Below are 55,514 nucleotides of genomic sequence, written 5' to 3'. Positions count from 1 at the left end.
TCGCGGACGCGGGGTTCGGCGGGCGCCTGCCGACGTGGCAGAACCCGTCCTTCGCGGGCACGGCGTCGCCCGCGGTCGTCAACGGGCAGTCACACACACTGCTCGGCGACCTCTCGCACCCGACGTCGGGCCGACCGGTGTTCGGCCTCGAACGCCCCACGGGAGCCTTGCCGTTGACCGGCCCGGAGCCGGTGGTACAGCGGGCACGGGCGGTGCCGTTGCGGGAGATTCCGGCGAGGGCGGTGGGGTCGAACGGGGCTCGGGCTGGTGGCGGTGTCAGTTCAAGTGCCGGAGCTGGCACCGGTCCCGCCAGGGCTGGGGGTGCTGTTGGAGCTTCGGGGGGCTCGGGGGTGCGTTCGGGGTCGGAGGGGCCCGGGGGGTCGACGGCTTCCAGGGGCTCGGGGCTTCTCAGGACCTCTGGAGCTCCCAGGGCATTGAGAGGTGCCGGAGGATCGGAGGGTGCCGGAGGATCGGAGGGTGCCGGAGGATCGGAGGGTGCCCGAGGCTCGAAAGCTCCCGGAGCCGCGGGAACTCCGGAGGTTTCGAAGAGTGACGGCAGCTCGCAGGTCCCCCGGGCTTCGGCAATTCCCGGCGCGTCGACGGGTGCCGGGGCCCCGTGGCCTACCGGGGCATCAAAGGGTGCCGGGACCTCGGGGGCTCCCGGAGCCTCAGGAACTCCCGCGGCCTCAACGGGTGACCGCAGCTCGGAGATGCCCCAGGCATCGGGGACCCCCGGGGCATCGAAGGGTGCCGGAACGTCGGGGGCTCCCGGAGCCTCGGGAACTCCCGTGGCCTCGAAGAGTGCCGGGAGCTCAGAGGTTCCCCGGGTTTCGAGGATTTCTCGGGCTTCGATGATTCCCGGGGCATGGAAGGGTGCCGGGGCCTCCGGGGCTCCCGAGGTCCCGGCGGGTGCCCGAGGCTCGAAGGCTCCCCGAGCCTCGGAAACTCCTGCGGCCTCGAAGAGGAGCTCAGAGACCCCCCGGGCTTCGACGGTTTCCGGGGCACCGACGGATGCTGAGGCCTCCGGGGCTCCCGGGGCATTGAAGGGTGCCGGAGGCTCGGAGGTTCCCGGAACCTCGGGAACTCCTGGAGCTTCAAGGCGTACCGGGGCTTCGAAAGTTGCCAAGGGCCCGAAGACTCTCCCGACCTCGGGACTTCCCGAGGCGTCGCCGGGGGCCGGGGCCTCGAAGACTGTCGGGACCTCAGACGCCCCTGGGGGCCCGGAGCGTGCCGGCGACGGGGCGGAGGCCCACATGACCTCGGGGCCTGCCGCGAGCGCGGAGGCCGGCCGGGTCGCCGGGGCTGCCGGTACGCACACTCCCGAAGTCCAGCGGCTGGGTAGGGATAGCTCCGCACCTTCGGATGGCGGGTCGCTGTCGGCCCCGGCAGTCGCACGTGCTGCGACCGCCCCTTCGACCGCTCCCCTCACTCCGCCTGCTCCGGCAGTTCCCGTGGTGTCTCCGATACCGCCGCCCGTCAGGGAGGAGTTCGCCGCACCGCTCCCCGCTCCCGGCCTCCACGTGACGCCCGTTCCGCCAAGCCTGCCGTCCCGGCCCGACTCCCTGACGAGGACGCGGGCAGGAGGGGCACCCGTACAGCGACGGATACTCCCAGCGGCCCGGCGGACGCCGGGAGTTGACACACCCGCGCCCCGCCGAGCAGCCACGGCCCCTGTCCAGCGCGCGGTCACCGGCCCTGCCGACGCCGGCCACGGCGACGCCCCGGACACCACCGAACGTGGCCACGCTCTCCCCTCGAGCCCGGCCACCACGAGGCGTACGACGAACAGCTCGGCTGCGGAGGCAGCACTCACGCAGCCGAAGGGGTCCGTGCCCCGGCCGGATGCGGTGACGCCGCCGTCAGGACCGGCCGGGGCTCGAGGGCCCGCCCAGTCCGCCCGGCCCGCCCAGTCCGGCAGTGCGGACACTCCGTCGACACCGGGCAAGTCCCCGCACCCGCACAGCACGGCCGACGCCGCAGCCGCAGCCGCAGCCGCAGCCGCACCGATCCCGTCCGTACAACGCCAACAGGCCACCCCCACCCGACCGCAGCCCTCACCCACCGCCCCGGGCACCGGACGGACCCACGACGCCGCTACGACGTCACCCACCGGCCACACCGCACCCACACCCGGCCGGGACAACCACCCGACGACCAACACCCCCACACCGCCACCTGGCGCCCCCGCCTCACCACCCCACACGCCTGCCCACACCAGCACCAGCCTGGCCCCCACGATCCAACGCCAACAAGCCACCCCCGCCAGGCCGCCCCACCCCCACCCCCAGCCCGACAACAAGGCCACACCACCACGCCCGCCTGCCGACAGGCCTACCCCGGCAACCACCGGCATCGCGCACTCCCCCACGCCCCCCGAACCGCAGCAGCCGCCCCACGTCACCCCGCCCGCACGCCCCTCTGCCGAGGCAACCGTCGCTCCACCGTCAGTGCGCACCGTCCAGCGAGCGGCCCTCCCTCCCACCACCCCCTCGACCGGCCGCCCCACGGCAACCGGCCCCGCACAGACCACCGCCACACGCCACACCCCCCACCTCGGCCTCGGCGCACCGATCGCCCGGCAGCCCACCGCCTCACCCCAGCAGCCGACCCCGGCCCCGCTCCCCACCACACCCCGCCACTCCCCACTGGGCGCCCCAGTGAGCCCAGCACCAACACCCCCGGCCGCCAACACCCCCACCACCCCATCCACCGCCTCCCCCCTCCCCGTGGTCCAGCGCTTCTGGAAGAAGCCGAAGCCCACCGCCAAGAACACCCCCAGAAACACCCCCAAGAACACCACCGGCGCCCTCGCGGCAGCCGCGGCAGCCACCATCGCCGACACCCTCACCACCCAGACCGCACCACCCCCGTACACACCCGCCGCGCCACACCGAAACCCCCCACCCCCGTACTCGGAATCCGCACCCGCACCCACATCCGCAACCGCATCCACGTCCGCATCCGCAACCGCATCCGCAACCGCAACCGCAACCGCGAACCAACCACCCCCACCCACCTACACAGAGATCCCGAACGGCGGCTTCGACCCCCGTGAGCTCACCGACTTCCAGCTCGACGAACTGGTCCACCGCCTCATCGGCCGCATCACCCGGCTGATCCGCACGGAACTCCGCATGGACCGCGAGCGGATCGGCAGACTCCGCGACCCCCGCCACTGACACAGAAAGGCCCTCGATGTCCCGCCAGGACCCGGGCTCCACCATCTGGTTCACCCTCAGCATCGACGGTGAGAGCCTCGGCTACTTCAACGGATGCGAAGGGCTGTCGTCCCAGGTGGAGGTCGAGCAGCGCCAGGAGGGCGGCAACAACGGCTTCGTCTGGCAGCTGCCCACCCGTGTCACCTTCTCCACGATCCGGCTGACCCGCCCGCTCACCCCGGACACCACGAAAGTGGCCAAGTGGATCTCGTCCGTGCAGACGGGGATCAAGCGGCCCACCGCCCAGATCGCGGCGCTGCGCGCGGACGGTTCGGAGGTGGCCCGCTGGGGGCTGATCGACGTACTGCCGGTGAGCTGGAGCGGTCCCAGCCTGGACCCCGCCAACCCGGCCGTGGCGACCGAGGTCCTGGAGATCGCCCACCACGGGTTCACGGACTGAAAGGGCGGCACAGAGACATGGCACGAGCCAGCAGCAAGGGCGCCGGGAAGAGCCTCGTCAGGGCGGCGCTCGCGATCCACGAGCCCCCCGTCGGAAAGAGCACCACCCCGGGCGGGATCATCAAGACCTTCGGCTTCGACTTCAATCCCGCGCAGCTCTCCCTGACCCGCCGCGCCCAGTGGAAGTCGACACCCGCGCAGATCGAACGGGACGGCTCCCTGCCGGAGTTCATGGGCGCCGAGGCGCGGGAGATGAGCGTGGAGATCTTCCTGGACTCCTCCGCCAAGCCGGCCGGCAACACCGTGCTGAAGAAGGTGGAGTCGCTGCTCGCCTGCTGCGAGGTGACCAACGCCAGCATCGCCGCGAAGCAGCCGTCGCCGCCCTGGGTGGTGTTCCAGTGGGGGTCGTTCTCCACGGCCCGGTTCACGGCGTACGTGAGCTCCGTGGAGGCGACGTACTCCCTCTTCGGCACGACCGGCGTGCCCATCCGCGCCACCTGCCGGCTCCAGCTGCACGAGATCCCCAGCAAGACCAAGCGACAGAACCCGACGTCGGGCGCGCTCACCGCGCAGCGCGTGCACCGGGTCGTGGCGGGCGACTCGCTGCAGTCGCTGGCCTGGCGGGAGTACGGCAACGCCGCCGCCTGGCGCTCGATCGCCGAGGCCAACGGCATCGACGACCCGTCCCGGCTGCCGGCCGGTGCGGAACTGGTGCTGCCCGCCGCCGAGGAGGTACGTCCGTAATGGTGCAGTCCGCGTTCTCCAACGTCGTCGAGGTGAAGCTCGGGGGCGCCAAGCTGCCGCCCGACTTCGCCCGGGCGCTGGTCGACAGCTACGTCGACCAGGGCGCCGGGGTACCGGCCGCGTTCCGGCTGACGTTCCGGGACCCGTACCGGATCCTCCTGCGCGATCTGAAGGTCACCTTCGGCACGCCGGTGGTCATCGCGCCGGTGTCCGACGGCCAGGGCGCCGCCGACCCGCTGCTGACCGGCGAGGTGACGGGTCTGGAGGCCGACTACGACGGCACCGGCACCTTCACCGTGATCCGCGGCTACGACCTCGGGCACCGGCTGCTGCGGCGCCGCCGGGTGGCCGCCTACCGCAACCAGAGCGCGTCGGACATCGCGCGCAAGCTCGCCGCGCAGGGCGGGGTGCCGGTGGGGCGGGTGCAGTCGACGAAGACGGTGTACGAGTTCATCAGCCAGTCGAACGTCACCGACTGGGACTTCCTCGCCCGGCTCGCCGACGAGAACGAGATGGTGATGTCCGTCGACGCGGACGGCAAGTTCCAGTTCGTGAAGCCGAAGCCGTCGTCCGGGGCGCCCTCGCCGAAGACCGACGGCGACCGGAGCCCGTTCGTGCTCCAGGCCGGGCACGACATCCTGCGGCTGCGGTCCGCCGTCACCGCAGCCGACCAGGTGGGCAAGGTCGAGTCGCGGGGCTGGGACGTCACGACGAAGAAGAAGCTGACGGCGACCGCACCCGCCACCGACAACCCGGGCATCGGCATCGGCACGACACCCGGCGCGGCGGCCGGCAAGTTCAAACCGGCCAAGCTGGTCGAGACGAGCACCCCGTACGACCGGCAGAACGAGGTGAAGTTCGCCGCCGACGCCCTCGCCGACGACCTCACCTCCTCGTTCGCCGAGATGGAGGTCGTCGCCCGCGGAAATCCCAAGCTGCGCCCGGGAGTTCCGGTCACGCTCTCGGACGTGGGGCAGCCCTTCGAGGGCAAGTACACGGCCACGTCCGTACGTCATGTCTTCGGCGACGGCAGGCACTACGAGGCGTGGGTGACGGTCAGCGGGCGGCAGTGGCGGTCGCTGTACGGGCTCGCCTCCGGCGGCGCCGAGAGCGCGCCGCGGCTGCCGAGCGTGGCCAACGCCCTGGTCACCGATGTGAACGACCCGCTGAAGCAGGGGCGAGTCCGGTTGCAGTTCCCCTGGCTGGACGACAGCTATGTCAGCGACTGGACGCGGACCGTGCAGTGGGGCGGCCTCGGCGGCGGTGGCATCTTCCCCATGGACGTCAACGACGAGGTGCTCGTGGCGTTCGACCGGGGAGCCCTCGACCATCCCTTCGTCATCGGCGGGCTCTACAACGGCAAGGACAAGCCGACGCCGGTGAACGACGTGCCGCTGCACGACACCGTGCGCAAGAAGGCGAGCCGGCACACCGTCTCGGACCGGGACGGCAACCGGATGGACCTGCTCAGCCAGAAGACCGGCCTGCGCAAGCAGGGGGTCCGGCTGGCCTCCGGCGACAAGCAGCTGGTCATCAACCTGGACCGGACGAAGACCGAGATCATCGTGGACAGCAAGGGCTCGGTGACGATCAAGGGCAGCCTGTCGGTGTCGGTGGAGTCCGGCGGCGATCTCATGCTCAGCGCCCGGCGCAGCCTGACCCTCAAGAGCGGCGGGCCGCTCAGCATCCAGGGCGGCGGGGTGGTCAGCGTGAACGCGCTGGGCGCCCTGAACCTGGACGCGAAGGGCGTCGCGAACCTCACCGGCGTCGGCACCGTGCAGATCAACTCGCTCGCCAACACGATGATCAAGGCTCCGACCACCCTCATCGGGTCGCCGGTGTTCGGCGTCAAGACCATCCCCGTGCCGATGCCGATCCCGTGACCGACCCCATGACCGATCCCGTGACCGATCCCGTGACCGATCCCATGACCGTCTCCATGGAAGACGAGGTGTGGTTCTGATGGCCGAGCAGTTCGTCGGCTCCGGCTGGTCGTTCCCGCTGCGCATCGGGCCGACCGGCGGCATCGCCCTGGTCAGCGGGGAGCGGGAGATCGAGGAGGCGATCCGGCTGGTCCTGTCGACCGCTCCGGGCGAGCGGCCGATGCGGCCGGACTTCGGCTGCGCGATCCACGACCTGGTGTTCGCGCCGGTCAACGAGCAGACCGCGGGCCGTATCCAGCACGAGGTGTACGCCAGCCTGGATCGCTGGGAGCCGCGTATCGAGGTCGACGACGTCGAGGTCACCGCCGGCACCGACCAGAGCGTCCTCTACATCGACGTCCGGTACTCGATCCGCGGCACCAACAACCCGCGCAGCCTGGTCTTCCCCTTCTACGTCATTCCGTCCCACGACGAGCCCGACGCCCCCGGCGCGGGCGCCGCCCCCGAAAGCGACCTCTGATGGCACTGCCCTCCCCCAACCTCGACGACCGCCGCTTCCAGCAGTTCGTCGACGACGCCAAGCGCTACATCCAGCAGCGCGCCCCGGAGTGGACGGACCACAACGTCTCCGACCCCGGTGTCACCCTCGTCGAGACGGTCGCCCACATGGCCGACCAGATCGTCTACCGGCTCAACCGGGTGCCGGAGAAGAACCACCTGGCGTTCCTGGACCTCGTCGGGATCACCCTGTTCCCACCGTCCGCGGCCCGCACCGAGGTGACGTTCTGGCTGTCGGCCCCGCAGGAGGAGGCCGTGTGGGTGCCGGTGGGCACGGAGGTCGCCACGCTGCGCACCGAGAGCGAGGAGGCGGTGGTCTTCGCCACCGAGCGTGAACTGACGGTGGTGCCCTGCGCGTTGCGTCATCTGCTGGTGCAGCACCGGGGTGAGCCGATGGCCGACCGGACCTCCGACCTCGCCGAGGAGGACAAGGACCTGCTGTGCTTCGCCGAGTCGCCCGGCCCCGGTGATGCCGTGCTGTTCGGCCTGACCGCCGCGGTCCCGCACTGCGCGGTCGCCCTGGACCTGGACAGCCGGGTGGACGGCGTCGGCGTGGACCCGCGCCAGCCGCCGCTGGTGTGGGAGGCGTGGACCGCGGACGGCTGGCAGCCCTGTGAGGTCGACCGGGACGGCACGGGCGGTCTGAACCGGCCCGGCGAGGTCGTCCTGCACGTCCCCGGCGGGCATGTGCTGTCCCGCAACGCCGGCCAGGAGGCGGGCTGGCTGCGCTGCCGGGTCACCGAACCCCGGCCGAACCAGCCCTTCTACACCACTTCGCCCACCGTGCGTGCCGCCGAGGCCTTCACGATCGGCGGCACGACCGCCACGGTGCACGCCGAGACGGTGTACGACGAGGCGCTCGGCGAGTCCACCGGGCTGCCGGGGCAGCGGCTGCGGCTGGCGCACGCACCCGTGGTCGGCGACGACCCGCCGGTGCTGCTGCAGACCGCCGAGCACGACGGCTGGACGGACTGGCGGGTCGTCCCGAACTTCGCGGGCTCCGGGCCGTACGACCGGCACATCACCCTCGACGCCACGACCGGCGAGATCGCCTTCGGCCCGGCCGTGCGCGAACCCGACGGGTCCCTGCGGCAGTACGGGCTGGTCGCCCCCAAGGGAGCACCCGTCCGGGCCCGCCGCTACCGCACGGGCGGCGGCCGCGCGGGCAACGTGGCGCGCGGTGCCGTGCAGGTCCTGCGCACCTCCATCCCGTACGTCTCCGAGGTCGTCAACCGCGAGGCCGCGCGCGGCGGTGTGGACGGGGAGACGGTGGAGGAGGCGAAGGTCCGGGCCCCGATCACCTTGCGCGCCCAGGAGCGTGCCGTGACGCTGCGCGACTACGAGGAGCTGGCCCGCCGCGCCGCCCCGGAGACCGCGCGCATCACGTGCCTGGAGGGCGAGGAGGGCGAGCACGGGGCCTACGCGGTACGGGTGCTGGTCGTGCCGCAGGCCGTGCCGGACCCCGGCGGCCGGCTGCGCTTCGAACAACTCGTGCCCGGTGACGCGCTGCTGGACCGCATCACCCGGCATCTGGACGAACGGCGCCTGATCGGGACCCGGTTGGCGGTGGGCCCGCCGTACTACCAGGGCGTCACCGTGGTGGCCACGGTGCATGCCTTCCGGGGTGTCGACACCGACCGGGTGCGCCGGGAGGCCCACGACGCCCTCTACCGGCACCTCGATCCGCTGACCGGCGGCACGGACGGCACCGGCTGGCCGTTCGGGCGGCCAGTCCAGGCCGGGGAGGTGTTCGCGGTGCTGCAACGCGTACCGGGGGTGGAGCTGGTCGACGAGGTGGTCCTGCACCCCGCTGACCCGCTCACCGGCAAGCGCGGCGAGCCGACGGACCGGATCGATCTGTCGGCGCCGTCGCTGGTGTTCTCGTTCGACCACCGCGTCCGGGTGATCGGAGACGGTTCCTGATGCGGGGCTCGATCGACGGCCTCGGAACCTCCTCGCCGATCGGCACGATGCTGCCGGCGGTGTTCGCCGACGACGACCTGGCCCAGCGCTTCGTCGCCGGACTGGACGACGTGATCGCCCCGGTCCTGAGCGTGCTGGACTGTCTCGACACCTACTTCCGACCGTCCCTCGCCCCGCTCGACTTCGCCCAGTGGCTGGGGAGCTGGGTCGGCGCGGAGACCGCGGGCGACGAACCCGAGGCCCGGCTGCGGGCGGCCGTGGCCGCCGCCGCGTATCTGCACCGCATCCGCGGCACCCGGCGCGGGCTGTCGGAGGCGGTCCGGCTGGCGTTCGGCGTGGTGCCCGAGATCACCGAGAGCGGTGGCGCCGCGTGGAGCGCCCGGCCGCTCGGCCCGTTTCCCGGGGCGCCCCGCCCCCGTCTGCACGTCCACCTACGGCTTCCCGCCCCGACCCCCGCGGACCGCTACCGCCTGGAGACCCTCGTGTCCGCCGCCCGCCCCGCTCATATGCCGTACACGGTCCAGGTGACCGCCGGTGCCCCCGCCGAAAGGACCCGGGAGACATGACAACCCCCCAGAACTGCGCCGACTGCGGCACCCGCGCGGAACCGGGCCAGTCCTTCTGCGACGCCTGCGGGGCGGTACTGAGCTGGACGGACCGCCCGGCAGGCACCGGGCCACGCGCCACCGGGGCCGCCGAGACGCCCGGAGCATCCCGGCCCTCGGAACCGGCCCCGGCGTCCCAGCCGCCCGGACCGGCCCGAGACTTCGAGCCGACCGCGTTCTCCCGGACCTCGGAGCCCGCCGGGGAGCCCGAGTCCGGCAAGCCACCCCGGGAGGCCGAGCCCGCCGGAGGCCCGGGGCCTTCGGAGCGTTCCGGCCATGCGAGGCCCGACGGTGAGCCGGGCGGCGCCCCCGCGTCGTCCTCGCCCGAGCCCGGCTGGGACGCCTTCGCCCGGCCGGACGGCGGGGCGGGTCTGGCCCGCACACCTCGCGACCGTCTCGGCACCGGCACGACGACGCGGCAAGGCGCTGCCCGCACGGCCTCCACCACCTCCGGCCCACCCGACCCGGCCACCGGCGAGGCCGCTTCCCGCGCGGGCTCCCTCCGGCACGGCGACCACAGCGGCACGCGCCACACCACCGCGGTCAGCCCGGAAACCCACGCTCGCCCCGACACCACGGCGCACGCGGACACGACCGCCGGCCCCGGAACCACCGCGCACCCGGACACGACCGCCGGCCCCGGCACCACCGCGCACCCGGACACGACCGCCGGCCCCGGAACCACCTCTCACCGCGACGCCACCGCCGCACCCGGCACCGCCTCCCCAGCCCCCCGGCCCTCAGACGACACCGTCCCCACCGAACCCGCCGCACCCGGCACCGCCTCCCCGGCCCCCCGGCCCTCGGACGACACCGTCCCCACCGAACCCGTCCGCCCGGCCACCGGGACCCCGCATCCCGCCGACGGCCCCACGCCCGGCATGACCGACCGCGCCCGCCGCCTCCTCATCCCGGTCGGCGACCCCGAACCCCAACCCGGCCCGCACCCCTCCGTCGCCCCGGTCCTGCCCGGCCGCCCCGAACCGCAGCGCCCGCAGGCCGTACGCGCCCCCGGTCAGGAACAGGGCATGGACGGCGGCGCCCCCTGCCCGTGGTGTGCCACCCGCAACCGGCCCGAGCGGCACTTCTGCGCCCGGTGCGCGATGCCCATGGCCGGCGACGGCCCGGCCGGCCCGGCCCGGCTCCCCTGGTGGCGGCGGCTTGGCCCGTTCGGCAGCCAGGAGGCCCCGTGGGCGGGCGACCGCCCCCGGCTGCGCCGTGCCTTCGACCGCGTCCTGTCCTGGCTGGGCATCGTGATCGTGCTGTCCCTGCTGATCGTTCTGGTGATCAACATCCCCCAGGGCGTCCAGGCCACCCGCGACCACTTCGCCAAGCGCGCCGAGGTGTCCCCGGACCGCTACGCGGCGTCCCGCTCCTTCCCGGGCCACAAGCCGGACCTGGCCTTCGACAAGCTCAACGACACCTGGTGGGGCCCGGGCGTCTCCGAGTCGGGCAAGGGCCAGTGGGTGGAGGCCCGGTTCGACCGGCCGACCCGGCTCCTGGACCTGATCATCACGCCGGGCGTCTCCATCCGCCCCGACAAGCTCCGCGAGTCGGCGCTCCCGCACCGCCTGGAGGTCACGATCACGGGGGCCGACGGCAAGAAGACGACCCGTCAGATCACTCTCGACCAGGGCGCGGGCCCCCAGCGGCGTGCCTTCCGCGTGGGCGAGGTCACCGCCGTCCGCTTCACCATCGAGTCCGCCCACGGCATCTCGGCGAAGAAGCAGGTCGCCGTCGCGGAGATCGAGTTCTTCGGCCCGTCGAGCGCGAACAGCACCTGAGCGCGCGGCGGCCCCGGACGGAAACCGACCGTCCGGGGCCGTCGAGCCCGACCGGGGTGACTACGCGTCCAGCGACGTCATCACGTGCTTGATCCGCGTGTAGTCGTCGAAGCCGTACGACGAGAGGTCCTTGCCGTAGCCGGACTTCTTGAAGCCGCCGTGCGGCATCTCGGCGACCAGCGGGATGTGGGTGTTGATCCACACACAGCCGAAGTCGAGCTTCTTGGACATGCGCATCGCGCGGCCGTGGTCCTTGGTCCACACGGAGGAGGCCAGCGCGTACTCGACGCCGTTGGCCCACGTCACGGCCTGCTCCTCGTCGGAGAAGGACTGGACGGTGATGACGGGGCCGAAGACCTCGTTCTGGATGATCTCGTCGTCCTGCTTCAGGCCGGAGACGACGGTCGGCGCGTAGAAGTAGCCCTTGTCGCCGACCCGCTTGCCGCCGGCCTCCACGCGCGCGTGCGCGGGCAGCCGGTCGATGAAGCCCTCGACCTGCTTGAGCTGGTTGGGGTTGTTGAGCGGGCCGAACAGCACGTCCTCGTCGTCCGGCTGGCCGGTCTTCGTCTCGGACGCGGCCTTCGCCAGCGCGGAGACGAACTCGTCGTGGATGGACTCGTGGACGAGCACGCGCGTGGCGGCGGTGCAGTCCTGGCCGGCGTTGAAGTAGCCCGCGACCGAGATGTCCTCGACGGCCTTGGCGATGTCGGTGTCCTCGAAGACCACGACGGGCGCCTTGCCGCCCAGCTCCAGGTGGACGCGCTTGACGTCCTTGGAGGCGGACTCGGCGACCTGGATGCCGGCGCGCACCGAGCCGGTGATGGAGGCCATCGCCGGGGTGTCGTGCTCGACCATCATGCGGCCGGTGTCGCGGTCGCCGCAGATGACGTTGAAGACGCCCTTGGGGACGATCGAGCCGATGATCTCGGCCATGAGGGCCGTCGAGGCCGGGGTGGTGTCCGACGGCTTCAGGACGACGGTGTTGCCCGCCGCGAGCGCCGGGGCGAACTTCCACACGGCCATCATCATCGGGTAGTTCCACGGCGCGACCTGCGCGCACACACCGACCGGCTCACGGCGGACGATGGAGGTGAGGCCCTCCATGTACTCGCCGGCCGAGCGGCCCTCCAGCATCCGCGCCGCACCCGCGAAGAAGCGGATCTGGTCGACCATCGGCGGGATCTCCTCGGAGCGGGTCAGCCCGATGGGCTTGCCCGTGTTCTCCACCTCGGCCGCGATCAGCTCCTCGGCGCGCTCCTCGAAGGCGTCCGCGATCTTCAGCAGTGCCTTCTGACGCTCGGCGGGCGTGGTGTCGCGCCAGCCGGGAAAGGCCTCGGCGGCCGCCGCCATCGCGGCGTCCACGTCCGCCTGCCCGGACAGCGGAGCGGTCGCGTACGCCTCACCCGTCGCGGGATTGACCACCTCGGTGGTCCGTCCGTCGGCGGCGTCCCGGAACTCACCGCCGATGTAGTTGCGCAGACGACGAAGCTCGGTGCTCACTGCCGGCCCTCCAGTTCGGATGTCCAGTACTTGAGACACCCACCCTAGTCGCCAGGTCCACGTTTTCAACACCCCCACTCCCTTCATTCGTGCGGAATCCGCAGGCTTCGGCAATCAAAACAACGGATTTCATCGATCACGCCTTGCGGAAGTGACGAGACCTCGTGCACAGTGAGCTCGTGGCCAGTCGAAGCGCAGACCAGAAGGGGCCGCGGGAACTCCGCGAGTCCTCCCGCGAGTCCAGGAACGGCAGCTCGCCCCAGCTGGACGCCGTCTCCCTCGCCATCATCGAGCAGCTCCAGGAGGACGGCCGCCGGCCGTACGCCGCCATCGGCAAGGCCGTCGGCCTCTCCGAGGCGGCCGTGCGCCAGCGCGTCCAGAAGCTGCTCGACCAGGGCGTGATGCAGATCGTCGCCGTCACGGACCCGCTCACCGTGGGCTTCCGCAGACAGGCGATGGTCGGCGTCAACGTCGAGGGCGACGTGGAGTCGGTGGCGGACGCGCTGACGGCCATGTCCGAATGCGAGTACGTGGTGATGACCGCGGGCTCCTTCGACCTGATGGTGGAGATCGTCTGCGAGGACGACGACCACCTCCTCGAGGTCATCAACAAACGCATACGGGCGGTGCCCGGAGTGCGCTCGACGGAGAGCTTCGTCTACCTGAAGCTCAAGAAGCAGACCTACATGTGGGGAACCCGATAACCGTGAGGACCCGATAGCCGTGAGCAAGGACCTCTCCCAGTCCGCGTACGACCACCTGTGGATGCACTTCACGCGCATGTCGTCGTACGAGAAGGCCCCCGTCCCCACCATCGTCCGTGGCGAGGGCACCTACATCTACGACGACCAGGGCAAGCGCTACCTGGACGGTCTCGCCGGCCTGTTCGTGGTGCAGGCCGGGCACGGCCGTGTCGAGCTCGCCGAGACCGCCTTCAAGCAGGCGCAGGAACTGGCGTTCTTCCCGGTGTGGTCCTACGCCCACCCCAAGGCCGTCGAGCTGGCCGAGCGCCTCGCGCATCACGCCCCGGGCGACCTGAACAAGGTCTTCTTCACCACCGGCGGCGGCGAGGCCGTCGAGACCGCCTGGAAGCTCGCCAAGCAGTACTTCAAGCTGGTCGGCAAGCCCACCAAGCACAAGGTCATCTCCCGCGCGGTCGCCTACCACGGCACCCCGCAGGGCGCCCTGTCCATCACCGGCCTGCCGGGCCTGAAGGCCCCCTTCGAGCCGCTGGTCCCGGGCGCGCACAAGGTCCCGAACACCAACATCTACCGCGCCCCGCTCTTCGGCGACGACCCGGAGGCCTTCGGCCGCTGGGCCGCCGACCAGATCGAGCAGCAGATCCTCTTCGAGGGCCCGGACACGGTCGCCGCGGTCTTCCTGGAGCCGGTGCAGAACGCGGGCGGCTGCTTCCCGCCCCCGCCCGGTTACTTCCAGCGCGTCCGCGAGATCTGCGACCGGTACGACGTGCTGCTCGTCTCCGACGAGGTCATCTGCGCCTTCGGCCGCCTCGGCACGATCTTCGCCTGCGACAAGTTCGACTACGTGCCGGACATGATCACCTGCGCCAAGGGCATGACCTCGGGCTACTCCCCGATCGGCGCCTGCATCATCTCCGACCGCCTGGCCGAGCCGTTCTACAAGGGCGACAACACCTTCCTGCACGGCTACACCTTCGGCGGCCACCCGGTCTCCGCGGCCGTGGGCCTCGCCAACCTCGACCTGTTCGAGCGCGAGAACCTCACCCAGCACGTCCTCGACAACGAGGGCGCGTTCCGCTCCACCCTGGAGAAGCTGCACGACCTGCCGATCGTCGGCGACGTCCGCGGCAACGGCTTCTTCTACGGCATCGAGCTGGTCAAGGACAAGAACACCAAGGAGTCCTTCGACGACGAGGAGACGGAGCGCGTCCTGTACGGCTTCCTCTCCAAGGCGCTCTACGACAACGGCCTGTACTGCCGTGCCGACGACCGCGGCGACCCGGTCGTCCAGCTCGCCCCGCCGCTGATCTCCGACCAGTCGACGTTCGACGAGATCGAGCAGATCCTGCGGGCCACCCTCTCGGAGGCCTGGACGAAGCTCTGAGCGTCCTCGCTCCGATCGTCTGACCGGACGATCAACGCCAGCCCCGGAGCCGCCCGTTCGAGTGAGAAACGGCGGCCCGGGGCCGCGTGCTGTCCGGCGTCCCGCCGCCTTCTGCCTAGCGTGCCCAGTGACTGATCGGCCCCGCCTTCGTTCCCCCGCACGGGGGATGGCACGGGAACTACGGATCTGAACCGAGGTGTACGCATGGAGGCCCCGCCGGACAACGACGTGCTCTGGGCACGCGCCCTGCACTTCCAGCACCACGACGGCTCGCCCGCGCTCTGTGGCGTCTCCCTCGGCGTCCGGGAGAGCGAGATCCTCGCCGTCAGCGGCCCGCGCGGCAGCGGCAAGACCACCCTGCTGCGGTGCCTGTCCGGCCTGGCGCCCGTACGCCGCGGCGAGGTCTGGTTCAACAGCGTGCCCGTGCACACCATGGGCGCCCTCACCCGCGAGCGGCTGCGCCGCGACCGCTTCGGCTGGATCGACCCGGTCCCCTCGCTGGTCCCGGAACTCAACGCCTGGGAGAACGCCGCCCTGCCGCTGATGCTGCGCGGCACCAGCCGGCGCCGCGCCAAGAAGGCGGCCATGGAGTGGCTGGAGCGCTTGGACATCGGCGACGGCGCCCGCAAGCGCCCGCACCAGCTGAAGCAGGCCGAGCGCCAGCGGGTGTGCATCGCCCGCGCCCTCGCCCCGGCGCCCTCGGTCCTGTTCGCCGACGAGCCGACGGCGCCCCTGCACCGCGCCGACCGCGCCCACGCGCTGCGCACCCTCACCACGGCCGCCCGCTCGCATGGCATCACGGTCGTCCTGGCCACCCACGACCCGGACACCGCGGCCCTCGCCGACCGCACGGTCTTCCTGCTCGACGGGCGGCGCGTGCAGACGGTGCATCTGCCCCCGGTCGCGGAGACCACCGAGCCGGAAGGCCGGGCGGCGTGCTCGCTCTCCGTCTGACCCGCGCCGCCCACCCCGCCGTCCAGCTGCGCCGTCTGCTGGTCGCGACGGCCTCGGCGGGCACGGGTTTCCTGCTGCTGTGCGCCCTGGGCTACGCGCTGGGCCACCCCGGCGACCCCGGCGCCGCCCTGCTGCGCCTGGCCTGGTGCGCGGCGCCCCTCGCCGCCACGGTGTACTTCGCCCTCGCGGTGGCCCGCACCGATCCCGGCACCAAGCCCCGCCCCGGCCTCTCCGCGATCGGCCTCGGACCGCTGCGCCTGATGGCCGTCTCGGCGACGACGACCGCCCTGTCCTGCGTCCTGGGCTCGATGCTGGCTCTGCTGTTCTTCCTGCACCTGCGGGGCGACCTGACGGGCCTGCCCTTCGACGGCGCGGCCGCCGAGGCCCTCGCCGCGGACCAGCCGCTGCCGGTGCCGGCGGCCCTGACGCTGCTGGCGCTCGTGCCCGCGGGCGCGTCCCTCGCGGTGGTGCTGGCGCTGCGGCCCAGGGAGCAGCGTGCGGCCGCGGCGGCCAGGGTGGTGTACGGCCGCTTCGGCGCGTACCGGCGCGTGAGCACCCTCGAGACCTTCGGGGCGTACGGCCGTTTCGGCCGGCAGATCACCCGGCCCGGGGGCGCCGCGGCCGGCGAACCCGCCGGGCAGCAGAGCGGGCCCCCGGCGGCACGGACCGGCGAACCGGCCTCGGCGGCGGCCGTCGAGGGCCCCGGGAGCGCGGTCAGCACGATCGAAGGCACCGCTCAGCCGTCCCCCCGGCACACCCCGGCACCGGACACCGCCGACGCCCCGGCATTCTCCGAGGCGCCGCTGCCGGACGCCGTCACGGCCGCCCCCTCCGGCCTCCCCTGGGGCATCACCGTCCTGGCCGCGGGGCTCGCCGTGGAGACCTACGCGAGCCGTACCGCCCCCAAGGCGCCCGACCTCACCCTCTCCGGCGCCTCCCCCGGCGTCATGGCGGGCTGGATCCTGGCCACCGTCGGCCTGGCCCTGGTCGGTCCGGGTCTGACCCACCTGTGCGGCCGGCTGCTCCAGTCGGCCCGCCCGGGCGCCCTGCGGCTGCTGGCCGGCCGCATCCTCATGACGGAGGCCACGCGTATCGGCCGCCCCCTGGGCGTGGTCTGCGCGGTGCTGTCGGCCACATACGCGATGGCGCTGCTGCACGCCCCGGACGGACTGTCGCTCGGCCCCCTCACCATCCTCGGCGTGCTGCTCGTGACCGGCTGCACCGTGGCGACGCTCCTGACGGCCGCCGTCGAGGCCCGGCAGGCGCGCGCCGACACCACCTCCGCGCTGCTTCGGCTGGGCGCCCCCGCGACCATGCTGCGCAGTGCCGCGGCCCTGCGCGCGGGCGCGCTGCTCGCCCTGTTCGCCCCGCTCACCCTGACGGTCGCGGAGCTGGCGGCGCTGCCGCTGGCGCGTTGAAAATCTCGTACGAAAAAAATCTCCGGACGGCGATGAGTTCCGCGCCGGGCCCCGGTCTATCCCCGCGTAACGACACGGACCCCGTTGGGAGAGACTTCGCATGTACCAGCAGATGATCTTCGTGAACCTGTGTGTCAACGACGTCGCCGCCTCGAAGAAGTTCTTCTCGGAGCTCGGCTACACGATCAACGAGCAGTTCAGCGACGACACCACAGCCTCGGTGGTGATCAGCGAGACCATCGTCGTGATGGTGCACACCGACGAGAAGTACTCCCAGTTCACGAAGAAGAAGATCGCCGACTCGAAGACGACCAGCGAGGTGCTGATCGCGCTGAGCGCCGAGAGCCGCGAGAAGGTCGACGAACTGGTCGGGAAGGCGGTCGCGGCCGGCGGCTCCGTCTCCGGCGAGACCCAGGACCACGGCTTCATGTACGGCCGGGCCTTCGACGACCCGGACGGCCACACCTTCGAGGTCGTGTGGATGGACCCGGCGGCCGTCCAGGGCTGACACGCGCTGTGCCAGCATGGGCGGGTGCAGACGATGCCCGCCCATGCGGCCCACCATGACGACCGTGAGATCGAGACGCTCGAGGAGTTCGACGCGACCGTCTCGGCGCGCGGCACACTCGCCGGTCACCGTATCCAGGCCGTCGACCTGACGGACCGTACGCGCGAACTGCTCACCACGGACACCGCGGGCGCGATCTTCCTCGGCTGCGCGATGCGCGAGGAGGCGGCCGCGAAGATACGCGGCGACGGCGCCCTGGTCTTCCCGCCCGTCCCTGATCTGCCCTTCGATCCCTACCGCGGCCTGGTCTACTCGCCGGACGAGCTCTTCGCCTCCCTGCCGGACGGCTACGAGGCCACGCCCGACGCCCGCGCCTACGCCTGGTTCCAGCGCACGAAGGCCGACGGCGACATCTACGCGTCCATGCTGCGCGCGGTCCACGACGACTCCGTCTCGGACGCGCTCGACGAACTCCTGGCCGGCGCCCGGGTCGTGGGCGTGATGGGCGGCCACGCGATGGCCCGTGGCACCGAGGAGTACGCGGGGGCGGCGCGGCTAGGCCGGGAACTGGCCCGCGCCGGTTTCACGGTCGCCACCGGCGGCGGCCCCGGCGCCATGGAGGCGGCCAACCTCGGCGCGTACGCCGCCCCGTTCGACGAAGAGATGCTCACCGAGTCGCTCGAACTGCTCGCCAAGGCGCCGCGCTTCACCCCGTCGATCACCCAGTGGGCATCGGCCGCCTTCGAGATACGCACCCGCTGGCCGCGCGGCGGCCGCTCCGTCGGCATCCCGACCTGGTTCTACGGCCACGAGCCGCCGAACGCCTTCGCCTCGCACATCGCCAAGTACTTCGCCAACGCCACCCGCGAGGACGGCCTGCTGGCCCGGTCCACCGCGGGTGTGGTGTTCCTGCCGGGCGCCGCCGGCACCGTGCAGGAGATCTTCGACAACGCGACGCCGAACTACTATGAGTCGCGCGGCGAGCCGACGCCCATGGTGCTCGTGAACCGCGCGCACTGGACGGACAAGCTGCCGACGTGGCCGCTGCTCCAGTCGCTGGCCAGGGGGCGTTCGATGGAGGCGCGGATCGCGCTGGTCGAGCGGATCGAGGAGGCGCCGGAGGCGTTGAAACGTCTCGGCGGTTAATAAGCAGGCAAAGCAAGTGCTTGCAAGCTGCATATGCGTTGACACTACTTATGCGGCGCTTATAAACCTGTGAGTCTCCTGGTAGTGCTGATGTTCCGTCACCACTGCCGCAGCCCCCCGCATTACGCATCCTGTAAAGGACAAACGTGGCAGTTCTGTCCGTATCCCGCCGCGCACGTGCCGTGCGCATCATCGGTGTCGTCTCCGCCTCGGCCGCGCTCGCGCTCGGTGCCTCCGGCACCGCGCTCGCCTGCAACATCAACGAGTTCTCCGCCGAGGCCAAGTGTGACGGCGACAAGGGCGTCATCACCGTCACCGACGTGGACCCCGCCGGCATCGCGGCGACGGTCACCGTGTACCTGCAGAACAACGGCGCCGACGCCAAGAAGGTCGGCGAGCAGGTGGTCAAGGGCTCGCGCGAAGGCACCACCATCATCTTCGCCGAGAACTGGAAGCCCAACGCGGAGTACCGCATCCACGTGAAGGCCACTCCGTACGTCGACGAGGACATCAAGCCGAACCTCGTCACCCCGGCCACGGCCTGCAAGAAGAAGGAGGAGGAGGAGCCGCCGCCGGCGACTCCCCCGGCCACGCCGACCCCGTCGGCCTCCCCCTCGAAGCCCGCCGAGGAGACCGGCACCCCGGCTCCGACGCCGTCGCAGAGCGAGAGCACCACGCCCGCGGGCAACGCGCCCGGCCCGGCCGGTGACTCCAACCTCGCCGAGACCGGCGCCAACTCCAACACCGGCATCATCGCCGGCATCGCGGCGGCCCTGGTCGTCGTCGGTGGTGGCGCGGTGTTCTTCGGCATGCGCCGTCGTGGGGCGAACAGCGACAGCTGACGCCTGCGCACCGCCGTGACGTGGCCCGTCCCGTGACCCACGGGGCGGGCCACGTCCGTCTCACCCGAACGTCGCCCGCTCCAGCCAGAACTCCAGCAACTCCCGCTCCCCCAGCACCTCGAGCTCCAAAGCGTCCAGCGGCAGCCGCCGGTAGAACGCGAGCAGGACGGAGGTCAGTGGCCCGCGCAGGGCGACCGTGGCCTTCTCGTGGCCCCGGCGCCAGGTGACACCGTCCTCGGTGAGCTCGATCAGCCACTCGGCGTTCACCTCAAGGCCCGTGTCGGTGGCGTGCAGGTGGATACTGCGGCCCGGGCCGCGCAGCTCCCTCGCCGCCTCGTCGTCCGGGTCCGTCCGCTGCACGTACTCCACGATCTGCAGCCACTCGTCGATCGCGTCGGCGGCGACGTCGGGCGCGACCTCGTAGGGCAGTCCGGCGGCGAGCGTGGCGTCCGCGCGGTGCACGGTGATCTCGTGCGTCATCCGCCGGGCCCAGAACCCGGCGGTGAGCGTCCCCGCCCAGCCCCACACCTTCGCGTCCGGCCCGGCCTCCCGCAGCGCGGCGACGAGCTGCTCGCCCGACTCCCCCAGCCACACGTCCAGCGCTGCGGCGTCGCCCCGGCCCTCGGGCCCTTCGACGCCGGGCACCTGCTCCTCCGGTACCTCCTCCCGGGCCCGGGTCCGCACCATGAGCTCCACCCAGCGCAGGGCACCGCCCGTGTGCCGGACCAGCTCCTCCAGAGACCAGTCCGGGCAGGTCGGCACAGTGGCGGACAACTCGGCACCGGAGGTCACCACCGACCTCAACAGACCGACCTGGTGGGCGATTTCGTCGCAGTAGCGGTCATGCGCGAGGAGTGTCATGACCCGCACTCTAAGGCGGCCGCGATCAGTCGAGCACGACGATTTCGGCCGCGTCGAACTCCACTCCGGCCTCGTCCCCGACCTCCGGCGCCGCCCGCAGCGCGCACGCCGCCTCCAGGCGCGGGGCGTCCTGAGGCTGGAGGTGGACGGCGACATGGGTGCCCTTGAAGGTACGGGCGGCCACGGTGCAGCGCAGACCCGCGTCGGCGGGCACCAGGCGTACACCGGCGGGCCGCACCAGGAGAGTCCGTGTGCCCTGCGGGGCGCCCTCCGGCACCGGCACCTTGCCCCACGGGGTGTCCGCGGCCTCCGCACCCACCGTCGCCTCGACGACGTTCTCGAAGCCGAGGAAGCGGGCCACGAACGCGTCGGCCGGCCGCTGCCACACCTCGAGCGGCGTACCGGACTGGGCGATCCGCCCGTCCCGCATCACCACGACCCGGTCGGCCAGTGCGAAGGCCTCCCCCTGGTCGTGCGTCACGGCGAGCACCGTCGTGCCCAGCCGGCCGAACAGCTCGCGCAGTTCCACGACCAGCCGTTCCCTCAGCGACCGGTCGAGCTGGCCCAGCGGCTCGTCCAGCATCAGCAGCCGAGGGCTCGGCGCCAGGGCCCGGGCCAGCGCCACCCGCTGCTGCTCCCCGCCGGACAGCGCGGCTACGGCCCGGCGAGCCGCGCCCGGCAGCCCTACGAGGTCCAGCAACTCCCGTACCTGCTCGGCCTGTTGCCGCTTGGACGCCCCGTGCATGCGCAGCCCGAAGGCGACGTTGCCGCCCACGTCCCGCTGCGGGAACAGCTGGTGGTCCTGGAACATCAGCCCGACCCCGCGCCGGTGCGCGGGCACGCCCATCTGGTCGCGCCCGTCGAGCGACACCCGCCCGGAGTCGAGCGGCTGCAGCCCGGCCACGGCCCGCAGCAGGGTCGACTTACCGCTGCCGCTGGGCCCGAGCACGCACACGATCTCGTGCTCGGCGACCTCCAGATCGACGGCGTCCAGCACGGCCCGCCCGCCGAAACGGACCGTCGCGCCCTCCAGCGCCAGCAGCATCAGAACTCCCCTGTCCGGTCGGCGGTCCTGAGCCTCTCAAGCACCAGCAGGGCCACGGCGCACACCACCATCAGAATCGTCGAAAGGGCCATCGCCTGGCCGTAGTTCAGGTCCCCGGGCCGCCCCAGCAGCCGCGCCACGGCCACCGGCAGCGTCGGGTTGTCGGGCCGCGCGATGAACACCGTCGCCCCGAACTCCCCGAGCGACACCGCGAAGGCGAAGCCGGCCGCGATCAGCAGCGCCCGCCGCACCATCGGCAGGTCCACCTCCCGCCACACCCGCCAGGGCGAGGCCCCCAGCACCGAGGCCGCCTCCCGCAGCCGTACGTCCACCGCCCGCAGCACGGGCAGCATGGTCCGCACGACGAACGGCACCCCGACCAGCGCCTGCGCGAGCGGCACCAGGATCCACGAGGACCTCAGATCCAGCGGCGGCTCGTCGAGGGCGATCAGGAACCCGAAGCCCACGGTCACCGCGGACACCCCGAGCGGCAGCATCAGCAGCGCGTCGAAGCCGCGCACGAACCGCCCGGCGTCCCTGCGGGTGAGCGCGACGGCGGCGAGGCCGCCGATCACCACGGCGATGACGGTGGCGGCGACGGCGTACTCCAGCGAGTTGCCGATGGCCTCGATCGGCGGCACCAGGAACACCCCGCCGTCGGCCCTGGTCAGAGCCCGGTAGTAGCCGAACCCGGGCGCGTCCAGGGACCGCTGCACGAGCACGGCGAGCGGCAGCAGAAGCAGTACGACGACGGTCACGAGCACCCCGCCGAGCAGCGCCCACTGCCCGGCGCCGCGCGGCCGGCGCGCGGTCACCGACGCGTCCACCAGCCGCAGCGCGGTCTCCCGCCGCCGTACGGTCCAGGCGTGCAGGGCGAGGATCGCGCCCACGGCGACGAACTGGATCAGCGTCAGCACGGCCGCCGTGGACAGGTCGAAGATCTCCGACGTCTGCCGGTAGATCTCCACCTCCAGGGTCGAGAAGGTGGGCCCGCCGAGGATCTGGACGACACCGAAGGAGGTGAAGGTGAACAGGAAGACCATGAGCGCGGCGGCGGCCACCGCGGGCCCGAGCGCCGGCAGCGTGACCTGCCGCCAGGCCTTCCAGGGTGACGCCCCGAGCATCCGCGCGGCCTCCTCCTGCCGCGGATCCAGCTGCGCCCAGAGCCCGCCCACGGTCCGTACGACGACCGCGTAGTTGAAGAAGACGTGCGCGAGCAGGATCGCCCACACGGTGGTGTCGAGCCGTACGCCCCACAGCTCGTCGAGCAGCCCGCCCCGCCCGACCAGCGCCAGGAACGCCGTACCGACGACGACCGTGGGCAGCACGAACGGGACGGTCACGGCGGCCCGCAGCACCTGCTTGCCCCGGAAGTCGAAGCGCGCGAAGACGTAGGCGCCGGGGAGCGCGATCAGCAGCGTGAGCGCGGTGGAGACGAGCGCCTGCCAGGTGGTGAACCACAGGACGTGCCGGACGTCGGACTGCGCCAGGACCTCCCCGAGCCGCCCGAACCGCCAGGCCCCGTCGGCCTTCAGACCGCGCGCGACGATCGCGGCGACGGGGTAGGCGAAGAACGCGGCGAAGAACGCGACGGGCAGGGCGATGAGCCCGAACCGCGCCGCCGCGCCCCTCGTCCGGCCGGTCACTTCAGTACGAGCGAGGTCCACGACTTGACCCACTGGTCACGGTTGTCGGCGATCTTCGCGGGGTCCATGGTCTCGGGGTCCTTCGCCTGCGGCCCGAACTTCACGAACTCCGGCGGGACCTGGGCGCCCTCGCGCACCGGGTAGACGAACATGTTGAGCGGCATGTCCTCCTGGAACCGCTCGCTGACCAGGAAGTCCAGGAACGCCTTGCCGCCCTCGCTGTTCTTGGCGTTGCTCAGCAGCCCGGCGTACTCGACCTGCCGGAAGCAGGTGCCCTGCGCGACCCCGGTCGGTGCCGTGCCCGGCTTGGGGTCGGCGTAGACGACCTCGACGGGCGGCGAGGACGCGTACGACACGACGAGCGGCCGGTCGCCCTTGGCCTTCTTGCCGCCGGCGGATCCGGAGAACTCCTCGTTGTAGGCCTGCTCCCAGCCGTCGACGACCTTCACACCGTTGGCCTTGAGCTTCTTCCAGTAGCCTTCCCAGCCCTCGTCGCCGTACTTCGCGGCGGTGCCGAGCAGGAAGCCGAGGCCGGGCGAGGAAGCGGAGGCGTTCTCGGTCACGAGCAGGTTCTTGTACTGAGGCTTGACGAGATCGTCGAAGGTCCGGGGCGGGTCGATCTTGCGGTCGGCGAAGTACTTCTTGTCGTAGTTGACGCAGATGTCGCCGGTGTCGACGGGCGTGACCCGGTGCTGGTCCTCGTCGGCCCGGTACTCGGCCTTGATCCGGTCGGAGCCCTTCGCCTCGTAGGGCTGGAACAGCCCGTTGTCGAGCGCCCGCGAGAGCAGCGTGTTGTCGACGCCGAAGAAGACGTCGCCCTGCGGATTGTCCTTGGTCAGGATCGCCTTGTTCACGGCCTGCCCGGCGTCGCCGTCCTCCAGGACGTTGACCTTGTAGCCGGACTGCTTCTCGAAGGCGGCGATGACGCCCTTGGACGCGGCCCACGAGTCATGACTGACGAGGGTCACGGTCTTGGAGTCTCCGGACCCCTGACCGCCGCCGGACGACCCGCACGCCGCGAGCGTCCCGGCCATCCCGAGCCCGACGACCACGGCCGTCAGCCGCTTTCTCTTGATGCTCACTTGATTCCTCCTGGATGACCAGGAGAAGACGCGGCCCCGCCCGGGACTTCCGTGGTCCCGGGCAGGGCGCAACAGCTCGAGTGATGACCGATCTCCCTACCCAGAATGACCTGGGCCAGGTTCGGAGGGTCTGCGGCCGTGTGCCGCACTCTCAGCGCTGTGGCGCTCCCCTGTCGGAATATGAAGGTGTATGTACGACGGTCAGACTACCGTTCGGTGGCCGCGAGCTGACCACACGCCCCGTCGATCTCCTGTCCACGGGTGTCCCGGATCGTCACCGGCACACCATGGGCGGCGATGGCCTCCACGAACGCCTTCTCGTCCTCGGGCCGCGAGGCGGTCCACTTCGACCCCGGCGTCGGGTTCAGCGGGATGAGATTGACATGCACGGGCTTGCCCTTGAGTAGCCGCCCGAGCCGGTCGCCCCGCCAGGCCTGGTCGTTGATGTCCCGGATCAGCGCGTACTCGATGGACAACCGCCGCCCGGACCTGGCGCTGTACTCGAACCCGGCGTCCAGCACCTCCCGGACCTTCCACCGCGTGTTCACGGGGACGAGGGTGTCGCGCAGCTCGTCGTCGGGCGCGTGCAGCGAGATGGCCAGCCGGCACTTGAAGCCCTCGTCGGTGAACCGGTTGATCGCCGGGACGAGCCCGACCGTCGAGACGGTGATGCCGCGCTGCGAGAGCCCCACCCCGTCCGGCTCGGGGTCGGTGAGCCGCCGGATGGCACCGACGACCCGCTTGTAGTTCGCAAGCGGCTCGCCCATGCCCATGAACACGATGTTGCTGAGCCGCGCGGGACCGCCGGGGACCTCCCCGTCCCTGAGGGCCCGCATGCCGTCCACGATCTGGTGCACGATCTCCGCGGTGGACAGATTCCGGTCCAGACCCGCCTGCCCGGTCGCGCAGAACGGGCAGTTCATCCCGCACCCCGCCTGCGAGCTGATGCACATGGTCACCCGGTCCGGATAACGCATCAGCACGGACTCGACGAGCGTCCCGTCGAACAGCCGCCACAGCGTCTTGCGCGTGGTGCCCTGGTCGGTCGACAGATGCCGCACGACGCTCATCAGCTCGGGCAGCAACGCCTCCCGCAGCTTCCCCCGGGCACCGGCCGGAATGTCGGTCCACTGCTCCGGCTCGTGCGCGTACCGCGCGAAGTAGTGCTGCGAGAGCTGCTTGGCACGAAACGGCTTCTCCCCGACAGCCGCGACGGCCTCCTTGCGCTCGGCAGGAGTGAGATCGGCGAGATGCCGCGGCGGCTTCTTGGCTCCGCGGGGGGCTACGAAAGTGAGTTCTCCGGGTGCAGGCATAACCCTCCCAGTGTCGCAGATCAACTTGGGGAGCCCAGGCCGGAGCTGGGTGGGGACGGTCACCCGTGATCGCCGTCTGTCATCGTCGATCGGCCTCGCACGGCCCAGGGACGGCCCAGCCGCAGAATCTTGCCGCGTTCATGACATGTCACCGGGCAGTCTGCTGCCATGATCTACCTGCCCTCGTTGACTGATGTTCGGGCGTCCCCAACTACCGGCGTTGGGTAGGCTTTTGTCGACCTTTACCGACCTCAGGGGGCTCCATGATCGAGATAGCCGCAGCCTTAATCGGCGGAGTCTGCCTACTCGGCGGCGCTGTGATCACTGCTCGATGGACACGCTCACGATCCAGCGGCAACCAGGACCCTGCCCCTCTGCCTCCTGGTAGCAACACGCAGCCGGACAACGGCACCAACACATCCCACCCGCCTCGTAGCGCACGGTCGGACGGCATCACCGTCAACGGGCAATTCATTGAAACAAACAATGGCACCGTGTCGCAGAACAACTACCGAGATGGCAAGCAGTGAAGCTTTCCTCCGCCGGGTGGCTCGGGATCGCTTATTACGCGTTCGGTGCCGTTTTGGCCATCCTCTTTACATTGGCTGGCATCGAAGCGATCAATGACTACTTTCCCTATGTGCTGCCAACTCTCGAATGGCTTATCGGGCGCCTAGTACGCCTATCCTCTGATGAGTACGTCGGGTCTTTTGTGCGAGACCGACTACTTGTCTTTGCCGTATTCGGTCTGATCTTCGCCTTGTGGGTCACGCACAAGTGGCCCACCTTGGTCAAGACCATCGGTCAGGCGCTAAACCCGTTTGCGCGAGTCGGAGTGGCCACTGTCTCGGCTGTTGCTGCAGTCTTGATCGCGCTCATACTGGCTGGTCCGCTTGGCCAGTCCAAGAGCGAAGGTGAGTGCGCCTCATCCTTTCACCTGAGTCTGGACCGTGCGCCGTCGCTGGTGAGCAATACGACGTGCGAGGGAGGGAAGCATGGCCGGAACGGCGATTGATCAGTATATTCAGACCAACAATGGCAGCGTTTTTCAGACGATCATCAACAATGAGTCGATCGACGAGGCGACCAAGCAAAACGTACGGAAACTGGCGGTCTCCTCCCCTCAGATGCTTGCCAAGATCGATGAAATGCTGAAGGAATCGGGTGACGTGAAGGCGGCCGCCGCGCTGGTGCGGGATGCGAGTGACGTCCTGACCGGGAAGGGAGACTTGGCGACCCAGTTTACAGACGCGGGCGATGACCCTATGTTTCCCGGAAAAGGTGAACGAGAGCTCCGTAAAGCAATTGCCAGTCCATTTATCCTTCTCGTGGTGATCGTCGCCCTGATCCTTTGGTTGTGACCCATCCAGACCAGTACGGGTCCGATAGCCACTCAGCCTCACCCACCACTCACCCCAGCTCCCATCCCGTCTGCCGTCGACCCACACATCGTGGAGCGGGCGTGGTTCGTGGCGTCCAGGTGGAGCGCGCCACTGTACGAACGACCTGGACGCCAGGGGCCGCGTCTGCTCGGCTCTGCCTGGGTCGACGGCAGACGGGATGGGAGCTCCCCGCGCACGCCACCAATCGGCCGGCACTCGCGAACGGCGCCCCCGCCATCTCGGAGCCTGAGCGCCCCCGCCGGAGGCATGCTTTGACCCGTTGCCGCGCTCTACGGTTCTCGACTCACAGTTCCGGCCTGATTCACATGTGGGCGCGCGTCGGCGCAGCCCGGGCGGAGCGGGCCGGAGGCAGGAGCGGCGCCCGGAGCGGAGCCGGGAAGCGCGCCCGGCGGAGCGGAGCGCAGCCGGGGCTTGATGAGGTAGAGAAACTCATAACAGCTCAGGCGCGGCCGGTCGAGGTAAGAGCATCCCTTGTGGCGTGAGTGCCTGGCCTGGCGCCGAGTTGATGTCAGGTGGAAGCCTTGCCAGTGATGGTGAGGAGCCGACTGGTGAAGCCTTCGCGGCATAGCCGCTCGAACGCCTGATGCACGTCCTCCGGCACCGGCTGGCTGATCATGAACCCCTGCTCCGGGTAGATCAGCAAGCGCTGAACCGCGCCCACAAGCATGTCGATGACCAGTCGCGCATCCCGGATGGAATCGACGTACTCGTCGAACGTCATCGGGGTAGAGGCGCTAACCACCTCGATCTCCGGCCAGAGCTTGCGCGCCGTCGCGTACGAGCGCCTCTCCTCATACGGCTTGCTGATCAGGAGCACGGAGGACACCTTCACTCCGGCCTCCTCGAGGAGAGCTTTGGACAGGCGGATGTTCTCACCGGTGTTGCGAGCGTGCTGCTCTACGAGCACCGCGGAGCTGGGAACGCCGAGTTCAAGAGCCCGCTCGCGGTAGTGGACCGCCTCACCCCTCGGCATGCGCTCTCGCGTCGTGGGGCTGGTAGCTCCCGTGAACACAAGCAGTGGGGCCATGCCGCGCTTGTACAGCTCCACCGCCGTATCGGCCACACCCAGGTCGTGGCTGCCTAGGCCGATCGCGACAGAGCACGGCCGTGGGGTGTGGCCCATCTGGTGGTAGTCCCACAGGCGTCGTGCGTCGGCCCGTGCCTGTGTCGAGATCATTACTGTCCCTTCTCGCCCTTCGCTGAGTCCGGAACCTTGAAGTCGTATTCCCAGGCGAAGCGCGAAGCCGCGTGAACACCGATGGCGAACTCGACCACTGTGCCAGATGCCGTATAGGTCGTTCGATGCAGCTCGACGACCGGTTCACCCGGCGGTAGTTGCAGGAGCTTCACCTCGTCGGACGTGGCGGCCCGGGCAAAGAGCCTTTCTTTCATGTGGTCGATCTCGTACCCGGCGTCGTAGAGCACCCGGAAGCCTCCGCCCTTGCCGGCCGGTCCCGGAGTGGGGTCCACCAGCCGGGTGCCCTCGACATGCTCGGGCCGGTAGTAGCTGGTCAGGGTGTGTGTCGGCTGGTCGCCTTCCTTCACCAGTCGGGCTCGCGCGTATACCTCTGCCCCTTCAGGCAGGCCGTGCGCTACTGCGACTGCTGGCGGGGCTTCAATGCGGCTAACCGTCTGGGACTGCTCATTCCGGCGGTAGCCGCGCCCGGAGGCCACGCGGTCCGCGATGAACGCGACCTCGTCGCCGTCTCGCCACTTGGCCTTGTCGTACCGGGCGATGCCGAGCCGCTTGAGCGGAACCTGTTGACGCACGACGGTGCCGTGCCCCCGAGACGAGGTCACCAGACCCTCGGCCTCAAGAGCCCTGTAGGCCGCATGGACGGTGGACTTTGAGCCCTCGCCCTCTGCAACCAGCTCCCTGATCTGCGGAAGCTGTTGGCCTGGCTCGTACTCACCCCTCTTGATCTGCTCAGCCAGCTTGTCCGCCAGCTCTCGCCACTTGGGCGCCATCGCGTGACTCCTCTCTTCGAGAACAAGTCAAACACAGTCCCAGGACTGTTGACAGCTCGCAAACCGTTGACAGTCCTAGGACTGCGTGCCAACCTTTCCTCAGTCGCTCGCAGTCCTAGGACAGCGAGCAAAGGAGTGCCCTATTGGGCTGCTCCAACGCATCGACTCAGGGAGTGCTTCATGCCGTCGTTCAAGATCGACACTTCGACCGCCGTCGTGTTCGTGGCGACCGCGCCGGAACCGAAGCTCGTGAACAAGAAGACCGGTGAGCGGGCCATGGACCGGGACAACCCCAACGTGGGTCTGTCCACGGTGGGCCTGCTCGTCTCGGACGAGGGGGAGGGCAACCTCTACCAGGTGACGATCCCGGAGACGGGTCTCCCGGAGAGCCTGACGCCGGGCATGCCGGTGAAGGTGATCGGTCTCAAGGCGCGGGACTGGGAGAACGAGTTCAACGGCCAGAAGCGCCACGGGATCTCGTTCCGCGCGGTCGCGATCACTTCGGCGGTCTGACCATGGCGGACCTGACCATCTGGCTGGAAGCCACGGGAGCCCTCGCGGGGGCCGGTGGTCTCGGATACGCGAAGGTACGCGCCCCGCGCGTGTATTGGTCGCTGGTCGGGATGCCGGTCACCTGGGGCCGCTTCCTCCTCTCGTACCGCTCGACCATGGATGTGTGCGGGCTGACGGTGCAGCCTTCGGGTCTGCGGGCGTTCATGACGCGCAATGTCGCCCGTCGTGAGGTGCAGCCGGTTCCGCCGAAGATCCGCCGAGTTCGGGGCACCTCGACCGGTCTGCGGGTCACCCTGCGCCTCCCGGCCGGTCTGGAGCCCGCCGACCTGATCGCCACCTCGGAACGGCTGCGCCATGCCTGGGGCGTGCACTCGGTGACCGTGGCGGAGACCAAGCCGGGGTACGTGGAGCTGCGCATGACCGGCTATGACGTTCTGCGTCGGGTGCGAATGCCGCGCAAGGCACGCCCTCGGGACATGGTCGTCCCCGTTGCGCTGCGGGAGGACGGGACCGCCTTCGAGCGGGACTACCGCAAGGCTCCGATGGCGCTCACTCTGGGCGCGAACCACTCGGGCAAGTCCATGTATCAGCGCAACCTGATCAAGGGGCTCGCCCAGCTGCCGGTGGCGCTGGTCGGAATCGACTGCAAGCGCGGGGTCGAACAGACCGCCTATGGGCCCCGTCTGTCGGCGCTGGCCACCACCCCGGACGACTCTGCGTCTCTACTGGCTGTCCTGGTGGCGGCGATGGAGGACCGCTTCGACCTGCTGAAGGGGCACGGCGTCTCCGACCTGTGGGAGCTGCCCGCCACGATCCGGCCGGTGCCGGTCGTCGTCTTGGTGGACGAGGTCGCGGAGCTGTTCCTGATCTCTTCCAAGAAGGACGAGGAACGCCGCGAGCGGATCGTGACGGCGCTGATTCGGCTGGCACAGATGGCTCGCGCGGTTGGCATCTACCTGGAGATCTGCGGGCAGCGCTTCGGCTCCGACCTGGGCAAGGGCGCCACCATGCTCCGTGCCCAGCTCACTGGCCGAGTGGTGCACCGGGTCAACGACAAGCAGACCGCCGAAATGGGCCTGAACGACGTGGCCCCCGACGCGGTCCCGATCGCCAGCCTCATCCCGATGGAACGCCCCGGGACGGCGGTCGCGGCGGACTCCTCCGGCGGCTGGTCGAAGATCCGCACCCCGGAGACCTCCCGGGATGAGGTGGCGGCGGTCTGCCGGGAGTTCTCCCACCTGGTCCCGGACTTCCCCGCCCTGCTGCCCTTCCGTCCCTATGTGCCCGCCGATGCGCCGGCCACCGGGCCTTCGCTGCTCAAGCCCCGACCGGTCATCGACTGAACCCTGGAAGGGAGGTGTCACAGGTGCCTCGCTCGATCCGCCCGGACGCGGTCCTCGTCCAGGCCGTCATCGCCGGTGCGCTCTCCTTCGCCCACCTGCACGACCTGGCCGAAGCCGCCGGGCAGTCCGGCTGGAAAGCCTGGGCCTACCCGATCTCCGTCGATCTGCTGTTGGTCGCCGCCTGGCGTCGGCTGCGTACGGCCCGCCGGGATCGGTCCGCCTGGATCTGGTTCGTCATCGCTCTGTTCGCCTCGCTCGGTGCGAACGTCGCCACCGCCGGGCTCCTCGACCTCAACGCGGTGCCTGCCTGGCTGCGCATCCTCGTCGCTGGCTGGCCCGCCCTCGCCTTCCTCGGCGGAACGCTCCTGGTGCACTCGCCCGCCGACACGGCCGCTCCGACCGCTCAGCCGGTAGAAGACGAACCGGCCGCTCGGGAAGTCGAGATGGACCGCACCGAAGAACCGGCTCCGGAGCCGACTCCTGCTGTGCCGGAACTGGCCCTGGCACCGGCCGAGCCTCCGGCCCAAGCCCCGGCCGTGCCCGTCGCGTTGCTCGACCACGCGCGAAAGATCGCCGACGCTCACCGGGCCTCGACCGGCTCACCGATGCCTGCGGCTGACCTGTCCGCCCGGCTCGGCCTGCCCACTCCGACGACCGACGCGATCACCGCCGAACTCCAACTCACCTGACTCGAAGGGAGAAACCGCCCGTGGCTGCTCACCGCCGCTTCCGCAACGTGATCCGCATCGGCCCCGTGCAGGTCGCCACGGCCTACGACGGCCGTGGCCGCGACAAGCACACCGCCGCCTGCACCGCCCCCGGCTGCGGCTTCGCCGCCGACTACGACACCCGCGCCGGTGCCGAACTCGCCGCCCGCACCCACCGCTGCAAGGCCTGACAGGAGAACGCTATGGACGTCCCGCTCTGGCTCGCCCTGCTCGTCGTCGGATGGCTCGGCGTCAAGCTCGTCCGCCCGCCGTGGTGGCTGGTCGCTGTGCTCCTGGTCGGCGGCTACCTCGTCGCCGGAAGCTTCCTCGCCCCCGCCCTCGGCACCGTCCTCAAGTAGAAAGGAACCGCCTCGTGTTCACGCCGAAGTACCCGCCCCAGGACACCGCCCCGCCACCCACGGCCAGCGCCCCGACCCCGGCGCTCGTCCAGCCGACGGCCCCGGCACCGGCCCCGGTCGCGGCTTCGAACCGGCCCACGATCCAGCTCACCCCCGGCAGCGCGGTTGCCCTTGCCGCTGGTGGCGGTGCCGTGGTCCTCGTCGTCGGCACGGTTCTGGTCTCTATGTTGCTGGCCGTCGCCATCACCGGCGTCTCTGTCGCCGTGGTCGCGATCGTCCTGCGCCTGCTGATCAAGGACCTGCACAACCACCGCTGAACGGCCCCCGGAGCGGCCTCGGTCGCCAAACTTCCGCCGCTCCGGGCGCCTGCACCCCTTCCAGACCCAACGGACCCGAAAGGGAGCCCCATCATGCCCCAGCACGCCCAAAACACACGCGTCTGCCGCGCCTGCGACGGCTTCGCCACCGTCGCCATCACCACCGGGGGACGCTCCGCAGACGGCACCCGCACGACCCTCCACGTCGACTGCCCCACCTGCAAGGGCACCGGCCACACCATCCCGGGTCTTCGTCGGGAGGTGGCTGCGTAATGGCGTTCGGTCGCAACTCCAAGAAGCCCGACCACGAAGTAGCCGAAGACATCGAGCGAGGCAAGCGCGAAGGCGGTCAGCTCAGCAGGATCGCCTACGCCCACCAGAAGCTCGACCAGGGCCGCCCGGCCCCGGACAAGAGCAGCGGCAAGGGCCTGTCCGGACCGTCCAGCCCAGACGCCAGCACCCCGCAGAAGCGACGTTGGGGGCGGTGACTGTGGCTCTCCTCGACTGGCGCTCACCCGAGCACTTCGACCACAGCGGCGACAAGCCGTGCGTGATCTGCACCAAGCCCACCCCGCTTCGCTCCGACCGTGGCAAGCCCGTCCACAAGGTCTGCGCAGAGGACTGGATCGACCGCCACACCGTCCAGGAGGACGACGCGTGACCGACACCGCCATTCCGGCGGGTCTCGACCCGGCCACCCTCTCCGATGTGCTGAGGGTGGCCGGGTCGGCCGACTTCGACCGCTGGCAAGAACAGATCCGCCGTACCGGCGGCTGCTCCGACCCGATCCGCCTCGTAGGCCAGACCAAGACCATCGACCCGGCCACCGGCACCGTGCTGCACGCCTACACCACCACGCAGGAACCCGGCGGCATGCTCCGGGTCGCCTGCGGTAACCGGCGTGCCTCCCGCTGCCCCTCGTGCGCCTGGACCTATGCCGGGGATACCTACCACCTCATCCGCGCCGGGCTGGTCGGCGACCCGGACAAGGGCACCCCACACACCATCCGCGATCACCCGCGCGTGTTCGCCACCCTCACCGCCCCGAGCTTCGGCCCCGTACACAACCGCCCCGGCACCCGGGCCTGCCGCTGCGGTGCACGGCACCCCGAGGACGCACCCGAGCTCGGCACCCCGCTCGACCCTGATACGTACGACTACGCCGGAGCGGTGCTGTGGAACAACCACGCCTCCGAGCTGTGGCGCTACTTCACGATCTACCTGCGCCGAGAGATCGCCAAGCGGGCCGGACTCACCCAGAAGGACGCCAAGGAACAGTCCCGCGTCTCATTCGGCAAGGTCGCCGAGTACCAGAAGCGCGGGGCCGTGCACTTCCATGCCGTGATCCGCTTCGACGGCCCCGACGGACCCGACGACCCGCCCCCGGTGTGGGCCACCCTCGACCTGCTCACCGACGCCATCCGCGCCGCAGCCGATCCAGATCGCTTGGCGGTCCACATCGACCCGGCCGGGGATCAGCCTGCCCGCAGGCTCACGTGGGGCAAGCAGCTCGACATACGCCCGATCCGCGCCTTCGGTGACGGCGAAGAGATCACCGAACAAGCCGTCGCCTCCTACCTGGCCAAGTACGCCACCAAGGCCGCCGAGACCACCGGCGCCACGGACGCTCCGGTCCACTGCCGAGCCTGCCGGGGAACCGGCCACTCCCCGCGCTACGACCGCCCCGGCTCAGCCCTCGGCCAGTGCGTCACCTGCCAGGGCACTGGCTTGGGTGAAGACCTCGCACGCCTGGAGGTCCCCCAACACGCCCGGCGCCTGATGGCCGCGTGCGTCGGCCTCCAGCCGCTCTACCCCGACCGCAACCTTGCCCGCTGGGCCCACATGCTCGGCTTCCGCGGCCACTTCTCCACCAAGTCCCGCCGCTACTCCACCACCCTCGGCGCCCTGCGCCAGACCCGGGCCGACTACCGCGCAGCCCAACAACGCCAAGCCCTGGGCCTGCCCGACCCCGACGACAACCCGGAGGCAACCACGCTCACCCTCGCCCACTGGTCCTACGCCGGTCACGGCCACACCCCCGGTGAATCATGGCTCGCCGCCACCATCCGCCGAGACATCCAGCAGAACCGCGAAACCGCCCGCGAAGCCCTACGCGACCAGGCCGCCGACGAAAGGGAGTGGTGACGTGGCCACCGAGCTCCCGAAGCGCTTCCTAACCCCCGACGACCTGGTGGAGATGTTCGAGCTGCCCAGCGTCGAGACGGTCTACCAGTGGCGCCGCAAGCGCACCGGTCCCCGCGGCTTCCGCGTCGGCCGGCACCTGCGCTTCGACCCGAACGACGTACGCGCGTGGGTCGACTCCCAGATCGGGGAGGCCGCGTAATGGCCGGTCACATCCAAGACCGCTGGTACAAGACGGAGCCAGGCCCGGACGACAAGCCAGTAAAGGTCAAGACCGACCGCCACGGCAACGGCCTCCGCTACCGGGCCCGGTACGTCGGCCCGGACGGCACCGAAAAGAGCAAGTCCTTCCCAGACCGCCAGAAGCGCCGGGCGGAAGAGTGGTTGGCCGAGACAGCTGCCGACATGTCGCGTGGTCAGTACGTGGACCCCAGGGCTGCCCGGACGACCTTCCAGCAGTACGCGGAACGCTGGATCGCTGGGCAGACCACTGACCTGAACACGCGCATCGGTGTGGAGACCCGGCTTCGGCTGCACGCCTTCCCTCGCATCGGGGCACGCCCGCTCGGGTCCTTCCGCCCGGTCCACATCCGCGAGTTCGTGCGCGACCTGGAGAACGACTCGATAGGCGGCACCTACGCCCGCAACATCTACGCCAACGTCCGCGCGGTGCTGTCGGCCGCCGTGGATGACGGCCACCTCTCCCGGAACCCGTGCTCGGCAGCGTCCGTCCGCCCGCCCGCCGTCTCGACTGCCCGGGTCGTGCCCTGGCTCCCGTCCCAAGTGCGCGCGGTCCGCGACGGACTGCCCGAGCGATACCAAGCCATGGTCGACGTTGGCAGCGGTTGCGGTCTCCGACAGGGCGAGATCATCGGTCTGGCCGAGGACACCGTCCAGCTCGACAGCGACACGCTCCGAGTCACCACTCAGGTCAAGCTGATCCGGGGCGTCGCGGTCTTCGCTCCGCCCAAGGGGAACAAGGATCGGGACGTACCGCTGCCGTCCTCGGTGGCCTCCGCCTTGCGGCGGCACATGAAGAGTCACCCGCCCGTGCCCATCAAGCTCCCGTGGATGAGGCCGGACGGCCCGCTCACCGAGCGCCGCCTCATCTTCACCAACACGGCCGACGGAATCGTCTGGCGAAGCAACTTCAACATCCAGGAATGGAAGCCCGCCCTCGCGGCCGCCGGCCTCATCCCGACACCCGAACCCGGCAAGCCATACGCCTCCGCCCGGCAGCACGGGATGCACGCCCTTCGCCACTTCTACGCCTCGGTCCTCCTGGACGCAGGCGAGAGCATCAAGGCCGTGAGCGAATACCTGGGGCACTCTGACCCAGCGATGACGCTGCGGGTGTACGCCCACCTGATGCCCAGCAGTAGCGAGCGTGCCCGCCGGGCCCTGGACGGTGTCTTCGGCTCGGCCCAGGAGCCCTGACGGCCCAGGGACGGCCCAGTGGGCATAAGGCGGCCCCCTACTGGCGAAGAACTCGCTGGTAGGGGGCTTCTTCGTGCCCGGAGCACATCAGTTCTCCGGGCTTAGGCATGGCCCACCCAGTGTCGCAGATCGTCAGCGGTGGCCCGTGCCCCGCCTGCGGCACCCGGAGAGAGGCGTCCTAGTCGCCCGTGTGCTCCAGCCGGTTCTTGAGGAGCTGCTCGTTGCGCGGGAGTTCCTTGCGGACCTGGGGCCGGACGACGAGCGGTACCAGGACCTTGCCGACGCCGTGGCCCTCGATGTCAACGTCGATCGTCACGTGGGAGCGCTGCCCCTCGTCGAACGACTCGACCTCACCGTGCACCCGCGGCCGGACGGGTCCGTCGACACCGCGCATGCCCCAGCTGTGCGGTGGGTCGTACTCCGTGACCTCCATGGTCATCGGCATCACACGGCGACCGATGTGCCGGGTGACCCGGACCCGGGAGCCGATGCCGAAGGGCCCTTCGTCGAGGCGTTCCGCGGACACGGCGCTCAGCTGCCACTCCGGCATGCGCGGGGTGTCCATGACGTAGTCGTAGACATCCTCGGGACGCCGGTCGACATCGATGCTCTGTCGAATGATGGACATGATGTCCCCCTTTGCGACCTACACCTGAATCGTCCCACTCAGCGCGTTCGGATGCCTCCCGGAACGACAGCGAGCTCCCGCCCACAAGGACGGGAGCTCGCTGGCCGAGGTCCGCTCAGCCGGACCCCACGAAGAGCACGAGCAGTAGCCACACCACCGGAGCGGTCGGCAGCAGCGAGTCCAAACGGTCCATGATGCCGCCGTGACCGGGCAGCAGCGTGCCCATGTCCTTGATGCCGAGGTCCCGCTTGATCATGGACTCGCCGAGGTCGCCGAGCGTGGCGGTGACCGCGACCGCGAGGCCGAGCACCAGGCCCTGCCACCAGGCGCCGTCGTCGATGAGGAACTCCATGCACAGCGCCCCCGCGACCATGGCGAAGGAGACCGCGCCCAGCAGGCCCTCGCGGGTCTTGCCGGGGCTGATGCGCGGGGCGAGTTTGTGCCGGCCGAAGCGCCAGCCCACGGCGTAGGCACCGGTGTCGCTGACGACCGTCAGCAGCAGGAAGGTGAGCACCCGCTGCGGCCCGTCGTCCGCGGTCAGCATCATCGCGACGAACGTCGCCAGGAACGGCACGTAGAACGCCGCGAAGACGCCCGCCGTGACATCTCTGAGGTAGCCCTTGGGCGGTTCCGTCATGCGCCAGACGAGCACGGCCAGCGCGGTGAGCGCCATGGCGACCCAGGCACCCTCGGCGCCCCGGACGTACCCGGAGACGACCATCGCGGCACCGCCGAGCGCGAGCGGAACGAGCGGCGCCCGGATGCCCTTGCGTTCGTCCAGCCGCTTGGTCAGCTCCCACAGGCCCACCACGACGGCGACCGCGACGACCCCGACGAACACGGCCTTGACGACGAACAGCGACGCGACGATCACAGCGCCGAGCCCGACCCCGACCCCTATCGCCGCACTCAGGTCGCGGCCCGCGCTCTTCTTCGGCGGCTTGGGGGCCGGCTGCGAGGCGTCGGGCATGGGTTCCGGATTCGTCTCGTTTCGGACCGGGGGGCCGCTCAGCCGAGCAGCCCTCCGGCCGTCATCCTGGTTTTCGCCGTGGTCGGCTACGTCAGGCACGATGGGCATGGGGCGAGTCTGAGGCGCTTCATACGCATCGTATGCGGGACCCGCCGGAGCGGCCCCCTGGACGTGCCCATGGCCAGGACTCTGGACGTGGCCCGGGCTCTGGACGTGCCCGTGGCCATGCCCTTGGTCGGTGGGCCCCCAGTACCCGGCCTGTGGCGGCGCCCCCCAGGAAGAGTCGTTCATCAGACCTCGAGCAGCTCCGCTTCCTTGTGCTTCAGGAGCTCGTCCACCTGCGCGACGTACTTCGCGGTGGTGTCGTCGAGCTCCTTCTCCGCACGGCGGCCCTCGTCCTCGCCGACCTCGCCGTCCTTGATCAGCTTGTCGATGGCTTCCTTGGCCTTGCGGCGCACGGAGCGAATCGAGATCTTCGCGTCCTCGCCCTTGCTCTTGGCGACCTTGATGTACTCGCGGCGGCGCTCCTCGGTCAGCTCGGGGAACACCACTCGGATGATGTTGCCGTCGTTGCTCGGGTTGACGCCCAGGTCGGAGTCGCGGATCGCCTGCTCGATGTTGCGCAGGGCCGTTTTGTCGAACGGGGTCACCACCGCCATGCGCGGCTCCGGCACGGAGAACGAAGCCAGCTGGTTGATCGGCGTCGGCGCGCCGTAGTAGTCGGCCACGATCTTGTTGAACATCGCCGGGTGCGCACGGCCGGTGCGGATCGCGGCGAAGTCCTCCTTGGCGACCACGACGGCCTTCTCCATCTTCTCCTCGGCCTCGAGGAGGGTCTCTTCGATCACCACTTGCTCCTGCGTGTCTTGAGTAGGCCCGGCTGCGGTTCCATGTGGGGCGGCGGCCGGCTGCGTCGCGTCTTCTTCCTGCACGGTTCCCGACCGGCAGGACATTGTCCATCCCCCGGCCCGGCTCCGTCCCGTCCGTCCCCCGGACGGGGTGGTGCGGGTCGGTCCTCAGTCCCGGCCGGCCGCGTCCCCGACGAGCGTGCCGATCTTCTCACCCTTGACGGCGCGCCCGATGTTGCCCTCCGCCAGCAGCTCGAAGACCACGATCGGGAGCTTGTTGTCGCGGCACAGCGTGACGGCCGTGGCGTCGGCGACCTTCAGGTCGCGCGTGATGACCTCGCCGTAGCCGAGGTGGTCGAACTTGACCGCGTCCGGGTTGGTCTTCGGGTCGGAGTCGTAGACCCCGTCCACGCCGTTCTTGCCCATCAGCAGCGCCTCGGCGTCGATCTCCAGGGCGCGCTGTGCGGCGGTGGTGTCGGTGGAGAAGTACGGCATGCCCATACCGGCGCCGAAGATCACCACGCGGCCCTTCTCCAAGTGCCGTACGGCGCGCAGCGGGATGTACGGCTCGGCGACCTGCCCCATGGTGATCGCGGACTGTACCCGGCATTCCACGCCCACCTTCTCCAGGAAGTCCTGGAGGGCGAGGCAGTTCATGACGGTGCCGAGCATGCCCATGTAGTCGGAGCGGGCCCGGTCCATACCGCGCTGCTGGAGTTCGGCACCGCGGAAGAAGTTGCCGCCGCCGATGACGACCGCGACCTGCGCGCCGTCACGCACGACGGCCGCGATCTCGCGGGCGATCTTGTGCACCACGTCGGGGTCGACGCCCAGGCCCCCGCCACCGGAGAAGGCCTCTCCGGACAGCTTCAGCAGAAACCGGCCGCGCACTTTGCCGTCGTCGCTCTTCTGGGGCTTGGTGGTCATGGGGATTCCGCCTCTTTCAGGTGTTGCACATACCAAGAAGGCCATTGCCGGTGGGGCGTGTTTCGCATCCCATACGGCAATGGCCTCCTTGTCAGATCTGCTGTCGTCCGCCACCCATGTGACGGCGTACACGGACGACTGCTCCCGACCTTATCGGGGTCGGGCGTCGATCGCGGTACGGACTCAGATGCCGACCTTGATGCGCGAGAAGCGCTTCAGGGTGACACCGGCCTCGTCCAGGACCTTCTGGACGGACTTCTTGTTGTCCAGCGCGTAGGGCTGGCCGAGCAGCGTGGCGTCCTTGAAGAAGCCGTTGAGGCGACCCTCGACGATCTTCGGCAGGGCGGCCTCGGGCTTGCCCTCGGCGCGGGTGGTCTCCTCGGCGACGCGGCGCTCGGACTCGACGACCTCGGCCGGCACGTCCTCCTTGGAGAGGTACTTCGGCGCGAAGGCGGCGATGTGCTGGGCGACGCCCTTGGCGATCTCGGCGTTGGGCTTGTCCAGCTCGACGAGGACACCGATCTGCGGGGGCAGGTCGGGCATCGTGCGGTGCATGTACGCCGTCACGTAGCCGTCGGCGAACTGCGCGAAGCGGTCCAGGACGATCTTCTCGCCCAGGTTGGCGTTGGCCTCGTCCACGAACGCCTGGACGGTCTTGCCGGCCTCGATCTCGGAGGCGAGCAGGGCCTCGAGGTCGGCCGGGGAGGTCTTGGCGACGTGCTCGGCGATGGTGGTGGCCACGGCCTGGAACTTGTCACCCTTGGCGACGAAGTCCGTCTCGCACTTCAGCTCGACGATGACACCGGAGGAGTTGTCGTCGGCGATGATCGAGACCACGGCACCGTTCTCGGCGGAACGGCCCTCGCGCTTGGCGACGCCCTTCTGGCCCTTGATGCGGAGCGCCTCGACGGCCTTCTCGACGTTGCCCTCGGCCTCGTCCAGCGCCTTCTTGCAGTCCATCATGCCGGCGCCCGTGAGCTCACGGAGCTTCTTGACGTCGGCGGCGGTGTAGTTCGCCATGAGTCTGTGAATCTTTCTCGAAGTCTGGAAGATCGAAGATCTGCGGATGCGCCCCCCATGGAGCCGGAGGGCGCTGTCTTTCCGCTGACCAACGGGTGAACGGCGGGAGCGGACTTCACCGCTCCGCAGGGACTGCGGGATGGAGTGTGCCGCTCCCGCCGTCACCTCGGACTGACGGGTCAGGCCTGCTCGGCCTCGGCGGCCTTCTCGCCCTCGGCCGGCTTCTCGGCCTCAGCCGGCTTCTCGGCCTCAGCCGGCTTCTCGGCCTCAGCCGGCTTCTCGGCCTCGGCGGCCGGAGCAGCCTCAGCCTCGGCGGCGGGGGCGGCCTCGTCGGCCTTCTTCTCGCCCTCGAGCAGGTCGCGCTCCCACTCGGCCAGCGGCTCGCCCGCGGCCTTCTCGCCCTTGTCGCCGGTGGCGACGCCGGAACGGGCGATGAGGCCCTCGGCGACGGCGTCGGCGATGACGCGGGTGAGCAGGGTGACGGAGCGGATCGCGTCGTCGTTGCCCGGGATCTTGTAGTCGACCTCGTCGGGGTCGCAGTTGGTGTCGAGGATCGCGACGACCGGAATGTTCAGCTTCCGGGCCTCACCAACGGCGATGTGCTCCTTCTTGGTGTCCACGATCCAGACGGCGCTGGGCACCTTCTGCATCTCGCGGATACCGCCGAGGGTCTTCTCCAGCTTGGCCTTCTCGCGCGAGAGCACGAGAAGCTCCTTCTTGGTCAGACCGGACGCGGCGACGTCCTCGAAGTCGATCTGCTCGAGCTCCTTGAGGCGCTGCAGACGCTTGTAGACGGTCGAGAAGTTGGTGAGCATGCCGCCCAGCCAGCGCTGGTTGACGTAGGGCATGCCGACGCGGGTGGCCTGCTCGGCGATGGCCTCCTGCGCCTGCTTCTTCGTGCCGACGAACATGACCGTGCCGCCGTGGGCGACGGTCTCCTTGACGAACTCGAAGGCGCGGTCGATGTACGACAGCGACTGGAGCAGGTCGATGATGTAGATGCCGTTGCGCTCCGTGAAGATGAAGCGCTTCATCTTCGGGTTCCAACGACGGGTCTGGTGACCGAAGTGGACGCCGCTCTCCAGCAGCTCCCGCATCGTGACGACGGCCATGGCCGTATCTCCTTGAATTTCTCGGTTGTGCCGCGGATGCCGGACGGCTTCCGCGCCTGACGCCCACTGCGCGCCGTTCCACGAGGGACCGAGGGGCGCTGATACAGCCCGTTTCCGGGGTGCGTATCGGGGCGTGCGAAGTCGACCCGGTGACCCGGGTCGCCACCAGAAGTGTACGGGACCCGCGGGGCAGCGGGTGACGTCGTTGTCCACAACCGAACAACGGTCCACAGCCACGCACGGTGACCGGAGGTGGTACGGGACGCTCTGCGCATGCGAGCGAAGCGATGTGTGCGTGTGTGTACGCGGCTGATCCTGCTGCTGGTTCTGACGTCGGCCGTCCTGCTGTCCCCGCCGCCCCGGCTGTTCGCGGCGTCCCCCGCCCCGGACCCCACCGTTCCGGCGGTGGGACGCGTGTGGCCCGTCGGATCACGCCCGCAGGTCCTCCGCGGCTGGGAACCCCCGGCGACGGCGTACGGCCCGGGCCACCGGGGCGTGGACCTGGCGGCGGCGCCGGGAACACCGGTGCGGGCGGTGGCCGGGGGCCGGGTGTCCTTCGCGGGCCGGGTGGCCGGCAAGGGTGTCGTCTCGGTGGAACTCACGGGGACCGGCGATCCACCCTTGCGCACGACACACGAACCGGTGACGGCGACGGTCGAGGAGGGCGAGGAGGTGGAACCGGGCGAGGTGATCGGCACGGTGGAAGCAGCGGGCTCGCACTGCACGGCGACGTGCGTGCACTGGGGCCTGCGCAGGGGCGAGACGTACTTGAACCCGTTGTCACTCCTGCCCCCGTGGCTACTGCACAGGGGCCCGTCGAGGCTGCTGCCCGTGTACTGACCCCGCTGCGGACATGCGTGCCTCCCCCAGTTGCCTCAAGGGCCTGGGAGGTGCCCCCAGGCCGGCACGGGTGGGCGGTGGGTCCCTCACCCGGCTCTAGCGAAGCCGAGAGTTGGGGAGGCACCCCGCTACGCCGGGCTGCGCTGCCCAGGTTGCGCGCCCACCCGGCCTCAGCACCCACACTCCTCAGCCCAGCACACCCCGCAGCGCCATACGCACCGCCGCCTCCGCGATGGCGTCCGGCTCCTCCGCGGCACCCAACTCGATCCTCCGAACAGCCGCGTCCACAACCCCCTGCAGCAGCATCGCCGCCAGCCGAGGCTGCGCATGCCCCATCTCGGCCAGCGCCTCCACGATCATCGCGACCAGCCCACCGTGCGCCGCCCGGATCTTCTCGCGGGCCCCCGCGTCGAGTTCGCTCGCGGAGATCGCGACCACGGCCCGATGCCGCCGGTCCCCGACCAGCTCCAGTTGCCGGCGCACATACGCCTCGACCTTGGCCTCGGCCGTCTCCGCGCGCTCCATCGCCGCCGACACGTCCGCCGCCCAGACGGGGAAGTCGACCTCGCACAGTTCCTCGACCACGGCCGCCCGTGACCGGAAGTACTCGTAGACGGACGATCGGGCGAGGCCCGTCCGCTCGGCGAGGGCCGGGAAGGTCAGCGCCTCCGTACCGCCCTCGGACAACAAGGAACGAGCCGCGTCCAGCAGGGCGGCTCGCTGCATCGACCGGTGCTCGGCCACGGAGGCCGCTCGAATCCTTGGCACGTCAACACTCTACGGACGCGTCGCGCCCGACGGGAGTGGCTCACCTCGGCCTGTCGGCATCCGCCCAGGTCAGCGGCCGAAGCTCGCCAGTTTCGCTCTGAGCTGCAGCACGGACTTGGTGTGGATCTGGCTGACCCGGCTCTCGGTCACGCCCAGCACGTTCCCGATCTCGGCCAGGGTGAGGCCCTCGTAGTAGTACAGCGTGACCACGGTCTTCTCCCGCTCGGGCAGCGTGTTGATCGCCCGGGCCAGGAACCTCCGCAGCTCCCGGTCCTCGGCGACCTCCACGGGGTTGTCGGCGGCGGTGTCCTCCAGCGTGTCCATCACGCTGAGCCCGTCACCGCCCTCTCCCCCGCCGTGCAGCAGCTCCTCCAGGGCCACCACGTTGGCCAGCGACAACTGGCTGAACACCGCGTGGAGTTCCTCCACCGCGATGCCCAACTCGCCGGCCACCTCGCCCTCCGTCGGCGTCCGCCGCAGCCGCGCCTCCAGCGTGGCGTAGGCCCGCTCCACATTGCGTGCCTTCTGCCGCACCGAGCGGGGGATCCAGTCGAGCGCCCGCAGCTCGTCGATCATCGCGCCCCGGATCCGGGTGATCGCGTACGTCTCGAACTTGATCTCCCGGTCGATGTCGAACTTCTCGATCGCGTCGATCAGCCCGAACACCCCGGACGAGACGAAGTCCGCCTGCTCCACGTTGGACGGCAGGCCCACGCTGACCCGCCCCGCTACGTACTTCACGAGCGGCGAGTAGTGCAGGATCAGCTGCTCCCGCAGCCGCTCGTCCCCCGTCGCCTTGTACGACCGCCACAGCTCGTCGAGCGTCGAGGGAGCGGGCGGCCGTACGCTGCCACCGTCACGGGCGGCTGGGGGGATCGCCGCCCGGTCGGACCCGGAGGTGTGCTGGGGCATTCGTCGCCTTGTGCCGTTCTGCTGCGGAGTGGTGCTGCCGGGGTGAGCTGTCTGTCTGATGTCGAGTTGCCTGTCCGTGTCGGGATCCTCGTGAGCGTAGCGTGACTGTGGTGTCGCGGTGTGCGAAGAACGGAGGCCAAGGCGGACGCGGATACGTTCCGGAGGGGTCCCGGCGAGGCTCCGCGGTCGCTCAGCGTGATCACCTGAGGAGCCCAACTGGGCGCATTTCCAAGGGGTGTCGAGGTTCCCCCGGACGGCCGAACACGTGCGGTCAGCATGGTCCGGGACCGCCGCGGACCGACATCACCGCCTGGCGTGTCAACTTCCAGCCATCGCCGTGTCGTTCGACGTAACCGAGTGCCCGCAGTTCGTACAGTCTCGCGATCGCGTCCTCCTGTGTGGTCAGGGCGCGGCGCGCGATCTCTTCCAGCCGGGCCGCCCGGCCGCCCGGCAGGGCGGCGAGCACCTGCCGGGCGGCGGGCTCGAGCAGATCCCGGGGCAGGACGGGGCCGCGCCGGTCGGGAGCCAGCTGTCCGATGTCGCCGACCAGCTCGACGACGTCCGCGGTGTCGGTGACCAGGGCCGCCTCGCCGCGCAGCAGTTCGTGCACTCCGGCGGAGAGTCCGCTGGTGGCCGGGCCCGGTACTCCCATCGTGTGACGGCCGAGGCGCTGTGCCGCCCGTGCCGTGACCAGGGAGCCGCTGCGGTGGGCGGCCTCGACGACCACGGTGCCGCGGGTGAGCGCCGCGATCACCCGGTTGCGCAGGATGAACCGGCTCGGTGTCGGATGATCTCCGGGCGGCAACTCGCCGATGACCAGGCCCTGTTCGGCGATTCTGCCGATGAGCTGGGTGTGTCCGCGCGGGTAGGGGCGGTCGACGCCGCAGGCGAGGACGGCGACGGTGGCGCCGCCCGCGCCGAGGGCGCCGCGGTGGGCAGCGCCGTCGACTCCGTAGGCGCCGCCTGACACCACGACCCAGCCCTGTTCGGCGAGGCCGGCGGCGAGGGTGGCCGCCATGTGCGCCCCGTACTCGGTGCAGGCCCGGGCGCCGACGACGGCCACGGACCTCAGCGCCCACATCCGCAGACCGGCCCGCCCTCGCACCCACAGTCCGAGGGGCCGGGCATCCCCGAGATCGTCGAGCTGTCCCGGCCACTCCGGGTGCCCGGGACACACGAACCGCACCCCGGCCTCCCGGGCGACGGCGAGGTCCTCGCGGGGCCGTGCCGTATCGGCTCTGGCCAGCAGCCCCTGCCACCGCTTGCCACTGACCCCGGGCAGGGGCTGCCCGCCCTCCCCCAGCCGACGAACCAGTTCCCCGGCGCCGAACTCCCGCACCCACCGCCCACCGACCTCGTCCCCGGGCTCGAGGACCCGGGTGAGGAACACCCGGGCGAGCAGTTCGTCGCCCGGTTCGCCGACGACGTTCACGTCAGCGCTCCGATGGCCATCGGGACGCCCCGCGGCACACCGGTGCGGAGCTGGAGCGCGAGGGCGACGTCCGTGGCGTCGGGACGGTCGTGGCCGACGAGATCGGCGACGGTCCAGGCCACCCGCAGGACGCGGTCCAGTCCGCGGGCGGTCAGAACACCCCGCTCGAGGTTCCGCTCGGCCTCGTCCATCGCGCCCGGCACCGCGTACCAGCGGCTGCGCAGCTCGCGGCCGGGTACCTCGCTGTTGGTGCGCCAGGGAGTGCCGGCGAGGCGCTCCGAGGCCCGTTCCCGGGCCGCCCGCACCCGGCCGGCGACCGTCGCCGTCGACTCGCCCCGCGCGCCGCAGGCGGTCAGCTCGGTGCGGGTGACGCGGTCCACCTCGACGCGCAGGTCGACCCGGTCGAGCAGCGGGCCGGAGAGCCTGGCCTGGTAGCGGCGGATCGCCGAGGGCGGGCATTCGCACAGGTCGTCCCGCTGCGAGAACCGGCCGCACGGGCAGGGGTTGGCCGCGAGGACCATGAGGAACTTCGCCGGGAAGCGCACGACTCCCGCACTGCGCGCGATCACGACATGGCCCGCTTCCAGCGGCTGGCGCAGGGCGTCCAGGGCCTGGCTGTTGAACTCGGGGGTCTCGTCCAGAAAGAGCACACCCCGGTGGGACAGCGACACCGCGCCGGGCCGCGCGATGCCCGGGCCGCCGCCGACGAGTGCCTGCATCGTGGCCGAGTGGTGCGGGGCGCAGTAAGGGGCGACGTCGATCAGCGGTTTGCCCGGGGGCAGCAGGCCCGCCACGGAGTGGACCGCGGTGACCTCCAGCGACTCCTGCCGGCCGAGCAGGGGCAGGATGGCCGGCAGCCGCTCCGCGAGCATCGTCTTGCCCGCGCCGGGAGGCCCCTCGAGGAAGAGGTGGTGCCCGCCCGCCGCGGCCACTTCCACCGCCGTGCGCGCCGAGGTCTGCCCGACGACGTCCGCGAGGTCGTGACCGTGGTCGTGCTGGGCCGCTCCGACGCTGTGCATGCCCGTGGCCGCGCCCGTACCGGGCATGCGCAGGCCGGCGAGGAGCGGGTCCGGGCGACCCTGTTCGTTGGGATCCTCGTCGGGCACGGGTTCGTCGGCCAGGATGGCGATCAGCTGCCGCAGGCTCCTGACACCCAGCACCGACACTCCGGGCACGAGGGACGCCTCGGCGGCGGCGCACTCCGGCACCACCACCTGCTCATACCCCGCGTCCGCCGCCGCCAGCACCGCCGGCAGCACCCCGCGGACCGGCCGGACCCGCCCGTCAAGACCCAGTTCCCCGATCATCACGATGTCGGCGAGGACCCGGGGGTCGATGCGCTCCGCCGCGCCGAGGACCGCCGCGGCGACGGCCAGGTCGAAGCCGCTGCCGGACTTCGGGACGGAGGCCGGGCTCAGGCCCACCGTGAGTTTCTTCTGCGGCCAGGCCGCGCCCGAGTTGACGACCGCGGCACGCACCCGGTCCCGGCTCTCGGTCAGGCTCTTGTCGGGCAGCCCCACCAGCGTGAACGCCGCGACACCCGGTTCGAGATCGGCCTGGACCTCGACGACCACCCCCTCGACGCCCACCAGCGCCACCGAACACGTACGGGCGAATCCCATCAGGCCACCCCCCGCACATGCTCGACCACGGCCGCGCCGCGGTAAGGCAGCAGTACGCCGACCACGTCGATGCGGACCCCGCCGGGCGGTGCGCCCCCGTGGCTCTGGATCCACCGCTCGGCGAGATCCCGCAGCCGCTCCGCCTTCTGCGGCGTCACGGCCGCCATCGGATGCTCGAAGGGACCCTCCCTGCGGGTCTTCACCTCGCAGACGACCAGGACGTCACCGTCCCTGGCCACGATGTCGATCTCACCCGTCCGGCCGGAGCGCCAGTTGCGCTCCACCACCGTCAGACCGGCCTCGGCCAGCCGCCGCGCGGCCAGGCTCTCGCCGTACTTGCCCATGGCGCTGCGCGCCCGCTGTGCGTTCATGTCGGCACCACCTCCGGCGCCAACGATCACGCACCCGCCCCCACGAAGTGGATCTTGGTGGACAGCTCAGCGGCTGTGGAAAACGTCCTCACCCGCCCGGGTGAGCGTCACTGAACGGCAGTGAACGTCACCGAACGTCACCCGCTCGGCAGCTCGAGATCGCTCTTATTCAGCTCCTCGATGTTCACGTCCTTGAACGTGAGCACCCGAACCTGCTTCACGAACCGCGCCGGCCGGTACATGTCCCACACCCAGGCATCCGCCATGGACACCTCGAAGAACACTTCACCCTGGACCGAGTGCACCTGCATCTCGTAGTCGTTGGTCAGGTAGAAGCGCCGCTCGGTCTCGATCACGTATTTGAACAGACCGACGACATCGCGGTACTCCCGGTAGAGCTTCAGCTCCATCTCGGTCTCGTACTTCTCGAGGTCCTCGGCGCTCATGGCATGTTCCCCTTCAGCCGTGCGATCCCACCATTGTGCGCCAGTCCTGTGAGCCCCTAGACGATTTCCGGGTCAAGGATCACGGGCCTGGCCGGGGGACCTTCGTCGAGCAGCGTACGCAGCAGCCCGGCGAGTCTGGTCGGATACACCGTCTCATGTGCCCGGGTCAGTTCCGGACACGTCCACCAGCGCGCTCCGGCGACACTGCGCCGCTCCAGCTCGGTCAGTCCGGCGGCGGCGATCTCCGTACGGTCCGTACGAGCCAGGTAGTACCACTCGTCCTGGTCCCAGCGGCGGCCCGCGAACGGGAACGAGCACTTCCGCCGCCACAGCACCGGGCCGAGCTCGACCTCGGTGATGCCCGTCTCCTCGGCGAGTTCCCGCAGAGCGGCCTGTTCACGGGTCTCGTCGCCCTCCACTCCGCCGCCGGGGGTGAACCACCAGTCGTCGGCCGGATCGTCCGGCTCGTGCCCGTGCAGCAGCAGGATGCGGTCCTGCGGGTCGAGCAGCACGACCCGGGCGACCTTGCGCAGCCCGCCCTCGGAGGAGTCCTGACCCGCCCCCAGAGCCTCAGCGGACACCGGCGGGCTCCGCACTGCCCCGCCGGGCACGGGCCGCGCCCGCACGCTTGGCGATCGGGCCGTAGGCGCCCCCGCCCAGGACGAGCACGGCGCCGGCGATCACCGCGGCGGTGATCGTCCGCAGCGGTCCGGGCGAGGAGAGACTGCCGAGCGCCTCGAAGCCGGTCGGGCGCTCCAGCATGCCCTTCATGGGGTACACGACGGAGTCGACGCGGGCGTCTACGGCGGAACGCGCCACCGTGCCACTGGCGGCGTCGGTCAGATGGGCGGTGGAGTCCACGGAGCTGCCGCGCTCGTCGCCGAGCAGGAACAGCCGGCCCTTGGGGACGGTGACGGTCGGGAAGTTGCTGATCTCGGCCGGCGCGCCCTTGGGCAGGTAGGGCTCGTCGATCTCCTTGCCGTTGATCCTGAGTTTGCCGTCCTGGCAGCAGGAGACCGTGTCGCCGCCGATGGCGACCACGCGTTTGACCATCGGCGCGTTGGCCCAGGTCGCGTCCTTGAAGACGACGACATCGCCGCGGCGCACCTGGTCGCCGTCGACGCGCTGCGCGAGGATCCGGTCGCCTGCGTCGATCGTCGGCGTCATCGAACTGGTCGGCACGGTGTACGGCCGGTAGACCACCGCTCCCCAGGCGAACCCCCCGAGGAAAAGCACGAGGCCCAGCGCGACGGCCAGCCCGGACAACCGCTGTCCGGTCCGGCTGCCCACCGGGCCCGTACCTGTGCCACCGCTGCGCGGGGCCGTGTGCGTCATGCTCTCGCCACCCATGGGTCCGCACCCTACCCGGGGGTACCAGCCAGGGTCAGCCCGCCGTCGGAATCACCGCTTCCGGCGCCACCACAGCACCACGGGCACCGCACCGGCGAGCGCCAGCCCCTGCGGCGCCACCGTCAAGTCGGCCGCCGCCGGCTGGGCGTTCAGACCGGACTGGTCGAAGGTGTCCGGCACCGGCAGGTTGTCCCAGCGGTTGATCGGCCAGGCGATGACGACAGCCCGTCCGACGACCTCCTTCACCGGGACCATGCCCTTGTGCCGGTCCGTCTGGTTGTAGCGGGAGTCCCGGGAGTTCTGCCGGTGGTCGCCCATGACCCAGATGGAGCCCTCGGGGACCTTCACCTTGAACTGGCCGCCCTGGTCGTCGACGCTGCACGGCGTGTTGCCCGGGTAGACGTACGACCGCTCGTCCAGCGCCTTGCCGTTTACCGTCAGCGGACCCGTGCCCTTGCACTCGATCGTGTCGCCGCCGACGCCGACGACCCGCTTGATGAGGTCCTTCTCCTCCGCGGACGGCATGAGGCCGATCCAGCTGAGGAACGTCTGCAGGGCGTTCGGATCCGTGGTCGGCTCGCCCGCCAGCCAGTTGTCGGGGTCGTGGAAGACGACGACCTCGCCGCGCTCGGGCTCGGAGCCGAACCAGGGGGTGAGCTTGTCGACCAAAACGCGGTCGCCCTGCTGGAGCGTGTTCTGCATCGAGTCGGAGGGGATGGAGAACGCCTGCACCAGGAAGGTCTTGATCAGCAGCGCCAGCACCAGCGCGATGCCGATCAGGATGGGCAGCTCCTTCCAGAAGGAGCGCGCCTTCTTCGGCGTCCGGTTCGTACCGCCCGGCCCTTGGTTCTCGGCTGTGATGTGCTTGCCCGTCACCCTGTCGTCCTCGGCTGCCCCGGAGTCATTCCCGGAGGTCACGGCGCTGTCCGCGGCCGGGACGGCGGATTCCGCGGGGCGCCCGCGTTGCTCCTCGCCGTCGTGTCCGGACCGTGCGCCGACCGCCACATCCCCCACGCCAACTCCTCACTCTGTGCCGCCGCCTGCCCCATACACGGCGCAGGCCCACCACTCCCATAACGAGCGGGAGTTCCGCAGGGGTCGGGAGCTGGATCGTTCCGTTCGAATCGTCCGAGGCAACCCTATGCGACAGCGGGGCGGCAGCGGTCGACCCGGTGGCCGAGTCGGACACGGAGGCGTAGGTATTCGGTTCGTCCAGCATGTTCCAGTGACCGAAGGGCCAGGCGATGACCATGGCGCGGCCCACGACCTCGTCCTCGGAGACCGTGCCTCCGTAGTCGGTGTCCTGATGGGCGCGCGAGTCCGCGGAGTTGTTCCGGTGGTCGCCCATCACCCAGAACCGCCCCTGGGGGACCGTGATGTCGAATGGCGTGTCGGACGGGGCGTTGCCGGGGTACAGGTAGTCCTCGTTCAGCGGGATGCCGTTGACGGTCACGCGCCCTTGGGTGTCGCAGCACTTGACCTTGTCGCCGCCGACGCCGACGACCCGCTTGATGAGGTCCTTCTCGTTCTCGGACGGCAGCAGGCCGATGAAGGTGAGCCCTTCCTTGACCTGCTTGATGACCACGGGGTCTTCCTTCTTGGTGGTGGTCTGGTCGTCTTGGAGCCAGCCGCCGGGGTCCTTGAAGACGACGACGTCACCGCGCTGCGGCTCGGAGCCGAACCAGGGGGTGAGCTTGTCGACCAGGACGCGGTCGCCGATCTGGATCGTCTGCTCCATGGAGCCCGACGGAATGACGAAGGCCTGGACGAGGAACGTCTTCAGCACGAGGGCTATGAGGACGGCGACGCCGACGAGGAGCGGTATCTCCTTGACGGCACCGCGCCTGCGGCGCCGCTTGACCTTGCGCTGGAGCTTGCGCCGCTCGGCGCGGGTGCGTCCGCCGGACGGGCTGGCGGCGCGCCGGGCGCCGGTGGGCAGCAGGTTTTCCGCGGCGCTCGTGGCGACGCCGCGCGGCTTGCCGCGGTTACCCATGGGCGCCCGCCCTACCGGCGGCGGGAGCGGGCACGCGCGCGTAGGCGTCCGGGCGCTGCAGCCGGGTGGCGTGGCCGAAGGGCCAGACGATCCAGTCGGCGCGGCCGATCACTTCGCCGACCGGGACCATGCCGCCGCCCGGGGAGCCGAGGTGGTCGCGGGAGTCGCTGGAGTCGCCACGGTGGTCGCCGAGCAGGAACAGGGTGCCCTCGGGCACCACGACATCGAAGGGAACCGCGGAGGGGCTGTCCCCGGGGTACAGGAAGCCCGACTCGTCGACCGGCCGGCCGTTCACCTGGATCCTCCCCTTCTGGTCGCAGCAGACCACGCGGTCCGCCCCCACACCGACAACGCGCTTGATGTAGTCCGCGTGCCCGAAGTACCCCGTCCCGTCGAACACGACGATGTCTCCCCGCTGCGGCTGGGCACCGAAACGGTACGCCAACTTATTTACGAGAACCCGGTCCCCGATCCTCAATCCCCGCTCCATGGATCCGCTGGGGATCTGGAACGGCCGCAGCACGAACGTACTGAGCAGCAGCAGGAAAAGCAGGCAGGTCAACAAGGTCAGAGTGACCCGGCCGCCCGGGACCCATGCACTGACACGCGACACCAACGCGAAACGCGACCGTTCCTCCGGCCCTCCTGGGTCCGAGGTCTCCTCGGAGTCGGAAGGGCGGGAGGAGCGGTCGCGCTCCGTCTGCTGTGCTTCGGTGTCCATCGGAGCCAGATGTTATCCGGCCCCGGCACGAACCCCGGAGAGCGCTCAGTTCTCGCGCTTCTCCTTGATCTTCGCGGCCTTGCCGCGCAGCTCGCGCAGGTAGTACAGCTTGGCGCGGCGGACGTCACCCTTGGTGACGAGCTCGATCTTCTCCACGATCGGGGTGTGCACCGGGAAGGTGCGCTCGACGCCGACGGAGAAGGAGACCTTGCGGACCGTGAAGGTCTCGCGCACGCCGGAGCCCTGGCGGCGGATCACAACGCCCTTGAACTGCTGCACACGGGAGCGGTTGCCCTCGATGACGCGGACGTGGACGTTGACGGTGTCACCCGGGCGGAAGGCGGGGACATCGCTGCGCAGCGACGCGGAGTCGACGGTGTCGAGCAGGTGAGACATTTCGTCTGCTTTCCTCGCTGATGCCACAGGTCATCAACGGAATCTAGGTGTTTCGGATCAGGGCTGTACGCGTCGGAACGGGCGTCATCTCCCCCTGTGGCAGGGGCGCACGCCGGACGGACGCACAACAGCGACCTATTGTTCCATGCCCTCGGTCCTGCGCCAAAATCGGCCGTAGGGCTCCCCCTCGGGGTCCGGTGCCCAGCCCAGGATGGACAGCATCTCGCGGTCCTTCTTGTCGAAGGCCTTGGGATCGCACCGCTCGATGAGGTCGGGCCGGTGGGCGGTCGTACGCTTCAGCGCCTCGTCCCGGCGCCAGCGCGCGATCTTGCCGTGGTGGCCGCTGAGCAGCACGTCGGGGATGTCCCGGCCGCGCCACTCGGGCGGCTTGGTGTAGACGGGCCCCTCCAGCAGGTTCGCCATGGCGCCGGGCGCGAAGGAGTCGTCCCGGTGGGACTCGGCGTTGCCCAGGACGCCCGGCAGCAGCCGCGCCACGGCCTCCGTGACGACGAGGACGGCCGCCTCGCCACCGGCCAGGACGTAGTCGCCGATGGACACCTCGTACACCGGCATCCGGGTCGCGTACTCGTCGACGACCCGCCGGTCGATGCCCTCGTAGCGGGCCGGCGTGAAGATCAGCCAGGGGCGCTCGGAGAGCTGGACGGCGAGTTCCTGGGTGAAGGGGCGCCCGCTGGGCGTGGGCACGATGAGGGCGGGCTCGCGGGAGCCGGTCTCGTAGCCGTCGGCGAGCACGGTGTCGAGCGCGTCCCCCCAGGGGTCGGTCTTCATGACCATGCCAGGGCCGCCGCCGTACGGCGTGTCGTCGACGGTGTTGTGGCGGTCGTAGGTCCAGGAACGCAGGTCGTGCACATGCACGTCGAGCTGTCCACGCGCGCGTGCCTTGCCGACGAGGGAGACGTTCAGCGGTTCCAGGTACTCGGGGAAGATCGTGACGACGTCGAGGCGCATTACGACTCGTCCCGGCTGGACGCGATCTCGGCGCGGTCGTCGATCAGGCCGGGCGGCGGGGTGATGACGGCCTTCTGCTCCTCGAGGTCGATCTCGGCGACGATCTCCTCGACGAAGGGGATCAGCACCTCGCTGCCGTCGGGGCGCTCCACGATGAACAGGTCCTGCGAGGGCAGGTGCGAGATCTCCGTGATCCGGCCGACCTCCGTGCCGTCCGCGGTGACCACGTCGAGGTCGATGAGCTGGTGGTCGTAGTACTCGTCCTCACCCTCGGGCAGTTCCTCCGGGTCGATCTCGGCGATCAGGAGGGTGTTGCGCAGGGCTTCGGCGCCGGTGCGGTCGTTGACGCCCTCGAAGCGCAGGAGGAGCCGGCCGCTGTGGACACGGCCCGTCTCGATGGTGAGCGGTCCCGTGGTGGGGGGATCGGTGGCGAGTACGGCGCCGGGCGCGAGCCTGAGCTCCGGCTCGTCGGTACGGACCTCGACGGTGACCTCGCCCTTGATGCCATGGGCACGGCCGATCCGTGCGACTACCAGCTGCACGTGTCCAACTCTCCTGTCATACGACTGCGGGCCGGGGACGGCCCTGAAGGCCCTCCCCGGCCCGAGCCGGTTGCGATAAGCGTCAGCGGACGTGGTCCACGTCGACGAGGTCGACACGGACACCGCGACCGCCGATGGCGCCCACGACGGTACGCAGGGCGCGTGCGGTGCGGCCGTTGCGGCCGATCACCTTGCCGAGGTCGTCCGGGTGCACCCGGACCTCGAGCACCCGTCCGCGGCGCAGGTTGCGCGAGGCGACCTGCACATCGTCAGGGTTGTCGACGATGCCCTTCACGAGGTGCTCGAGAGCCTCCTCGAGCATGCTCAGGCCTCGGTCGGCGCAGACGCAGAGGACTCAGCGGCCGCCTCGTCCTTCTTCTCAGCCTTCTTCTTCTGGGTGATCGCCTCACCCTTGCCCTCGTCCTCGCCGCCGAGGGCCTCGAACGACGGGCGGGCCGACTTCTCGGCGGCCTGCAGCAGCGGAGCCGGGGCGGGCTCACCCTTGTACTTCTGCCAGTCGCCGGTCTTCTTGAGGATGGCGAGCACGGGCTCGGTCGGCTGCGCGCCGACACCCAGCCAGTACGCCACACGCTCGGCGTCGACCTCGATCACCGACGGGTTGTACGTCGGGTGGTACTTGCCGATCTCCTCGATGGCCCGGCCGTCACGGCGGGTGCGGGAGTCGGCGACGACGATGCGGTAGTGAGGCGAACGGATCTTGCCCAGACGCTTCAGCTTGATCTTGACTGCCACGGGAGTGGATTCTCCTGGATTTGACGTGGTTGGGCACGGCGAGACGGCCGCGTGGGGTTGCGGTACCCGAGTGCCCGATGGACGCGTCAGCCGGAGGAGAGAGGGGTCCTGTGCGACTGTCGAGTACAGCTAGCCATTGTGCCACACCCCGCCGGGCGGCTTTGCCGGGGGTGCGCCGCTGCCCGGGCATGCCGGGCCGGCACCCGGCGCGGAGGTGAGGTACGTCGGGTGCACACCCCGGCAGCGCGTCTCGACCGGCAGCCACGAGATGCCGGTGCCGACGTCAGCCCGCCACCGCTCCCACGACGTCCGGGATACGGAACGGCTTGCCGCAGCCGCCGCAGACGATCGGAGCCTGGGCGAGCACGGACGGCACCACGCGGACGTTGCGGCCGCAGTCGCAGACCGCCTTGACGCGTACGCCGCCGCCGGAGGAGCCGTGGCGTGCGGCCGGGCCCCGGAAGGTGCGGGAGGTGTCGGAGGAGGTCGCGGCCGTGTGGGCCTTCAGGGCGCGCTGGAGGCGCTCCATCGTCGGGCGGTAGCGGCGCTTCGCCTCGGGGGTGAGCGTGACCAGGGAGAAACCGCTGCTGGGATGCGGTTCCTCGGGGTGGTCCAGGCCCAGCTCCTCGGCGATCGCGAGGAATCTGCGGTTGTGGTAGCGGCCGGCACGGGAGGTGTCGCGGACGCCGCGCGAGGCGGCGATGCCATGGACTGCCTCATGGAGCAGTCGCTCGAAGGAGAGCTCGTGACCGCACGCGGACGACGACTCCCCGATCAGGGACTCTGGCGCGGCAAGGTCGGGCAACTCGGGGTGGTACCGCTGAATATCGGCCCACGCCTGTGCCAGCTCTGCGGCGAGAACAGGTGGTGTCTGTGTCGTGCTCACGTAATGACAACGAGCCGGGGTGCCACAGTGTTCCGATTCCGGGCCATCCCAAATAATTTGCACGTACCCGTCAGTTGCCTCTGATGCGTCCTGACGAGGGCGCGTGCGCTGATCTGTGGAGAAGCCTCGCAGCTCACCACAAGGTGGTGCGTAGTTCCGCGTACGCACCGGCGCGTAGATCAGGTCCACGCGCCGGGGAAGCAGGGGTCCGCGCGTACGCAAGAGGCGTTTCGGCCGCCTTGCGCCCCGCTCAGTAAGCGCGTGCCACGACGGCGACGTTACCGGGTGCGTCGTCGGCGTCCGGC

61 protein-coding genes, 1 pseudogene and 1 riboswitch (1 of these 63 running past the window's edge) are annotated in these 55,514 nt (G+C 70.4%); of the genes and pseudogenes, 30 read left to right on the top strand and 32 right to left on the bottom strand.

Annotation, left to right across the window (positions count from 1 at the left end; all coding sequences use genetic code 11):
- Positions 1–2,726: 2,726 nt before the first annotated feature.
- From AC07DF_RS06340 to AC07DF_RS06305, 8 genes are all read left to right on the top strand, one after another.
- Positions 2,727–3,179 (top strand): extensin, encoded by a 453-nt coding sequence (locus AC07DF_RS06340; RefSeq protein ID WP_478967387.1) that lies wholly within the window; start codon positions 2,727–2,729, stop codon positions 3,177–3,179.
- Positions 3,180–3,195: 16 nt separating this feature from the next.
- Positions 3,196–3,618 (top strand): phage tail protein, encoded by a 423-nt coding sequence (locus AC07DF_RS06335; RefSeq protein WP_382496833.1) that lies wholly within the window; start codon positions 3,196–3,198, stop codon positions 3,616–3,618.
- Positions 3,619–3,635: 17 nt separating this feature from the next.
- On the top strand, positions 3,636–4,361 hold the full coding sequence (locus tag AC07DF_RS06330; RefSeq protein WP_478967385.1) for a CIS tube protein: 726 nt from the start codon (positions 3,636–3,638) through the stop codon (positions 4,359–4,361).
- Entirely contained in the window at positions 4,361–6,244 is a 1,884-nt protein-coding gene (locus AC07DF_RS06325) for a VgrG-related protein (protein WP_478967383.1), read from the top strand. Before AC07DF_RS06330 ends, AC07DF_RS06325 begins: the two co-directional genes overlap by 1 nt.
- A 79-nt stretch (positions 6,245–6,323) precedes the next feature.
- On the top strand, positions 6,324–6,764 hold the full coding sequence (locus tag AC07DF_RS06320; RefSeq protein ID WP_478967381.1) for a GPW/gp25 family protein: 441 nt from the start codon (positions 6,324–6,326) through the stop codon (positions 6,762–6,764).
- Positions 6,764–8,725 (top strand): putative baseplate assembly protein, encoded by a 1,962-nt coding sequence (locus AC07DF_RS06315; RefSeq protein ID WP_478967379.1) that lies wholly within the window; start codon positions 6,764–6,766, stop codon positions 8,723–8,725. Before AC07DF_RS06320 ends, AC07DF_RS06315 begins: the two co-directional genes overlap by 1 nt.
- Positions 8,725–9,291 carry a phage tail protein gene (locus AC07DF_RS06310; protein WP_478967377.1) on the top strand — a complete coding sequence of 189 codons (567 nt, stop codon included), beginning with the start codon at positions 8,725–8,727 and terminating at the stop codon, positions 9,289–9,291. The genes AC07DF_RS06315 and AC07DF_RS06310 overlap by 1 nt, the downstream gene beginning before the upstream one ends.
- Positions 9,288–11,114, top strand: a complete 1,827-nt coding sequence (locus tag AC07DF_RS06305; RefSeq protein ID WP_478967375.1) for an NADase-type glycan-binding domain-containing protein — start codon at positions 9,288–9,290, stop codon at positions 11,112–11,114. The genes AC07DF_RS06310 and AC07DF_RS06305 overlap by 4 nt, the downstream gene beginning before the upstream one ends.
- A gap of 60 nt (positions 11,115–11,174) precedes the next feature.
- Here the strand turns inward: AC07DF_RS06305 and AC07DF_RS06300 are convergent, their stop codons facing one another.
- A complete protein-coding gene (locus tag AC07DF_RS06300; RefSeq protein WP_478967373.1) occupies positions 11,175–12,614 on the bottom strand; it encodes a gamma-aminobutyraldehyde dehydrogenase in 1,440 nt (479 codons plus the stop codon).
- 164 nt (positions 12,615–12,778) lie between these two features.
- Here AC07DF_RS06300 and AC07DF_RS06295 point away from each other — a divergent pair, with 164 nt between their 5' ends.
- The 7 genes from AC07DF_RS06295 (at position 12,779) to AC07DF_RS06265 (ending at position 19,567) form a co-directional block, all read left to right on the top strand.
- Complete coding sequence (locus AC07DF_RS06295) at positions 12,779–13,318, top strand: Lrp/AsnC family transcriptional regulator (RefSeq protein ID WP_454361929.1); 540 nt, start codon at positions 12,779–12,781, stop codon at positions 13,316–13,318.
- 13 nt (positions 13,319–13,331) lie between these two features.
- Positions 13,332–14,699: an aspartate aminotransferase family protein gene (locus AC07DF_RS06290; RefSeq protein ID WP_391102960.1), complete on the top strand. Its 1,368-nt coding sequence runs from the start codon at positions 13,332–13,334 to the stop codon at positions 14,697–14,699.
- A gap of 204 nt (positions 14,700–14,903) precedes the next feature.
- Positions 14,904–15,653, top strand: coding sequence for an ABC transporter ATP-binding protein (locus AC07DF_RS06285; protein WP_478967370.1), 750 nt, complete (start codon positions 14,904–14,906; stop codon positions 15,651–15,653).
- Positions 15,635–17,071, top strand: a complete 1,437-nt coding sequence (locus AC07DF_RS06280) for a hypothetical protein (protein WP_478967368.1) — start codon at positions 15,635–15,637, stop codon at positions 17,069–17,071. Before AC07DF_RS06285 ends, AC07DF_RS06280 begins: the two co-directional genes overlap by 19 nt.
- A gap of 100 nt (positions 17,072–17,171) precedes the next feature.
- Entirely contained in the window at positions 17,172–17,579 is a 408-nt protein-coding gene (locus AC07DF_RS06275; protein ID WP_478967366.1) for a VOC family protein, read from the top strand.
- Between the two features lie 24 nt (positions 17,580–17,603).
- Positions 17,604–18,725: an LOG family protein gene (locus tag AC07DF_RS06270; protein ID WP_478967364.1), complete on the top strand. Its 1,122-nt coding sequence runs from the start codon at positions 17,604–17,606 to the stop codon at positions 18,723–18,725.
- A 146-nt stretch (positions 18,726–18,871) separates the two neighbouring features.
- On the top strand, positions 18,872–19,567 hold the full coding sequence (locus AC07DF_RS06265) for an LAETG motif-containing sortase-dependent surface protein (RefSeq protein ID WP_478967362.1): 696 nt from the start codon (positions 18,872–18,874) through the stop codon (positions 19,565–19,567).
- 60 nt (positions 19,568–19,627) lie between these two features.
- Here AC07DF_RS06265 and AC07DF_RS06260 read toward each other — a convergent pair whose 3' ends face one another.
- The 5 genes from AC07DF_RS06260 to rlmN all read right to left on the bottom strand — a co-directional run bounded on the left by AC07DF_RS06260 (position 19,628) and on the right by rlmN (position 25,514).
- On the bottom strand, positions 19,628–20,428 hold the full coding sequence (locus AC07DF_RS06260) for a maleylpyruvate isomerase family mycothiol-dependent enzyme (RefSeq protein ID WP_478967360.1): 801 nt from the start codon (positions 20,426–20,428) through the stop codon (positions 19,628–19,630).
- Positions 20,429–20,453: 25 nt separating this feature from the next.
- On the bottom strand, positions 20,454–21,473 hold the full coding sequence (locus AC07DF_RS06255; RefSeq protein WP_478967357.1) for an ABC transporter ATP-binding protein: 1,020 nt from the start codon (positions 21,471–21,473) through the stop codon (positions 20,454–20,456).
- Positions 21,473–23,140 carry an ABC transporter permease gene (locus AC07DF_RS06250; protein WP_478967355.1) on the bottom strand — a complete coding sequence of 556 codons (1,668 nt, stop codon included), beginning with the start codon at positions 23,138–23,140 and terminating at the stop codon, positions 21,473–21,475. The genes AC07DF_RS06255 and AC07DF_RS06250 overlap by 1 nt, the downstream gene beginning before the upstream one ends.
- Positions 23,116–24,153: a thiamine ABC transporter substrate-binding protein gene (locus AC07DF_RS06245; protein ID WP_478967609.1), complete on the bottom strand. Its 1,038-nt coding sequence runs from the start codon at positions 24,151–24,153 to the stop codon at positions 23,116–23,118. The genes AC07DF_RS06250 and AC07DF_RS06245 overlap by 25 nt, the downstream gene beginning before the upstream one ends.
- A gap of 123 nt (positions 24,154–24,276) precedes the next feature.
- A riboswitch (TPP riboswitch) is annotated at positions 24,277–24,383 on the bottom strand.
- A 24-nt stretch (positions 24,384–24,407) separates the two neighbouring features.
- Positions 24,408–25,514: a dual-specificity RNA methyltransferase RlmN gene (rlmN, locus tag AC07DF_RS06240; RefSeq protein ID WP_478967353.1), complete on the bottom strand. Its 1,107-nt coding sequence runs from the start codon at positions 25,512–25,514 to the stop codon at positions 24,408–24,410.
- A 526-nt stretch (positions 25,515–26,040) separates the two neighbouring features.
- On the opposite strand from rlmN, the gene AC07DF_RS06235 reads away from it, so the two are divergent.
- Complete coding sequence (locus tag AC07DF_RS06235) at positions 26,041–26,529, top strand: hypothetical protein (RefSeq protein ID WP_478967351.1); 489 nt, start codon at positions 26,041–26,043, stop codon at positions 26,527–26,529.
- Entirely contained in the window at positions 26,510–26,875 is a 366-nt protein-coding gene (locus AC07DF_RS06230) for a hypothetical protein (RefSeq protein WP_478967350.1), read from the top strand. The genes AC07DF_RS06235 and AC07DF_RS06230 overlap by 20 nt, the downstream gene beginning before the upstream one ends.
- Before the next feature lie 550 nt (positions 26,876–27,425).
- On the opposite strand, the gene AC07DF_RS06225 is transcribed toward AC07DF_RS06230, so the two are convergent.
- Both AC07DF_RS06225 and AC07DF_RS06220 read right to left on the bottom strand, forming a co-directional pair.
- On the bottom strand, positions 27,426–28,094 hold the full coding sequence (locus AC07DF_RS06225; protein WP_478967348.1) for a YdcF family protein: 669 nt from the start codon (positions 28,092–28,094) through the stop codon (positions 27,426–27,428).
- Positions 28,094–28,885 carry a GntR family transcriptional regulator gene (locus AC07DF_RS06220; RefSeq protein ID WP_478967346.1) on the bottom strand — a complete coding sequence of 264 codons (792 nt, stop codon included), beginning with the start codon at positions 28,883–28,885 and terminating at the stop codon, positions 28,094–28,096. Before AC07DF_RS06220 ends, AC07DF_RS06225 begins: the two co-directional genes overlap by 1 nt.
- A 180-nt stretch (positions 28,886–29,065) precedes the next feature.
- On the opposite strand from AC07DF_RS06220, the gene AC07DF_RS06215 reads away from it, so the two are divergent.
- The 12 genes from AC07DF_RS06215 to AC07DF_RS06160 all read left to right on the top strand — a co-directional run bounded on the left by AC07DF_RS06215 (position 29,066) and on the right by AC07DF_RS06160 (position 35,703).
- Positions 29,066–29,398, top strand: coding sequence for an SCO3933 family regulatory protein (locus tag AC07DF_RS06215; RefSeq protein WP_478967344.1), 333 nt, complete (start codon positions 29,066–29,068; stop codon positions 29,396–29,398).
- A 2-nt stretch (positions 29,399–29,400) separates the two neighbouring features.
- Complete coding sequence (locus AC07DF_RS06210) at positions 29,401–30,741, top strand: FtsK/SpoIIIE domain-containing protein (RefSeq protein WP_478967342.1); 1,341 nt, start codon at positions 29,401–29,403, stop codon at positions 30,739–30,741.
- A gap of 23 nt (positions 30,742–30,764) precedes the next feature.
- On the top strand, positions 30,765–31,430 hold the full coding sequence (locus AC07DF_RS06205) for a DUF2637 domain-containing protein (protein WP_478967340.1): 666 nt from the start codon (positions 30,765–30,767) through the stop codon (positions 31,428–31,430).
- A gap of 20 nt (positions 31,431–31,450) precedes the next feature.
- Entirely contained in the window at positions 31,451–31,639 is a 189-nt protein-coding gene (locus tag AC07DF_RS06200) for a mobile element transfer protein (RefSeq protein ID WP_478967338.1), read from the top strand.
- 12 nt (positions 31,640–31,651) lie between these two features.
- Entirely contained in the window at positions 31,652–31,807 is a 156-nt protein-coding gene (locus AC07DF_RS06195) for a hypothetical protein (RefSeq protein WP_478967336.1), read from the top strand.
- A gap of 14 nt (positions 31,808–31,821) precedes the next feature.
- Positions 31,822–32,124: a SpdD protein gene (locus AC07DF_RS06190; protein ID WP_478967334.1), complete on the top strand. Its 303-nt coding sequence runs from the start codon at positions 31,822–31,824 to the stop codon at positions 32,122–32,124.
- A 93-nt stretch (positions 32,125–32,217) separates the two neighbouring features.
- The gene (locus AC07DF_RS06185; protein ID WP_478967332.1) at positions 32,218–32,397 is read left to right on the top strand and encodes a hypothetical protein; all 180 of its coding nucleotides are present in this window, start codon (positions 32,218–32,220) and stop codon (positions 32,395–32,397) included.
- On the top strand, positions 32,397–32,612 hold the full coding sequence (locus AC07DF_RS06180) for a hypothetical protein (RefSeq protein ID WP_478967330.1): 216 nt from the start codon (positions 32,397–32,399) through the stop codon (positions 32,610–32,612). The genes AC07DF_RS06185 and AC07DF_RS06180 overlap by 1 nt, the downstream gene beginning before the upstream one ends.
- Positions 32,609–32,785 (top strand): hypothetical protein, encoded by a 177-nt coding sequence (locus tag AC07DF_RS06175; RefSeq protein WP_478967621.1) that lies wholly within the window; start codon positions 32,609–32,611, stop codon positions 32,783–32,785. Before AC07DF_RS06180 ends, AC07DF_RS06175 begins: the two co-directional genes overlap by 4 nt.
- Positions 32,782–34,269 (top strand): replication initiator, encoded by a 1,488-nt coding sequence (locus AC07DF_RS06170; RefSeq protein ID WP_478967328.1) that lies wholly within the window; start codon positions 32,782–32,784, stop codon positions 34,267–34,269. The genes AC07DF_RS06175 and AC07DF_RS06170 overlap by 4 nt, the downstream gene beginning before the upstream one ends.
- Position 34,270: 1 nt before the next feature.
- Complete coding sequence (locus AC07DF_RS06165; RefSeq protein WP_478967326.1) at positions 34,271–34,468, top strand: helix-turn-helix transcriptional regulator; 198 nt, start codon at positions 34,271–34,273, stop codon at positions 34,466–34,468.
- Positions 34,468–35,703 carry a tyrosine-type recombinase/integrase gene (locus AC07DF_RS06160; protein ID WP_478967324.1) on the top strand — a complete coding sequence of 412 codons (1,236 nt, stop codon included), beginning with the start codon at positions 34,468–34,470 and terminating at the stop codon, positions 35,701–35,703. The genes AC07DF_RS06165 and AC07DF_RS06160 overlap by 1 nt, the downstream gene beginning before the upstream one ends.
- 178 nt (positions 35,704–35,881) lie before the next feature.
- On the opposite strand, the gene AC07DF_RS06155 is transcribed toward AC07DF_RS06160, so the two are convergent.
- From AC07DF_RS06155 to rpsB, 6 genes are all read right to left on the bottom strand, one after another.
- The gene (locus tag AC07DF_RS06155; RefSeq protein ID WP_454361920.1) at positions 35,882–36,331 is read right to left on the bottom strand and encodes an SRPBCC family protein; all 450 of its coding nucleotides are present in this window, start codon (positions 36,329–36,331) and stop codon (positions 35,882–35,884) included.
- 115 nt (positions 36,332–36,446) lie between these two features.
- Positions 36,447–37,592: a phosphatidate cytidylyltransferase gene (locus AC07DF_RS06150; protein ID WP_478967322.1), complete on the bottom strand. Its 1,146-nt coding sequence runs from the start codon at positions 37,590–37,592 to the stop codon at positions 36,447–36,449.
- Entirely contained in the window at positions 37,592–38,149 is a 558-nt protein-coding gene (gene frr, locus AC07DF_RS06145; protein ID WP_184598490.1) for a ribosome recycling factor, read from the bottom strand. Before frr ends, AC07DF_RS06150 begins: the two co-directional genes overlap by 1 nt.
- A gap of 168 nt (positions 38,150–38,317) precedes the next feature.
- Positions 38,318–39,076 (bottom strand): UMP kinase, encoded by a 759-nt coding sequence (pyrH, locus tag AC07DF_RS06140; RefSeq protein WP_399023236.1) that lies wholly within the window; start codon positions 39,074–39,076, stop codon positions 38,318–38,320.
- Between the two features lie 183 nt (positions 39,077–39,259).
- On the bottom strand, positions 39,260–40,096 hold the full coding sequence (tsf, locus tag AC07DF_RS06135) for a translation elongation factor Ts (protein ID WP_391102734.1): 837 nt from the start codon (positions 40,094–40,096) through the stop codon (positions 39,260–39,262).
- 179 nt (positions 40,097–40,275) lie between these two features.
- On the bottom strand, positions 40,276–41,208 hold the full coding sequence (gene rpsB, locus AC07DF_RS06130) for a 30S ribosomal protein S2 (RefSeq protein WP_478967319.1): 933 nt from the start codon (positions 41,206–41,208) through the stop codon (positions 40,276–40,278).
- A 273-nt stretch (positions 41,209–41,481) separates the two neighbouring features.
- Here rpsB and AC07DF_RS06125 point away from each other — a divergent pair, with 273 nt between their 5' ends.
- On the top strand, positions 41,482–42,048 hold the full coding sequence (locus AC07DF_RS06125) for a peptidoglycan DD-metalloendopeptidase family protein (RefSeq protein WP_478967317.1): 567 nt from the start codon (positions 41,482–41,484) through the stop codon (positions 42,046–42,048).
- Between the two features lie 186 nt (positions 42,049–42,234).
- Here the strand turns inward: AC07DF_RS06125 and AC07DF_RS06120 are convergent, their stop codons facing one another.
- The 18 genes and pseudogenes from AC07DF_RS06120 to proS all read right to left on the bottom strand — a co-directional run.
- The gene (locus AC07DF_RS06120; RefSeq protein WP_478967607.1) at positions 42,235–42,792 is read right to left on the bottom strand and encodes a TetR family transcriptional regulator; all 558 of its coding nucleotides are present in this window, start codon (positions 42,790–42,792) and stop codon (positions 42,235–42,237) included.
- Between the two features lie 93 nt (positions 42,793–42,885).
- Complete coding sequence (whiG, locus tag AC07DF_RS06115; RefSeq protein ID WP_184598498.1) at positions 42,886–43,728, bottom strand: RNA polymerase sigma factor WhiG; 843 nt, start codon at positions 43,726–43,728, stop codon at positions 42,886–42,888.
- A 271-nt stretch (positions 43,729–43,999) separates the two neighbouring features.
- Positions 44,000–45,160 carry a DNA-processing protein DprA gene (gene dprA / locus AC07DF_RS06110; RefSeq protein ID WP_478967314.1) on the bottom strand — a complete coding sequence of 387 codons (1,161 nt, stop codon included), beginning with the start codon at positions 45,158–45,160 and terminating at the stop codon, positions 44,000–44,002.
- Entirely contained in the window at positions 45,157–46,782 is a 1,626-nt protein-coding gene (locus AC07DF_RS06105; RefSeq protein WP_478967312.1) for a YifB family Mg chelatase-like AAA ATPase, read from the bottom strand. Before AC07DF_RS06105 ends, dprA begins: the two co-directional genes overlap by 4 nt.
- Positions 46,782–47,183: a YraN family protein gene (locus tag AC07DF_RS06100; RefSeq protein ID WP_454361913.1), complete on the bottom strand. Its 402-nt coding sequence runs from the start codon at positions 47,181–47,183 to the stop codon at positions 46,782–46,784. Before AC07DF_RS06100 ends, AC07DF_RS06105 begins: the two co-directional genes overlap by 1 nt.
- Positions 47,184–47,290: 107 nt before the next feature.
- Positions 47,291–47,599: a DUF2469 domain-containing protein gene (locus AC07DF_RS06095; RefSeq protein ID WP_003993268.1), complete on the bottom strand. Its 309-nt coding sequence runs from the start codon at positions 47,597–47,599 to the stop codon at positions 47,291–47,293.
- Between the two features lie 56 nt (positions 47,600–47,655).
- The gene (locus AC07DF_RS06090) at positions 47,656–48,180 is read right to left on the bottom strand and encodes an NUDIX hydrolase (protein WP_478967309.1); all 525 of its coding nucleotides are present in this window, start codon (positions 48,178–48,180) and stop codon (positions 47,656–47,658) included.
- Positions 48,170–48,949, bottom strand: a complete 780-nt coding sequence (lepB, locus tag AC07DF_RS06085; RefSeq protein WP_478967307.1) for a signal peptidase I — start codon at positions 48,947–48,949, stop codon at positions 48,170–48,172. Before lepB (AC07DF_RS06085) ends, AC07DF_RS06090 begins: the two co-directional genes overlap by 11 nt.
- Before the next feature lie 51 nt (positions 48,950–49,000).
- A complete protein-coding gene (gene lepB, locus AC07DF_RS06080; RefSeq protein WP_478967305.1) occupies positions 49,001–49,963 on the bottom strand; it encodes a signal peptidase I in 963 nt (320 codons plus the stop codon).
- Positions 49,851–50,942, bottom strand: a complete 1,092-nt coding sequence (lepB, locus tag AC07DF_RS06075) for a signal peptidase I (RefSeq protein ID WP_478967303.1) — start codon at positions 50,940–50,942, stop codon at positions 49,851–49,853. Before lepB (AC07DF_RS06075) ends, lepB (AC07DF_RS06080) begins: the two co-directional genes overlap by 113 nt.
- Positions 50,935–51,663: a signal peptidase I gene (gene lepB, locus AC07DF_RS06070; protein ID WP_478967301.1), complete on the bottom strand. Its 729-nt coding sequence runs from the start codon at positions 51,661–51,663 to the stop codon at positions 50,935–50,937. The genes lepB (AC07DF_RS06075) and lepB (AC07DF_RS06070) overlap by 8 nt, the downstream gene beginning before the upstream one ends.
- A 45-nt stretch (positions 51,664–51,708) precedes the next feature.
- Positions 51,709–52,059, bottom strand: coding sequence for a 50S ribosomal protein L19 (rplS, locus tag AC07DF_RS06065; RefSeq protein ID WP_030852073.1), 351 nt, complete (start codon positions 52,057–52,059; stop codon positions 51,709–51,711).
- 135 nt (positions 52,060–52,194) lie between these two features.
- A complete protein-coding gene (gene trmD, locus AC07DF_RS06060; RefSeq protein ID WP_478967298.1) occupies positions 52,195–53,028 on the bottom strand; it encodes a tRNA (guanosine(37)-N1)-methyltransferase TrmD in 834 nt (277 codons plus the stop codon).
- Entirely contained in the window at positions 53,028–53,570 is a 543-nt protein-coding gene (gene rimM / locus AC07DF_RS06055; RefSeq protein ID WP_478967296.1) for a ribosome maturation factor RimM, read from the bottom strand. The genes trmD and rimM overlap by 1 nt, the downstream gene beginning before the upstream one ends.
- Before the next feature lie 82 nt (positions 53,571–53,652).
- Positions 53,653–53,892 carry an RNA-binding protein gene (locus AC07DF_RS06050; protein WP_003973401.1) on the bottom strand — a complete coding sequence of 80 codons (240 nt, stop codon included), beginning with the start codon at positions 53,890–53,892 and terminating at the stop codon, positions 53,653–53,655.
- A gap of 2 nt (positions 53,893–53,894) precedes the next feature.
- The gene (gene rpsP, locus AC07DF_RS06045) at positions 53,895–54,323 is read right to left on the bottom strand and encodes a 30S ribosomal protein S16 (RefSeq protein WP_478967294.1); all 429 of its coding nucleotides are present in this window, start codon (positions 54,321–54,323) and stop codon (positions 53,895–53,897) included.
- 283 nt (positions 54,324–54,606) lie between these two features.
- Positions 54,607–55,209 (bottom strand): hypothetical protein, encoded by a 603-nt coding sequence (locus AC07DF_RS06040; protein ID WP_086560051.1) that lies wholly within the window; start codon positions 55,207–55,209, stop codon positions 54,607–54,609.
- A 250-nt stretch (positions 55,210–55,459) separates the two neighbouring features.
- Positions 55,460–55,514 (bottom strand): annotated as a pseudogene (gene proS, locus AC07DF_RS06035) (proline--tRNA ligase) (it continues 1,360 nt past the right edge of the window).

It is taken from the genome of Streptomyces sp. NPDC044719 (genome assembly GCF_056433405.1).
The sequence above is the reverse complement of the archived record's forward strand: the minus strand, read 5'-3'. Positions and strand labels throughout refer to the sequence as shown.

Bases quoted from the DNA above. Each gene is read 5' to 3' on its own strand.
- AC07DF_RS06335 (WP_382496833.1), top strand. From the start codon at position 3,196: ATGTCCCGCCAGGACCCGGGCTCCACCATCTGGTTCACCCTCAGCATC.
- AC07DF_RS06330 (WP_478967385.1), top strand. From the start codon at position 3,636: ATGGCACGAGCCAGCAGCAAGGGCGCCGGGAAGAGCCTCGTCAGGGCG.
- AC07DF_RS06325 (WP_478967383.1), top strand. From the start codon at position 4,361: ATGGTGCAGTCCGCGTTCTCCAACGTCGTCGAGGTGAAGCTCGGGGGC.
- AC07DF_RS06320 (WP_478967381.1), top strand. From the start codon at position 6,324: ATGGCCGAGCAGTTCGTCGGCTCCGGCTGGTCGTTCCCGCTGCGCATC.
- AC07DF_RS06315 (WP_478967379.1), top strand. From the start codon at position 6,764: ATGGCACTGCCCTCCCCCAACCTCGACGACCGCCGCTTCCAGCAGTTC.
- AC07DF_RS06310 (WP_478967377.1), top strand. From the start codon at position 8,725: ATGCGGGGCTCGATCGACGGCCTCGGAACCTCCTCGCCGATCGGCACG.
- AC07DF_RS06305 (WP_478967375.1), top strand. From the start codon at position 9,288: ATGACAACCCCCCAGAACTGCGCCGACTGCGGCACCCGCGCGGAACCG.
- AC07DF_RS06285 (WP_478967370.1), top strand. From the start codon at position 14,904: ATGGAGGCCCCGCCGGACAACGACGTGCTCTGGGCACGCGCCCTGCAC.
- AC07DF_RS06275 (WP_478967366.1), top strand. From the start codon at position 17,172: ATGTACCAGCAGATGATCTTCGTGAACCTGTGTGTCAACGACGTCGCC.
- AC07DF_RS06260 (WP_478967360.1), bottom strand. From the start codon at position 20,428: ATGACACTCCTCGCGCATGACCGCTACTGCGACGAAATCGCCCACCAG.
- AC07DF_RS06255 (WP_478967357.1), bottom strand. From the start codon at position 21,473: ATGCTGCTGGCGCTGGAGGGCGCGACGGTCCGTTTCGGCGGGCGGGCC.
- AC07DF_RS06245 (WP_478967609.1), bottom strand. From the start codon at position 24,153: ATGGCCGGGACGCTCGCGGCGTGCGGGTCGTCCGGCGGCGGTCAGGGG.
- rlmN (WP_478967353.1), bottom strand. From the start codon at position 25,514: ATGCCTGCACCCGGAGAACTCACTTTCGTAGCCCCCCGCGGAGCCAAG.
- AC07DF_RS06230 (WP_478967350.1), top strand. From the start codon at position 26,510: ATGGCCGGAACGGCGATTGATCAGTATATTCAGACCAACAATGGCAGC.
- AC07DF_RS06225 (WP_478967348.1), bottom strand. From the start codon at position 28,094: ATGATCTCGACACAGGCACGGGCCGACGCACGACGCCTGTGGGACTAC.
- AC07DF_RS06220 (WP_478967346.1), bottom strand. From the start codon at position 28,885: ATGGCGCCCAAGTGGCGAGAGCTGGCGGACAAGCTGGCTGAGCAGATC.
- AC07DF_RS06215 (WP_478967344.1), top strand. From the start codon at position 29,066: ATGCCGTCGTTCAAGATCGACACTTCGACCGCCGTCGTGTTCGTGGCG.
- AC07DF_RS06210 (WP_478967342.1), top strand. From the start codon at position 29,401: ATGGCGGACCTGACCATCTGGCTGGAAGCCACGGGAGCCCTCGCGGGG.
- AC07DF_RS06195 (WP_478967336.1), top strand. From the start codon at position 31,652: ATGGACGTCCCGCTCTGGCTCGCCCTGCTCGTCGTCGGATGGCTCGGC.
- AC07DF_RS06185 (WP_478967332.1), top strand. From the start codon at position 32,218: ATGCCCCAGCACGCCCAAAACACACGCGTCTGCCGCGCCTGCGACGGC.
- AC07DF_RS06180 (WP_478967330.1), top strand. From the start codon at position 32,397: ATGGCGTTCGGTCGCAACTCCAAGAAGCCCGACCACGAAGTAGCCGAA.
- AC07DF_RS06160 (WP_478967324.1), top strand. From the start codon at position 34,468: ATGGCCGGTCACATCCAAGACCGCTGGTACAAGACGGAGCCAGGCCCG.
- AC07DF_RS06155 (WP_454361920.1), bottom strand. From the start codon at position 36,331: ATGTCCATCATTCGACAGAGCATCGATGTCGACCGGCGTCCCGAGGAT.
- AC07DF_RS06150 (WP_478967322.1), bottom strand. From the start codon at position 37,592: ATGAACGACTCTTCCTGGGGGGCGCCGCCACAGGCCGGGTACTGGGGG.
- pyrH (WP_399023236.1), bottom strand. From the start codon at position 39,076: ATGACCACCAAGCCCCAGAAGAGCGACGACGGCAAAGTGCGCGGCCGG.
- tsf (WP_391102734.1), bottom strand. From the start codon at position 40,096: ATGGCGAACTACACCGCCGCCGACGTCAAGAAGCTCCGTGAGCTCACG.
- rpsB (WP_478967319.1), bottom strand. From the start codon at position 41,208: ATGGCCGTCGTCACGATGCGGGAGCTGCTGGAGAGCGGCGTCCACTTC.
- AC07DF_RS06125 (WP_478967317.1), top strand. From the start codon at position 41,482: ATGCGAGCGAAGCGATGTGTGCGTGTGTGTACGCGGCTGATCCTGCTG.
- whiG (WP_184598498.1), bottom strand. From the start codon at position 43,728: ATGCCCCAGCACACCTCCGGGTCCGACCGGGCGGCGATCCCCCCAGCC.
- AC07DF_RS06105 (WP_478967312.1), bottom strand. From the start codon at position 46,782: ATGGGATTCGCCCGTACGTGTTCGGTGGCGCTGGTGGGCGTCGAGGGG.
- AC07DF_RS06095 (WP_003993268.1), bottom strand. From the start codon at position 47,599: ATGAGCGCCGAGGACCTCGAGAAGTACGAGACCGAGATGGAGCTGAAG.
- lepB (WP_478967307.1), bottom strand. From the start codon at position 48,949: ATGGGTGGCGAGAGCATGACGCACACGGCCCCGCGCAGCGGTGGCACA.
- lepB (WP_478967303.1), bottom strand. From the start codon at position 50,942: ATGGGTAACCGCGGCAAGCCGCGCGGCGTCGCCACGAGCGCCGCGGAA.
- lepB (WP_478967301.1), bottom strand. From the start codon at position 51,663: ATGGACACCGAAGCACAGCAGACGGAGCGCGACCGCTCCTCCCGCCCT.
- rplS (WP_030852073.1), bottom strand. From the start codon at position 52,059: ATGTCTCACCTGCTCGACACCGTCGACTCCGCGTCGCTGCGCAGCGAT.
- trmD (WP_478967298.1), bottom strand. From the start codon at position 53,028: ATGCGCCTCGACGTCGTCACGATCTTCCCCGAGTACCTGGAACCGCTG.
- AC07DF_RS06050 (WP_003973401.1), bottom strand. From the start codon at position 53,892: ATGCTCGAGGAGGCTCTCGAGCACCTCGTGAAGGGCATCGTCGACAAC.